Raw genomic sequence first — 56,620 nt, 5'->3', positions numbered from 1 at the left:
CAGCGTTCCAGGGTTCATTGGCTTCGCCGTGGGCCGCACGAGCTTTTGGGATGCTGTCGCTGGTTACCGGGGGCAGACCCTGACTCGTGCTGAAGCGGCCGCGCAGATTGCCGGGCGCTTGCGCGCGTGGATCGACATCTTCGAGCGAGGGCGATCGGCGCGCGTCGCCGGCACCGATGCCATTGCCGGAGAGGCCCCATGAACCGCCACACGCAGGGTGAACACGGCGCCGAGGTCAACGATGCGAGCGGCGCGGCGCAGCTCGACCAGCGATGCATCAACACGCTGCGCACGCTGTCGATTGACGCCGTGCAGAAGGCGAACTCCGGCCACCCCGGCACGCCGCTGGATGCAGCGCCCGTCGCCTACTGCCTGTGGCAGCGCTTTCTACGCTATGACCCGAACGCGCCGGACTGGCCGAACCGCGACCGTTTCGTGCTGTCGGCCGGCCACGCCTCGGCCTTGCTCTACAGCCTCTTGTTCCTGTGCAGCGTGAAGGCGAGGGCGGGGAGCGATGACCCGACGGACGCAGAGCCTGACGGGCAGGCCGTCACGATGGCCGAGCTACAGCGGTTTCGCCAGGCGGGTAGTTGCTGCACCGGCCACCCGGAATTTGGCGCGGCTGCGGGCGTCGAGACCACCACCGGACCACTCGGCCAGGGGGCAGCCACCAGCGTCGGCATGGCGATGGCTTCGGCCTGGCTCGCCGCCACCTACAACCGCCCCGGCTTTGCGCTGTTCGATCACAACGTGTACGCCTTGTGCGGCGATGGCGACATGATGGAAGGCATCAGCAGCGAGGCGGCATCACTCGCCGGCCATCTGAAGCTCGCCAATCTGTGCTGGATCTACGACGACAACCACATCAGCATCGAAGGCTCGACCTCGATCACCTTCACGGAGGATGTCGGCGCGCGCTTCGAGGCCTACGGCTGGCAGGTCGTTCGCGTTGCCGACGCGAACGACCTCGATGCTCTGACACGCAGTTTCCAGAGCTTTATCGACACCGACGACCGGCCGACACTCGTCATCGTGCAAAGCCATATTGGTTACGGGGCGCCGCACAAGCAAGACACCAAGGAGGCTCACGGCGAGCCGCTCGGGATCGAAGAAGTGCGGCTCGCCAAGGAGTTCTTCGGCTTCGATCCGACCGTGCAGTTCGCCGTTCCGGACGGCGTGCAGGCGCACTTCGGTGCGCAATTCGGCGAGCGTGGCGCGAGCGCCCATGCCCGCTGGACGGCGCAGTTCGAGGCCTATCGGGCGCAGTACCCCGACCTTGCGCTGCAAATCGCGCAGATGCAGCGCCGCGCCTTGCCCGACGGCTGGAACCGCGCCCTGCCGAGTTTCGCGGCCGACCCCAAGGGCATCGCCACGCGTGACGCCTCGGGCAAGGTGTTGAACGCCATCGCCGCACACATGCCCTGGTTGCTCGGCGGTGCGGCTGACCTGGCGCCATCGACAAAAACCCATCTGACTTTCGACTTCGCCGGCGACCTCGAGCCCCCCTCCGATCACACCGACAGGGCCCATGCCTATGCGGGCCGCAACCTTCATTTCGGCGTTCGGGAGCATGCGATGTGCGCCGTTGCCAACGGGCTGTCCTTGTCGAAACTTCGCCCCTTCGCCGCCAGCTTCCTCGTCTTCACCGACTACTGCCGAGGCGCCATCCGACTCAGCGCCATGATGGGCATTCCGGTGATCTATCTCTGGACCCACGACTCCATCAGCATGGGAGAAGACGGGCCGACGCACCAGCCGATCGAGCAGCTCGCATCGTTTCGGGCGATGCCCGGCATGGTGCTGCTGCGCCCGGCCGATGCGAATGAAGTGATGGAGGCGTGGAAGGTCATCATGCGGATCACGGACCGGCCGGTCAGCCTGGTGCTGACACGCCAGGCGCTGCCCACGCTCGACCGCAGCATCTACGCCAGCGCCACGGGCCTCGCGCGCGGCGCCTATGTGCTGGCCGACGCGGCCGATGGCCAGCCCGACGTGCTGCTGCTGGCGACGGGCAGCGAAGTGGCGCTGTGCGTCGCCGCTCGCGAAGAACTGATGCGCGCAGGCATCAAGGCCCGCGTCATCAGCATGCCGTCGTGGGAGTTGTTCGAGCGCGAGAGCCAGGCCTACCGCGACAGCGTGCTGCCGCCAGCCGTGACGGCGCGCGTCTCGGTCGAGGCCGCGTCGCCCCTGGGCTGGGAGCGCTATGTCGGGCAGCACGGCGCCATCCTCGGCATGCGCACGTTTGGCTTGTCGGCGCCGGGCAAGGTCGTTGAAGCGCATTTCGGATTGGATGCGGCGCATGTCGTCGCCGCAGCAAAGCAGCAACTGGCCCGCCAGCCATCGACTCGGCAGGGAGCACGACCGTGAGCACGCGGATCAGCCCGCTCGCGGGCAAGCCGGCGCCCGTGGCGCTGCTGGTCGATGTGGCCAAGCTCGTCACGGCGTACTACGTCAATGTGCCCGACCCGACAGTCGCAGCGCAGCGCGTTGCGTTCGGCACATCGGGGCACCGTGGTTCGGCCTTGGACGGTTCATTCAACGAAAGGCATGTGCTCGCCATCACGCAAGCCATATGCCAATACCGCAGGAAGCATGGCATCGACGGGCCGCTGTTTCTGGGCATCGACACGCATGCGCTGTCGGAGCCGGCATGCGCGAGCGCGCTCGAAGTGCTCGCAGCCAATGGCGTCGATGTGATGCTGGCCTTGAACGATGAATACACCCCGACCCCGGCAATCTCGCACGCCATCCTGACGCACAACCATGGCCGCCGCAAACGGCTGTCCGACGGCATTGTCGTGACGCCGTCGCACAACCCGCCGCGCGATGGCGGCTTCAAATACAACCCGCCCAATGGCGGCCCCGCCGACCAGGACATCACCGACTGGATCGGCGCCACCGCCAACCGCCTTCTCGAAAAAAACCTCGATGGCGTCAAGCGCGTGTCCCACCCGAAGGCCCTCGGCGCAGCGACAACGCACCGCCATGATTTCCTCGGCGCCTATGTCGGCGATCTTGGCAGCGTGATCGATATGGACGCGATTCGCAGCGCCAAGATCCGCATGGGAGTCGACCCTCTGGGGGGCGCTGGCGTGCACTACTGGGCGCGCATCGCGGAGCACTACCGGCTCGATCTTCAAGTCGTCAGCGATGTCGTCGACCCGACCTTTCGCTTCATGACGCTCGACTGGGACGGGCAGATCCGCATGGACCCCTCTTCGAAGTACGCGATGCAGCGCTTGCTCGACATCAAGGACCGCTTCGATATCGCCTTCGCCTGCGATACCGATCACGACCGCCACGGCATCGTCACTCCCGCCGCCGGCTTGCTGGCGCCGAACCACTATCTTGCGGTCGCCATCGACTACCTGTTTCGGCATCGGCCGCAATGGGGCGCACGGGCCGCTGTTGGCAAGACCGTTGTCAGTACGCGCTTGATCGACCAGGTCGCTGCCCGACTCGGCCGCTGCCTCGACGAAGTTCCGGTCGGTTTCAAGTGGTTCTCCAAAGGGTTGCTGGACGGCACGCTCGGGTTCGCCGGAGAAGAAAGCGCGGGCGCGGCTTTTTTGCGCCGCGACGGCGCGGTCTGGACCACCGACAAGGACGGCATCACCGCCGCGCTGCTTTCGGCCGAGATCACCGCGCGCACCGGGCACGATCCTGGCGCTCTGTATCTGGACTTGGCCAAAGCATTCGGCAATCCTCCAGTGGCCGACAGGGTCGAAGCGCCTGCGACTGCGCAGCAGAAAAAGCAGTTGGCGGCGTTGACGCCGCAACAGATCGCATCGACTGAGTTGGCCGGGGAGAAGATCGAGAGCGTCCTCAACAAGGCGCCTGGCAATGACGCGCCCATTGGCGGGATCAAGGTCGTCGCCAGCAGCGGCTGGTTCGCGGCGCGGCCATCGGGCACTGAAGACATTTACAAAATCTATGCCGAGAGCATCAAGGGGGCCGAGCACCTGCAGCGCATCCTCAAGGAGGCACAAACCCTTGTTGATGCCGCCATCGCGCCAGCGACTTCATCGCCGGCCGCGGCTGTGGCCTCAGAGCGCCCAGCCGGGCGCAGCAAAGCCGGATGAATGATGCCGACAGCCGCACCCACGCCGACCTCAAGCCCGCCCCCTGATGACATGCGGGCAAAAGCGCCGCCAAAACCCGATGCGGCGGCCTCGGGGAAGGCAGCACAGTGGTCCGACGAGGCCATGCTCGATCGGCTGCAACAGGCGGCCTTCGACTATTTTCCGAAGGCGACGAACGCGCGAAACGGCTTGGTCGCCGACACCACGCGGGACGGCTCGCCGGCAAGCATCGCGGTGATGGGTTTCGCGCTGTCGGCGTATCCCATCGCGGTGGAACATGGTTGGATCGAGCGCGCCGCAGCAGTGCAAGCCTGCCTCGCTTGCATGCGTTTTTTTTGGGCCAGCGACCAGACGGGAAACCCGAGCGCCACCGGCTACCGCGGTTTTTACTTTCATTTTCTCGACATGGAGACCGGCGCTCGGATGTGGCAGTCCGAGCTGTCTCTGATCGACACGGCCTTGTTGATGGCCGGGATGCTGACGGCCGCCACCTACTTCGATGCCAGCACGCCAGCCGAAATCGAACTGCGCGAACTGGCCGGGCATTTGTACCGCAGGGTTGACTGGCGCTGGGCTCAATATGACGGCGCCACGGTTGCCCAGGGCTGGAAGCCTGAATGCGGTTTTCTGCACTATGGCTGGGAGGGCTATAACGAGGCCATCTTGCTCTATGTCTTGGGCCTGGGTTCACCGACGCATCCGTTCACCGAAGCAAGCTTTCAGGCGTGGACCGTGACCTACCAATGGGAGAACCTTTACGGCTACGACTTCCTCTATGCTGGTCCGCTTTTCATTCACCAGTTCTCCCATGCGTGGATTGACTTTCGCGGTATCCGCGACCGTTTCATGCGTGAAAAGAACTGCGACTATTTCGAGAACAGCCGTCGTGCCACCTATGTGCAGCGCGAATATGCCATTCGCAATCCGCACAGTTTCACTGGCTATGCCGACAACTGCTGGGGCCTCTCCGCGGGTGAAGGTCCGTTGGCCGAACCACGGCTCATGACCGGCCGGCTGCAGAGGTTCTACGGCTATGCCGCGCGCGGCGTGCCGTACGGACCCGACGACGGCACCATTGCGGGCTCATCGACCCTGGCATCGCTGGTGTTTGCGCCAGAAATCGTGCTGCCCGCGGTCCGGAACCTCGATGCCTATGGCGCGCGCCAACAGGACGATGCGCTGCGTTCCAGCGGAATCAATGCAAGCTTCAACGAACCCGCCGCCGAAGTCTGGATCTCCGAGGGCAAGTTCGGACTCGATCAAGGCATGATCGCGCTGATGATCGAGAACTACCGTACCGGCCTGCCGTGGCAACTGGGCCGAAGCTCCGGCATCATCCAGACGGGCTTGCGCCGCGCCGGGTTCACGGGCGGCTGGCTGTAGTTGCCGCGCACCATGAGGCCGATGCCGACCCTCGCGACCCCAGGTGCAGCCTCGCGCGACAGCGCCCATGAGCGGGAGCTTTTAGCCAACGTCTGCCCATCCGGCTGGGTCAATCCGACGCCACCCGGCGTCTACCACTTGCTCATCATCGGTGCGGGGCCGGGCGGGTTGGCAGCCGCACGCGCCGCAGCGGGGCTTGGAATGAACGTGGCATTGATCGAACGCCACCGGCTTGGCGGCAGCTCACTGAACTACGGCTGCGTGCCTTCGAAGGCGATGATTCGAAGTTCGCGACTGTATGCCGAGATGCGCGACGCGCCCAACTTCGGCGCTGGGCCGCCCCCGGCGATCGAGGTCGATTTTCAGGCGGTGATGCAGCGGGTGCGGCGCATCCGTGCCCGCATCAGCCGCGTCGATTCGGCCGCGAGGCTGATCGCCGACGGGATCGATCTGTATTTCGGCGTGGCGCACTTCGTCGGCGCCGACGCGGTCGAAGTCGGCGGTGCGCGTTTGCGCTTCAGGAAGGCGCTGATTGCCACCGGATCGCGATCCATCCTGCCCGAGATTCCGGGCCTGGCCGAAGCCGGCTATCTGACCAACGAATCGGTATTCGACCTGACGGCGCTGCCACGCAGCTTGCTCGTCATCGGCGGCGGCCCCCTCGGCTGCGAATTGGCGCAGGCCTTCAGCCGCTTCGGCGTGCAAACCATCATCGCCCACGATGCCCCCTTGTTCCTGCCGAAGGAAGAACGCGACGCCGCGCAGATGGTCTCCGACGCGCTGGCCCGTGACGGTGTCGAGATCCACCTCAATAGCGAGGCCATCAGCGTTCGCGTGGAACGCGGCCGCAAGCTCGTCGAGTTGGTCAATGACGGCAATGTCGTGACTGTCGAGGTCGAGGCAATTTTGACCGGAATCGGCCACACGCCCGCGGTACGGGCGCTCGAGTTGGAAGCCGCCGGCGTCGCATACGACCCTGAAGCCGGGATCCACGTTGATGACTTCTTGCGCACCAGCAATCCACGCATTTACGCCGCCGGAGACGTCTGCCTCGACCACAAGTACAGCAATGTGGCCGAAGCATCGGCGCGCCTCGCGGTTCAAAACGCCCTGTTCTTCGGACGCAAGCGCATGAGTGCCTTGACGATTCCGTGGTGTACCTACACCGACCCCGAAATCGCCCACGTCGGCATGTATGTGCGGCAGGCACGCGAGCGCAACATCCCGGTCAAGACCTTCACGGTCCCGATGCATGATGTCGACCGCGCCATCACCGACGGCGAGGAAAACGGTTTCGTGAAAATCCACGTGCGAGAAGGCACGGATGCCGTCCTCGGCGCCACCATCGTCGCCCGGCACGCGGGTGAAATGATCAACAGCATTTCACTGGCGATGGCTGCGGGAATTGGCCTGAGCACGCTGGCCGGGGTGGTCCATGCCTATCCGACCCAGGCCGAGGCCATCAAAATGGCGGCAGATGCCTATATGCGCACGCGGCCGTCCCATCCCATTGGCCGGTTGCTGCGAGCATGGCTGAACCGCTGAGCTGATCCGGCCATCCCTTCACATCGGGGCTTGCTGCAGCGCCGACGACAACTGCCTCCGCCCTTGCTTACTGCGCCGGTGGCGGCACAACGACGATGGTGCCGCCGCTTTTGCCAGCAACGCCCGTTGCGCCGGTACCGCCGGTGCTTCCAGTGCTGCCGGTATCACCCGTCATCCCTTGCATGCCCGTTTTTCCCGGGTTGCCGGTGTTTCCTTGGTTACCTTGCGGGCCCGTGGGGCCTGTGCAAGCACCAAGCGCGAGGGTTGCCAGCAACACAACGGCGGGTATTGAGTAGTTCATGATGACTCCTTGTCGAGATACCATTGAAATGGCGATGTGGAAACTATGGCAGACAGCACCCAGTATGTCTGTACGCTGCCGCACCCAGTCATGACCGCGGTGTCCAGGCTGGATGTCGACATGGAATCGGGCCCTCAACTTCGTCTGCCGCTTTGTGCGTTAGCGAACGCCATGAAATCCCTTCCAGCGTACACTGGGCAGGTCGAAAAAATTGAAAACCAGAACGCTGGGGCCGGTTGGGTGCCAAAGCACTGAACCATGGTCGTTTCTGTCAGCGGTTCAAGTTTGGCCAGCACCAGCCGTCATCGAGGACTTCGCTGATTTTGAGCTTCAAGGGGCTGCACGCAATCCCATGGTCCGGCCGACCCACAACGCCGGCAGCAGCATCACGCAACGGGTCACCATATCGAACGCAGGGGACAGCATCCAATGAACGTGGAGTTCTCGCGCTGGGGGGGGGGGCGTCGATGCTGATTCGGCGCAAATCGCTGCGGCCGTGATCTCCATCTGGGAGCAGATCGATGCCGCGCTCAGCCCGATCATCGGGCAGCGTGGAGTCTCCGCTTTATTCCAGCGCAGTCTGCGGCTCGCCAGCGAAGACCATCCCTGGCTGATCATGGCGCACCATGACGTGGCGGCAGCCATCGATCTGGACATCCTGAAATCTGCCATCGCGCAGCAAGGCAGGGCCGATGCTTCTGCCGGCGCCACAACCCATCTCGACACGTTCTATGCGCTGCTCTCGAGCCTCATCGGAGCCGCGTTGACAGGTCGTTTGCTGGAGCCCGTGCAGACCAATTTTTTGAGCGCCCCGACGGGGCAAGACAACCGGCGAGCACCCCAAAATGACGATTAAACGTTTGGTCACCGGCGTTCCCGGTTTGGACGAAGTGTTGGGCGGGGGTTTGCCGGAGTTTTCCTTCAACCTCATCGCCGGCCCTCCCGGATGTGGCAAGACGACCCTGGCGCACCAGATGATGTTTGCGCTCGCCACCCCGGAGCGCCCGGCCCTGTATTTCACGGTGCTGGGTGAGCCCCCGCTGAAAATGCTGCGCTACCAGCAGCAGTACGAGTTCTTCGACGGCGCGCGGATCAATCGGGGGATCTATTTCTTCAACCTCTCCGAGGACGCGATGGCGGGGGATCTTGACCTCGTGCTGCGGCGCATCGTGGCCTTGGTTCAAGAGCACAGCCCGGCGCTCGTTTTCGTGGATTCATTCCGATCGGTTGTGCTTGCCAGCGAATCCGAGGGCAGCCAGCACAACAGTCTGCAGCAATTCGTCCAACAACTCGGGATGTTGATGACGAGCTGGCAAGCGACAACCTTCCTGCTCGGCGAATACTTCACCGAGACCGACGCCAACCCGGTCTTCACCGTGGCCGATGGCCTGATCTGGCTACGCCAGAGCCTGCACCGCAACTCGATGGTCCGCAAAATGGAGATCATGAAGATGCGCGGCCAGCCGACGCAGCCGGGGTTGCACACCTTTCGCATCAGCAGCGCCGGCCTCCATGTGTTCCCGTCGTCCGATACGCGTCCCCCAGCGCGCCGGCCCCACAAGGACGCCACCTCGGCGCTGAGTTTCCGACTCAAGCTCGGCGTTCCGGGCCTGGACGAGATGCTGGGTGGCGGCCTCCCGCGCGGGTATTCACTGCTGGTCGCGGGCCCTTCGGGCTCCGGCAAAAGTACGCTTTCTTCGGCGTTCTTGATGGAAGGGGCGCGGTGCGGTGAGACGGGCGTGATTGCGACCTTCGAGCAGCACCCCAGCCGTTCGAACAACCCCGCGCTCATGGAACTCATCAAACGCGATCAGGTGGGTCTGGTGAATAACCATGCGCCGGATCTTTCGATTGATGAAATCGTTCAGATGCTCATGAGCGAGGTTCGACGCCTGAAAGCAAGCCGGGTCGTGATTGATTCCCTATCGGGTTTCGAGCTGGCGCTGGCGCCGACCTTCAAGGACGATTTCCGTGCATCCCTTCTGCGCATGGTCACCACCTTGTCGTATGCCGGGGTCACCGTGCTGATGACTTCCGAGCTCGAAGACCGCTATACCGATCTGCGCTTCAGTCCCTACGGGGCCGCCTTCATGACCGATGCCATCATCGTGCAGCGATACATCGAAGTCGACAGCCGCCTGTTGCGCGTCATGGCCGTCATCAAGGTGCGGGCAAGCGCGCACTCGAGCGCATTGCGCGAATTCAACATTGATGCCGACGGCATCCACCTCGGCGAGATGCTGCCCCAGCAGGAGGGGCTGCTGGGAGGGCGACCAACACGCAAGGCCGAAGCTGCCGGCAATCCGCCAGCGGCAAATCGTCCTTGACCCTCCAAGCTGAACGGACCCAACCGGGGCTGCCACCGTGAGCCAGACACAGGACCCGCACTCGACAGCTTCTGAACAATCTGTGCAAGAGCTTGCTCAGTTGCAAGAGCAGGCCGAAGCCGTGCGCGGGGTGCTCAAGCGATTGCTGATGGAGGTGGTCGTGGCCGAAAGCAGTTTGGCCACGGCGCAGACGTCCCGCATCGTCGAGGCCAACGAGCAGTTAGGCGTCGTTCAGAAATAACTTGATTGATCTACCCTGAGCGGATGCAGTAGTTCCAATCGCCGTGGAACTTGTTCGGTTCGATGCGAATGGTGGCCAAGGCTGCATCGGTGACGACGACACCCTTCGGATACGAGTTGGTGTCCAGTTCGGCATGCACGGTGAGCCCGCTTCTGGTCTTGGTGCCGGCAATGAGATTGACGATCACTTCGTGGCTGACCAAGGGCTGCGCCCGCCAGTTCATCGTGATGAAGGAGAACATGCGGTGCTCGATCTTGTTCCACTTGCTCGTGCCAGGCGGGAAGTGGCACACGCGGATGTTCAGCCCAGCCTCTTGGGCGAAGCGGCCCAGTTCGAGTTTCCACAGCCGCACCCGGTGGCCGTTGCTGCCGCCGCCGTCGGCGGTGATCGTGAGCTCGCGCGCCTTGGGGTAGCGCGGCTTGCCCATCGCGTACCACCAGCGCCGGATAGTTTGCACCGCAAACGTGGCGGTGTCGTGATCCGTTCCAACGCTCACCCAGCCTTGGTCGGCTCCGATGTCGTAGACCCCGTAGGGGCTGGCTCGGCCGAGTTCCGGGTCCACGAAGTCGTGCACCTTCACCTGCGCCGGCTCGCCCACGGGGCTCCACTCCTTGCCGCCGTTCCTGAACTGGCCGACCAGTTCCTTCTTCTTGGTGTCCACCGAGATGACGGGCTGCCCGCGCGCAAGCGCGGCGCTGACAGTCGCGTTGATGTGCTCGAACTGTGCATTGCGGTCGGGGCTCTGGTTGCCCTCGATCACCTTGGCGTTGCCCTGCAGGCTGAAGCCCTGGGCCTTCAGCAGTTGGCCCACCACCACATGACTGACAGCGTGACCCTGCTGCTGGAGTTGCTCGGCCAACACGCGAAGGCTCTTGCAGCTCCAGCGCAATGGCGACTCGGGATCGCCGCGCGTGGTCGGCTCGACAAGTGCGAGCAGGTCCGCCACGAGCGTCGGATCCTTGTGCGTCAGCGGCTTGCGCCCGCCGCCGGGGCGCCGCGTCGCCGAAGGGGGCGCCAACTGCGCGCCAGCCATGAACTCGTTGTCCGTGCCCTCCAACTCCAGCATGCCCGCGGCGATCGTGCCGCGAGCCAGGCCGGTGGCCGCCGCAACCTGCGAAGTGCCTCCGCGCCCAATCACCTTGGCTTCGGCGGCGGCCAGCGCCCGGCGCTGCCGCTCGTCGAGGCGATCTCGCATCAGTGCCCAGCGCTGCCCAATCGGCGAATCGGCTTGCATGGACCGCAAGCCTAACCGACTCGAGGAAACTGAACAAGTTATTTCCTAACGACGCCTTGGTTCTGGCCGCACTGCGCGCGCAGACGGAAGCCGAAGATGCAGCGCACGCGCTGAGCGCAGCCGCCCGCTCCGCGGGTATCGACCCACTGACGCAATTGCCAGGTCGCGGATTGATGCTCGAACAGATCGCGCTGGCCATCGCCCACGCCAAGCGGCACGGCACGCGCCTGGCGTTGCTGTTCTTGGACCTCGACAACTTCAAGCAAGTCAACGATACGCTGGGTCACGCCACGGGTGATGAAGTGCTCAAGCTGATCGCAACGCGCCTGCGCCACACCCTGCGCGAGGAAGACCTGGTGGGGCGCTTTGGGGGTGACGAGTTTCTGATCCTGCTCGCCGACATCGCTCAGCCTTCCGACGTGGCCGCGATCGCTGACAAGGTCATTGCCGCCCTCAATGTTCCCTGTCGCGCAGGCGATCATGTGGTGCGCTTGGCGTCGAGCATCGGCATCAGTCTCTATCCCGATGACGCCGACGACGCCGATGCGCTGATCGATCGTGCCGATGCCGCCATGTACCGCGCGAAATGGCAGCGGCACGGCAGCTATGTCTTCTGCGATGAGCCTTCGCTCGCCGCAGAGACATTGCACCAGCCGCGACTTGCCGCGCTGCAGCAGCCTGTGGCTGCGGGTGAGCCGACCTTGGACAAGCAGGAGCGTTGGCATGCCGAATTGCGCGAGGCGAATGAGCATCTCGTGCTCGCTGCAGCCAATGCCCAAGAGCTTCAGGAGGCGGCCGTGCATGCGCAGCGTCGTCAGGCCGAGTTCATCGAAGCCGTGGCGCAGGAGCTGCGCAGTCCGTTGGCGCCCATTCGCATCGCAACGGCCATGCTGGGACGCGTGCGTGCGGACGAGCCCCTTCTCGCGCGAGCGCAATCCATGATCGAGCAGCAGGTCGCCAAAATCGCAAGCCTGGCGTCCCGTCTGGACGATATGACGCAAATGCATCGCGGCGAGTTGAAGCTCCGGCTCCAGGTTGTGGACATGGTCAGCGTCGTTGACGCCGCGGTCAGCGCCTGCCGACCCGCCATGGACGCGCGCCTGCAGCAGTTCAAAGTCCACATGTCATTGGGTTCGCACCGGATGACCGGGGATCCGGATCGCCTTGTGCAGATCCTCACCAACCTCATCGACAACGCCTCTAGATTTGCGCCGGATGGCGGCGAGATCGATGTGTCGGTCTCGAGGCGCAACGAGGACATCGTTCTGACGGTATCCGACAACGGCTGCGGAATTGGCGCCTCCTCGCTGCTCAACATTTTCGAGCCCTTCGTGCAGGATCCGCAGTCCATCGGCCACAACGGCATGGGCATGGGCATCGGCATCGGGCTCACCGTGGTGCGTGCGCTGGTCGAGGCGCATGGTGGGCGGGTTGTGGCGCGCAGCGCAGGTCGTGGGCTGGGCAGCCAGTTCGTCGTCACGCTTCCTCTCAAGGCAAGCTCAAGCCCTCACCCGGACGAAGATGCCGGTGCGGGCAGCCAGGAGCCAGAGCAGTGACCTCCATCCGGCATTCACACCTGCCGCATGGCGATCGGATGGCCGATGCTGGCGACCCGAGGATGAACCAACTGCTGGCTGCATTGCCCGACGCCGTGTTTCAGCGTTGGTTACCGCAATTGGAGCGGGTTGAGATGCCGCTGGGCCAGGCGCTGTATGAGTCAGGCATGACGTTGAGCCACGCCTACTTCCCAACCACCGCGATCATCTCGTTGTTGTATGCGACCGAGGATGGCGCATCGAACGAAATCGCCGTCGTGGGCAACGAAGGCATTCTCGGCGTGCCCCTGTTCATGGGCGGAGGCTCCACACCCAGCCGTGGGGTGGTGCAAAGCGCGGGGGTGGGCTTTCGACTGAAAGCGCAAACACTGCGAGAAGAGTTCACCAACTCCGCGGCCGTCATGCGCTTGCTGCTGCTTTACACGCAGGCGCTGATCACGCAAATGACGCAAACAGCCGTTTGCAACCGGCACCATGTGCTCGACCAGCAAATGTGCCGTTGGCTGCTCATGCGACTTGACCGCCTGCAGGGCGATGAACTGGTGATGACGCAGGACCTGATCGCCAACATGATTGGCGTGCGCCGCGAGGGTGTGACCGAGGCAGCCCTCAAGCTGCAAAGCGCCGGCTTGATCTCCTATTCGCGAGGACACATCACCGTGCTCGACCGTCGGGGCCTGGAACGACGCACTTGCGAGTGCTACGCCGTGGTCAAGAAGGAGTACGACCGATTGCTGCTGAAAACGATGACCCTATGAGAGGTCTGCGTCGAACGGGCTGGACGTTCGCCTCGCGCTGTGTGCCTTAGCGTACAGACTTGCATGGCGGCGGCTGGCATCATCCTGACCTGAATGCTGACAAGTCTCCTCCCTTTGATGGAGTCAGCATCCCTTAGGGCTCGAGGCGTCCCCCACGCGGCGAGCCCTTCTTTTTTGTGCGTCGGCTTGGAATGGCCCGCGTCGGATCGGCGCACGCCACGCGCCAGCACGTTTTTGGAAGCTCGCATGGTTCAGTTCCTTGGTTCGACTCGGGGGTTGAGCGTGTTGCCGAATGAACCTGAAGTGAACCAACCTCAGCAGCGCAAATAGAAAAAGGGCCTACAACTTTCGCTGTAAGCCCTTGAATAGACTGGTGCCGGGAGGGGGACTCGAACCCCCACGCTTTTAAGGGCGGCGGATTTTGAGTCCGCTGCGTCTACCGATTCCGCCATCCCGGCGAAACGCGCAATTATTCCACAGTTCGCGGTCCGGGCCGGCCGTTGTCTTGCGTGAGCGGATGGGACGATGGTGTGCCTTGCGTGACGGCTGGTGCAGTGGCCGTGGATGGTTGCGCCAGTTGGCTGTAGCGCAGGCGCAGACCGCCTTCGGGGCGGTTGTCGAGGGTGATCTGGCCTCCCAGGTTTTGCGCGATGTTGCGCATGATGGCCAGCCCCAGTCCACTGCCGGTGGTCTCGACGGCGCGGTCCAGCCGCTCGAAAGGTTGGAAGGCGCGGTCCATGTCTTGCGCTGCGATGCCTGGGCCGGTGTCGGCAATGTCGATGTGCACCCAGGATCTGCCGTCACGCGCGCTTTCGGTGCTGAGCGCGAGGTCGACACGCCCGCCCTCGGGGGTGTAGCGCAGGGCGTTGTCGAGGCCGTTGCGCAACAAGGTGTAGAGCTGGGTGGAATCGGCCAGGATGGGGGCGCCGTCCTGGCGTTCCAGGCCGAGGTCGATACGGCGTTGCTCGGCAAGCGGCATCAGGTCTTCGAGGACGTGGCGCACCACCTGGGCAGGATCGATGCGTTGCAGCGTGCTGGCCGGGCCGGTCTGCACCCGGGCCAGGCTCAGCAACTGCTCGACCACGGCACGGGTGCGCGTCAGGCCTTGCTGCAGGCTGTGCAGGCGGCTGCGGGTTGCGGTGGGCAGCGCGGTGTGATCCAGGTTCTCGGCCTGCAGGGTCAAGGCAGCGATGGGGGTGCGAAGCTCGTGCGCGGCGTCGGCGACGAAGCGGCGTTCGCGTTCGAGCATGCTCGCCACCCGCGCCAGCAGGCTGTTGATGGAGGCGAGGAATGGGCGCAGTTCGAGCGGGACTTCGTCCAGCGGCAAGGGGTCGAGGCGATGGTCGTCGCGCGCGTCCACCAGGCTGGCGAGGCGGCGCACGGGCCGCAGTGCGCGGCGCACCACCCAGCTCACCAGCAGCACCAGCAAGGGCACCAGGGTCAGCATGGGCACGAGGGTGCGCAGGCCGCTGTCGACGGCAGCCTCGTTGCGCACGCTGGTGCGCTGGGCCACGGCGATATCCCCGCTCGAATCTTGCCGCACGAACACGCGCCAGGAATGCGCGCCGGCCTCGATGGTGTGCATGCCCGGCGTGAGCCTGCTCGGCAGCGCCAGCCCGTTCGCCAGCGTGCGGGTGCCGGATGCGCGCAGGCGCTCGATGATGAAGCGGGCGTCGCGGTCGGCGTCGGCGCCGTGGGGCTCGATCACGCTGCTCGGTTTCAGGCCGTAGCGGTGCACCAGGCTGGCGATCTGGCGCAGCTGCGCGTCCTGCAACTCGTTCGCCTCCTGATAGCCGAAGATGTAGGACGCCGCACCGGTGCTCAGTCCGGCGACGGCGACGATGATGGTCATCCACAGCCACAGGCGACGGCGCAAGGACTGTGCCGCCCAGTGGCGCAGCAGGGGGATGGGGTTCAGGCGCATCGGGTTGTGAAGTGGAGGCGGCGCTGGTCGGGCGCCGCTCAATCCGGTTGCCGCTCCGCCTGCGGGCCGGGCGGCGCCGGGCCTTCGCGGTCGACCATCCAGCCCACGCCGCGCACGTTCTTGATCGAGGTCTGACCAAGTTTCTTGCGAATGCCGTGAATGAGGAACTCCACCGCATTGCTCTCCACCTCTTCATTCCAGCCGTAGATGCGCTCCTCGAGTTCGCTGCGCGAGAGAATGGCGCCCGGACGCAGCAGCAGCGCGTGCAGCAGCGCGTATTCGCGCGCCGAGAGGCGGGCGCTGGTGGTGCCAGCGTCGCTGCCGACGCTGGCCTCGCGCGTGGCCGGGTCCAAGCTCAGGCTGCCGTTGCTGAGCACCGGCTGGCCCTGGCCGCCTTTGCGCCGCGCCACGGCGCGCAGCCGCGCCAGAAGTTCGCCCGACTCGAAGGGCTTGATGAGGTAATCGTCGGCGCCGAGGTCGAGGCCGCGAATGCGGTCGTCCACGCCATCACGAGCTGTGACGATGATGACCGGCAGATTGTTGCCGCCCTGGCGCAGCGTCTGCAGCACGCTCAGACCGTCGCGCTTGGGCAGCCCCAGGTCGAGCAGCATGGCCTCATAGGGCGTGGACTTGACGGCGGTCAGTGCCGATTCGCCGTCCAGCACCCAGTCCACCGCGTGGGCGGCGTCGCGCAGCGACTGCTGCGTGGCGGCGCCCAGCATGCGATCGTCTTCAACCAGCAGGATGCGCATCGGTTGTCACCTCATCGATTGTTGTGGAGTCATTGTCTTCGCTGGCGAGGCTGCCGCCCAGCAGCTTGAACAACGCGGGCATGAGCAGCAGCACCAGCGGCAGTTGCACCGCCAAACCGGCGATGATGGCCACCGCCAGCGGCTGCTGCATGGCCGAGCCCTGGCCGATGGCCAGCGCCAGTGGCGCCAGTGTCAGCATGGCGGCCAGCGTGGTCATGGCAATGGGGCGCATGCGGTTGATGCCGGCCTGCACCAGCGCCGCGTCGAGCGAGATGTCGGGATGCGTTTGCTGCAGCTCCTGCACCTCGCTGAAGTAGAAGATGGCCACTTCGGTGACGATGCCGACGATCATGGTCATGCCCATCATCGCCGAGATGTTGAGCTCGATGCCCGACACCCACAGCCCGACGAACACCGCCGGCAATGCCGCCAGTGGCATGGCGAGAATGGCGAGCGCCACCTTGAAACGCTCGTACAGGAACAGCAGGAGGAAGAACACCAGCAGCACTGCGGCCACCAGCACCTGCAGCAAGCCCTTGAAGGCGATTTGCTGCTGCTTGTACAGGCCGCCGAGCTTGGTGTAGACCCCTTCGGGGTAATAGTTCGGGGCATCGATCACGCGTTTGACCGCCACGATCGTCGAGCCGAGGTCGCGTCCGCTGATGCGCGCCGTCACCGCCGCCATGCGCTTGAGGTTTTCGCGCGTGATCTCGGGCTGGCCGGTCAGAATGTCGATGTTGGCGACTTCGCTCAAGGCGAACACATGGCCGTCGGGCGCGCGCAGTGGGAGCGCGGCGATGTCCTCGGGCGTTTGGCGCAGGTCGGGCGCGTCCCACACCCGCACGCCCACCATTTTCGGCCCCTGCTCGATCTGCGTCGCCACGCTGCCGCCGATGAGCGCCGCCAGTTGCGCCTGCACCTGCCGCGCGTCCACGCCCTGCAGCGCCATGCGCGTGGGGTCGAGGCGGATGTTGAGGGCGTCCCCGGCAGGCTTGATGCCGCTTTTCACATCGACGATGCCGGGAATCTTGGCGATGGCCGCTGAAGTCTTGTCGGCCAACTGCGCGAGTTGTTGCGGGTTGTCGTCGAAGATCTTGATCTCGACCGGCTGGGGCACGGCCGTCAGATCGCCGATCAGATCCTCCATCAGCTGGGCCATCTCGATCTTCAGCCCCGGCACCTGCGCTTCGATGCGCTGCCGCACCGCTTCCATGACCTGATCGATGGGCCTGCGCGGCGGGGGTTTGAGGCGCACGAAGAAGTCGCCCTCATTCGCTTCGGTGATGCCCCCACCCAACTGCGCACCGGTGCGCCGCGACCAGGTTTGCACTTCCGGCGTCTGGCGCAAGATCGTCTCGACTTGCGTCAGCAGGCGGTTGGTTTCCGTCAAGGACGTTCCTGGCGGGCTGCGGTAGTCGAGAATAAAACCGCCCTCGTCCATATGCGGCATGAAGCCGCTGCCGACGTGGTGATAGGCGATCCAGCCCACCAGCAGCAATGGCACCAGCCCCACCAGCAGCAACGCCGGCCGGCGCAGCAACGCCGGCAGCAGGCGGCCATAGCCGCGCTGGAAGGCCGACAGCAGCCGGCCATGCTCGCGCTGCTGCTCCTTTTCCACGTCGCGCCGGGTGATGAAGCGGTCGGCCAGCAGCGGCACCGCCAGCCACGAGACGAAAAAGGAAATGACCAGGGCCGCCGCCATGGTCAACGCCAGCGCCTTGAAGAAGGCGCCGGTCACGCCCGACAAAAAGGCCAGCGGCACGAAGATGATGACGGTGGAGGCGCTCGACCCGGCCAGCGGGCGGAAGAACTCCATCGCCGCGTGCATCACCCCGCTGTGGCGCGCCTGACTCACGCCGGATTCGACCGCGCCGGGCGCGGCCAAGGAAATGCCGGGCCGCCCCAAGTTTCCTTGACCCCCTTGGGGGGCGGGGATGGCGTAGCCGTCTCCTGGGGGCGGCATACCCAGGCGGCGCACGATGTGCTCGCTCATGACGATGGCGTCGTCGATCACCAGCCCCACCGCAGCGGCCATGCCGCCCAGGGTCATGATGTTGAAGCTCATGCCCAGCGCGTACAGCAGCACCACGGTGGCGGCCAGCACCGCGGGCACGGTGATCATCGCAATCAGCGTGATCTTGAAGCTGCGCAGGAACAGCAGCAGCACCAGCCCCGCCAGCACCACGCCGATGAGGATGGCGTCGCGCACGCTGGCGGCGGAGGCCACCACCAGCGTGCTCTGGTCGTACCAGTTCGCCAGCTTCACGCCCGGGGGCAGTTTGTAGCTGGCCAGAGCCTGGCGAACCATGCGCGCGATCTGCACGCTGTTGCCGCCGGGCTGCTGGTAGATGTTGAGCAGCACGGCATTGTGGCCATCCGCCGTCACGCGGATCCACTGCGGAACCGTGCTGCGCGTGACCACGGCCACGTCGCGCACGCGCACCACCCCGGTGGGCGTGGCCCTGAGCACCAGGTTGCCGATTTGCGTGGCGTCATGCAGGCGCGAGTCGGCCAGCGCGAGCAAGAGCTTGTAGCGGTCCTCCAGCTTGCCGACGGCCTGCACGCCGTTGCCGGTGGCAAGGGTGCGCTCCACATCGCCCAGACTCAAGCCATCGCCCTGCAGCTTGGCCGGATTGACGATGACGTGGTATTCCTCCTGCTCGCCACCCTGGACCTGCACCCGCCCGACGCCGTTGATGCTGGACAGCAGCGGGCGCAACTGGAATTGCGCCAGGTCGTAAATACGGGTCAGAGGCACCGTGTCCGACGTCAGGCTGTAGGCGATGATGGGATCGACCGTCGGGTCCATGCGCTTGCTCGACAGGATCGTTCCCGGCGGCAGTTGGGGAAGCTTCTGCGTCACCGCCTCATTCACCTGCACGGCGGCCACATTCATGTCCGTGCCCCAGTGAAAACTCACGGAAATATCGGCTGTGCCACGGCTGGTGGTCGAGCGCACGTCGACCACCCCGGGCACCCGCCTCACCGCTTGTTCCAGTGGGTAGGTCACCTGCAGCATCATCTGGCGCGAAGGCCGATCACCGGCGTCCGCGCTCACCACCACGCGCGGGAAATCCACGTTGGGGAACAACCCCACCGGCAGCTTGAACGCCGCCATCACCCCGCCGGCAGCCAGCAGCGCAAGCAAAAACAGCACCGAGCGGCGATGCCGCTGCAACCATTGCGAGATGTTCATGCGGCTTCCAATGCGAAACGCCGTGCGGCCGGGAGCGACGAACCGCGCTGCAACCACGCCGAGACCTTCATTGCGCCACCCGCAAGGCCATGCCCGGGCGAAGTTCGTAGTTGCCCAGAACCACCAGCGGCAGGCTTGGGTTCAACGGCCCGCTGATGCCCGTGTGCTCGGCTTGATCGAGCTCGATCTGCACGTTCACGCGCTGCGCCTTGCCGTGATCGTCCTGGAACACATAGGCCTGTCCCGAGGCGTCACGCAGAACGGCCTGACGCGGCACGACCCAGCCCTGCCAATGGCGCAGGTCCATTTGCGCCTGGACCGCAAGGCCCGGCAGCAAGCCTGCGGCCTGCGGCGACAGCGCAAGGGTGACGTTCACGAGGTGGCTCTGCGGGTCCACCACGCCAGCGATGGACAACACCGTGGCGGCGTCTGTCTTGTCGGGGTCGAACACGGGTTGCAAGCGCGCCGGCTGGCCCGCGACCAGCGCGGCCGCGACCTCGGGCGTCACGCCAACGACGGCTTGCAAACCCGCCGATGGCGCCAGCGTCAGCGCGGCGCTGCCTGCGGCCAACAGCGCTCCGGGCGTGGTCTGCACCGCAGTCACCACGCCGGCGAATGGCGCCGTCGTCTGGTGCGCGCCGCTGCCCATGCCCTGCTGCTGCGCGGCGGCCAGTTGCGCCTGGGCATCGGCCAGGGTCTTGCGCGCGGCGTTCACCTGCGTCTCGGTGGCGAGTTGTTGCGCGGCCAGTTGCTGCACCCGCAGCAAGTCGGCCTGGGCGTAGCGCACGGCGTTCTGGGCCTGGGTGTAGGCCAGATCGGCACCCGGGGCGGTCTGCACCGTCAACAAGGGCTGGCCCTGCTTGACGCGCTGGCCCATGCGCACCAGAACCTGCCGCACCTGCACCTGGCGCGGGAATGCGATCGCCAGATTCTGGCTGCTGGCCGTGGTGACGCTGCCGAGTGCATGCACCGTCTGCGCGAGCTGCCCCTGGCGCAGCGGCGCCACTTGCACCTGGACCGACACCGCCGGCGCGGCCTCGGCATGGGCGCGGCCTGGCGCAGCGGCAGCGAGCGCCAGGCCGAGCAAGACCAGCGGTAACAGGCGGCGCATGGGACGGCCCGGACGTGACGCGCAGGGGAGGGAAGTCATCGGGATGGGCTCCGCAGTTCGGAAGTTGTCTTGGGCGTGTCGGGCTGCTGCGTGGCCGTGGTCGTGACGGCCGCCGCGTGGTAAACCCCGGTGCCCGTCAGCAGGTCCAGGGCCACGGTCTGTTCGGTGGTTTGTTGGTGGTTCGCCTGCAGGGCCAGGCGCTGCTGCAGCAAGGCCATGCGCTGGGCCTGGGCCTGAGGCAGGGTGATGGCGCCCGCATCCAGCGCCGAGGTGGCGGCGCGTTCGGCGCTCTCCAGCGGCGGCAGGCCGGTTTCCAGGTTGAGGCGCTGGCGCTGCAACAGCTCGAGGTTGGCGAGGGCCTGGGCCACATCGGCCCGGGTCTGGTCCAGCCGCAACTGGTAGGCGTCGAACAGTTCTTGCCGCGTGGCGCGCTGCACCGCGATGGCGCCACGGCTGCCGTTGAACATGGGCAGGCTGAAACTCACGCCGAAGCCGAGGGTGTTGACGTTGGCCGTGTCGCGCGCCCGGTTCAGGCCGACGCTGAACGAGGGGAACTGCGCCAGCACCGCCTCGCGCAACTTCTGCTCCTGGCTGGTGTAGCCGGCGCGCAAGGCCATGAGGTCGGGGCGGATGGCGGCGATATGCGCCAGGGCTTCGTGTGTGGCGGCGGCGTCGTGCGCCGGCAGGGCCGGCAGCGGCGCCAGTTGCAACGGCACCGCGGGGGCCAGGCCGAGCAGGGCGTGGAGCCTGGATTCGAGCTGGAGGCGCTGCTGCGCGTCGCGCGCCAGGCGCTGCTCCACCGCTTGAAGCTCGACCAAGGCCGCGTCGGCGTTGGTGCGCGGCAGGTTGCCGGCCGCAACCGCCTGGCGCGTGCGTTGCAGGCCTTGCTGCACCAAGTCGCGTTCATTCTGGAGCAAGGCGTCACGCTGCTGCAGGCCGCTCAGTTGCACGAACAGCAGTTGCGCCTGCCCCACGGTCTGCCATTCCTGCCACAGCAGCTGCAGGTCGATGTCGCGCACATGGGCCGTGGCCGCGGCGAGCGCGGCCGGGCGGGTGATGAGACTGCCGAGGTCGAAATTCAGGGAGTAGTTGTAGGCACTGCTGGTGGCTCCCGCGCTGTTGCCGGGGAAGTCCTGCGTGGTGGAAAACTGCGGGTCGGGCAGCAGCCCGGCCGCAAAGGCCTGCGCCTGGGCGATGCCGACCTGGTCGCGCGCCAGTTGCAGTTGCGGGTTGTTGAGCACCGCCAGGGTGGCCACTGCATCCAGCGTCAGCGGGGCTTGCAGATCAATGGTTTGCGCGGCCAGCCGCGGCAGGGCAATGCGGCTGCGATCCACCTGCAGGCCGGCAAGACTGCCCTGCAATCGCGCCTGCTCAGACAGCGGCTTGGGGGCATAGCTGGCGCAGGCGCCCAGCGCCAGGGTCAAGGCGACCAGACTGGTCGAGAGCAGCAGGCGGCGGGCGCGGCGGCGCTGCTGGCGCTCGGCAACGACGAACGGGCGCAGCGCCGAAGCTGACATGGACGCCGCGCCGCGCTCTGCGAGCTGGGGTGGGGGCGCCTCCGGACTCTTGCCGTGCAGCGGCCGCGCCCCCATGGGGGTGAGCAATGTTCCGATCGCCGCACGTTTGCTCATGGTTCGCGTCGAGGTCATGCCTGGATCCAGCGCCTGGAAATCAGCGGCTTGCCAAGCTTGTGGTAGGCCAGGTTCATCGCGGCAGTGAGGTTGCTTACGGGCCCATGCCAGGGCCGGATCAGCAGCGCGCTGGCCAACCCCACTGCGGCGGCGCCCACCATGTCCAGCGGCCAGTGCACGCCGAGGTAGATGCGTGCCCAGGCCACCGGCAGGCCGAGCAGGGCCAAGCCAAACCCGGCACGGCGCCAGTCGCGATGGAACAAGAGCGCGAAGGCCGCGCCCCAGATGACGGTGAGGTGGTCACTGGGAAAACTGCTGTCGGCCGCGTGGGCAAGGAACCGGTGGCCGATACCCAGCACGAAAGGCCGCGGCTCGGTCCAGACCAGGCCGATGAGCTGGTTGAGCCCCAAGCCCAGCAGCGCCGCCAGCGCCGCATGCACCAGCGCCGCACGCGGCGCCTGCCGGCGCCACAACCAGCCGGCCACCAGCAGCAGGGGCGCGGCGAAGATCAGGTCTTGCGCCGCGAACCGCGCCGAGGCCAACAGCCAGGGCGCGGGATGCGCTGCAGCGTTGAGCCAGAGAAACACATGAGTATTGAACGCAAGCATCTGCACCCTGACGCTGGCACGCTAGACAGCCGCCAGCGCCTCCCACAAGGCCCGCCCGATCGGCGTGAGACGCAGCCTATGCAGGGAGACTTAGAGGTTTCTTAGCGGGGCCTGGTTCCGGCGGCGGTCCCGGACTCAACCCGTATTGCGCAGCCCCGCGGCGATGCCGTTGATGCTCAGATGGATGCCGCGTTTGGTGCGCTCGTCGGTCTGGCCTTCGCGGAAGCGGCGCAGCAGTTCGATCTGCAGGTGGTTGAGCGGGTCGATGTAGGGGAAGCGGGCGCGGATGGAACGGGCCAGGGTGGGGTTGCTTTGCAGGAACTCCTGCTCGCCGGTGATCTGCCGCATGGCTTGCACCGTGCGCTGCCATTCCTGCTCGATGGCGGCGAACACCTGCTTGCGCGTGCGCGTGTCGGTGACGAGCTGGGCGTAGTGCGAGGCCACGGCCAGGTCGGATTTCGCCAGCACCATGTCCATATTGGACAGCAGGGCGCGGAAGAAGGGCCATTGCTTGTGCATGCGCGCCAGCAGCTCGGCGCCGTTTTCCGGGTGTTCGGCGATGAACTGCTCCACCGCCGAGCCGAAGCCGAACCAGCCTGGCAGCGCCACGCGGCACTGGCCCCAGGAAAAGCTCCAGGGGATGGCGCGCAGGTCGGCAATGCTCTGGCTGGCCTTGCGCGAAGCCGGCCGGCTGCCGATGTTGAGGCCGGCAATTTCGCTGATGGGGGTGGCGGTGTAGAAGTAGTCGATGAAGCGCGGATTGCCATAGACCAGATCGCGATAGGCGTTGATGGCCACCTGCGATAAATGCGCCGCTGCCTGCAGGAAGGTTTGCGGCGCGCCGGTGCGCACGCCTTGGCGAAGCGGGGCGTCGCCACCCTTGGCGCGGAACGACAGCAGCGTGGCTTCCATCGTCGCGGCCACCAGCGTCTCCAGGTTGTGGCGGCCGATTTCGGGGTTGGCGTATTTGCTGGAGATGACTTCGCCCTGCTCGGTCAGGCGGATGCTGCCACCCACGGTGCCGGCCGGCTGGGCGAGGATGGCCTCGTAGCTGGGGCCGCCGCCACGGCCCACGCTGCCGCCGCGGCCGTGGAACAGGCGCAGGCGGATGCCGTGGTCGGCGCCCAGTTGGGCGAACAGTTCGGCCAAGGCCACCGAAGTCTTGTGCAGTTCCCAGTTGGAGGTGAAGAAGCCGCCGTCCTTGTTGCTGTCGGAATAGCCCAGCATGATTTCCTGCAGCGCGCCGGACTCCTGCACCAGCTCGGCCATGCCGGGAAGAGCGAAGAAGCCGCGCATGATGTCGGGCGCGTTGCGCAGGTCGTCGATGGTCTCGAACAGCGGCACCACCAGCAGCTCGGCGCTTGCTCCCGCGGTGCCCAGCGTGCCGTGCAGCAGGCCGCATTCCTTCTGCAGCACCAGCACTTCGAGCAGGTCGCTGACGCTTTCGGTGTGCGAGATGATGGTCTGGCGGATGGCGTCCTCGCCCAGCAGGCGCCGTGCCTGGCGCGCCTGCTCGAACACGGCGAGTTCGGAGCGCGTCCAGTCGGAGTAGGCCGCGTCGGGCACGCGCAGCGGGCGCGGGTCGCGCAGGGTGTGCAGCAGCAGGTCGATGCGCGCGGCCTCATCCAGCGCGCTGTAGTCGGCGCACAGCCGGGCCGTGGCCAGCAGCTCGGCCACCACCTCCTCGTGCTTGTCCGAGCTTTGGCGCAGGTCCACGGTAGCCAGATGGAAGCCGAACACTTCCACCGCGCGAATCAGCGGGTCCAGGCGCGGGCGGGCCAGCGCCGCGGCGTGGTGGCCGGCCAACGAATCGCGCGCCGTGCGCAGGTCGGCGGCGAAGGCCTCGGCATCCGGATAGGGGTCGGCCTGGCCCACTTCGTGGCGCAGCGCCTCGGCTCCGCCCAGCTTGCGCAGCGTGGCCGCCAGGCGCGCGTACACGCCGATGAGGGCGCGGCGGTAGGGCTCGTCCTTGCGGTGCTCGGAGTTGTCGGGCGAGGCCTCGGCCAGCGCCAGCAGCTCGGGGCTGCTCGACGCCAGCATGAGCGACACCGACAGTTCGGCGCCCAGCGCATGCACCTGGTTGATGTAGTGCTCCAGCGCGGTGCGCGCCTGCAGGCGCAGCGCGTAGGCCAGGGTCTCGGCTGTGACGAAGGGGTTGCCGTCGCGGTCACCGCCGACCCAGTGGCCCATGCGGAAAAACGGCCGCAGGCGCCAGGGCTGGCCGTCCGCGCGCGGAAAGAGTTCGTCCAGATCCTGCTCCAGTTCGATGTACAGGCGTGGCACCTCGCTGAAAAAGGTGCTGTCGTAGTAGGACAGGGCGTTCTTGATCTCGTCGGACACGCGCAGCTTGGTGTAGCGCAGCAGCCGGGTCTGCCAGAGCTGGGTGATGCGCGCGCGCAGTTCGGCGTCGATGTCGCGCAGGCGGCGCGGCGGCAGCGGCTGGTCGCGCTCGGCCAGCAGACGGGCGATCACGCGCTCGGCGTCGAGCAGGCTCTTGCGCTGCACCTCGGTGGGGTGGGCGGTGAGTACGGGCGAGATGAGGGAGTGGGCGAAAAAGTCCTCGATCTGCGCGGCCTCGAATCCGGCCTTGCGCAGCTTGTCGAGCGCGGCGCGCACGCTGCCGGGCTGGGGTTTGCCGCCGGCCAGCTCATGCGCATGGCGGCGGCGCAGCACATGCCGGTCCTCGGCGATGTTGGCGAGGATGGAGAAGAAGCTGAAGGCGCGAATCACGCTGACGGCCTGATCGCGCGACAAGCCTTGCAGCAGCCGGTCGAGCGCGCGGCGTTGTTGCGCCTCGCCTTCGCGGTGGAAGGCGACCGATTGCTGCCGCACCTTCTCCACGATGTCGTACATGGCCTGCCCCTCCTGTTCGCGAATCACGTCGCCGAGCAGGCGGCCGAGATGGCGAATGTCGTCGAACAGGGCGTTGTCGGAGGGCTTGGTGGTTGAACGTTCGGGCATGGCGTTGGGCTGGTGGGCGCGTCAGCAAGGAAAGGTCGTGAGGAGTCGGCAAGCGGGCTGCGGAGGGGCAAATCAGTGAGCCGGAAGCAAGCAAGCATCGAGGAAAAGCCCAGCACGATTCATGCTATCAGTCGCCACGCCGGGCGGCGGCATCGCGGCGCAGGACCTGAACAGGCTTTGCGCAGGCGCGAATTTGCGCCGCCGGGCTGTGGTGCCGCTGCTACGATTCCCGCATGTATTCCGCCACCTTGCCAGCCCAGCTCTCACCCGTGCCCGCACGCCTCGTCATCGCCACGCGCGAAAGCCGTCTCGCCCTCTGGCAGGCCGAGCATGTACAGGCCCTGTTGCGCGGGCTGCATCCGGGCTGCGCCGTCGTCCTCAACGGCATGACCACACGCGGCGACCAGATTCTGGACAAGACCCTGTCCAAGGTCGGCGGCAAGGGCCTGTTCGTGAAAGAACTGGAAACGGCGATGGAAGCCGGCGAGGCGGATTTGGCGGTGCATTCGCTCAAGGACGTGCCCATGGTGTTGCCCGAGGGCTTTGCCCTGCCGGTCATCATGCAGCGCGAAGATCCGCGCGACGCCTGGGTTTCGAGCAAGGCGGCGCATTTCACCGCGCTGCCGCAGGGCGCGGTGGTCGGCACGTCCAGCCTGCGCCGGGAAATGCAGATCCGCGCGCTGCGCCCCGACTTGAAGGTGTTGCCGCTGCGCGGCAACCTCGACACCCGCCTGCGCAAGCTCGACGCAGGCCAGTACGAGGGCATCGTCCTGGCTGCCGCGGGCTTGAAGCGCCTCGGTCTGGAGAACCGCATCCGTGCGTTGATCGACACCACGGAGATGCTGCCGGCCGTGGGCCAGGCTGCGCTGGGCATCGAAATTCGCGCCGACCGCGCCGACGTGGCTGCAGCATTGGGGCCGCTGGATCATGTGCCCACGCATCTGTGCGCCGCTGCCGAGCGCGCCGTGGCACGCGTTCTGGGCGGCAGTTGCAGCACGCCGCTTGGGGCGCATGCGACCTGGTCGGGCTCGACCCTGCAACTGCGCGCCTTGCTCGGCCTGCCGGACGGCAGCCGCATGTTGCGCGCCGACATCGCTGCCGAGGTGAGCACCCTGCAGGCCGCCGAAGCGCTGGGCCGCGAGGCGGCGCTCGCCTTGCAGGCGCAGGGCGCGCAAGCCATGCTCGAGCAGCTGCAGGCGGTCTGAGCTGCCGGGGGCAGGCGACCCGAGGCAAGGCCCATGCCCGCCAATCCACCCACCAGCCTCATCCTGACGCGTCCACAGGCCGAGGCCGGTGACGATGCGCGCAGCCTGGCGTTGCGCCAGGCGGGCGTGGTGTTGCACCACTTTCCACTCATCCGCATCTTGCCGCCGCGGGATGCGGCAGCGGCGGCGCAGGCACTCGCTGCCCTGGCCGATTTCGACCTGGCCGTGCCGGTCAGCCCCGCGGCGGTACATGCTGCGCTGGGCATGTTGCGCACCCCCTGGCCTGAAGCCTGCGCGGTGGGTCTGGTCGGCCCCGGCAGCCGCGCAGCGTTCGAGCAGGCGCTGCGCGCACGCGGCGAGTCGTCCGACACGTTGCGCATCATTTCGGCACCGGCGGAAGCGGCCGACTCGGAAGGGCTTTGGCTGGCGCTCCAGGGACTTTGCGCCCGCTTGCCGCAGCAGCGCTGGGCCGATGCGCGCGTGCTGCTGTTGCGTGGCGGCGCAGGGCGCGACTGGTTGGCCGACACCCTCACGGCTGCCGGTGCCCGGGTGTGCCGCGTCAGCGTCTACCGCCGCGAGGCGCCCGCGCCCGACGCGGCCACGCTCACCCGGCTGCGCAGCTTGCTGGCGGATTCCGGGGGTTCTGCCGGCCGGGCGACCTGGCTGCTCACCGCATCCGAAGGCGTGCGCAATCTGCAAAACCTGCTGGCGCCAGCAGGGCTGCAAGCCAGCGTGCTGGGGCAACATCGCGCCCTGGCCACGCATGCGCGCATTGCGGCGTCGGCGCGGGAAATAGGCTTTGGCCGGGTCGACCTGTGCACACCCGATACGGCGTCCATCCTCCAGGCCTTGCGCGTTTCTTGAAGGCCTCGGGCGCGGCCTTGGCCATTCGGTTTCGGGCCGTGGGATGAGCCGGGCCGGGCCTCGGCTTCAGACGGACTTCAAGCTTGCCTAGAATCAGCCGCATGTCCGAGCCGATTCCACCTCAAGCCGCAGGCGTTGCGGCGCCCTCCGAGCCCATGGGCTCCAATGCCGGCGAGCCTGCGACGCTCGCGGGCACGCCGCCCCCTGAGGCGCCGATCGCGCCAAGCTTGCCGCCCGCCGGATGGCCCGGGCAGCCTCCCGCCGCCGCGCACGGCCTGCGCCTGGTGTGGCTGGCCATCGTCGCCCTGCTCCTGTTGGTGGCGGTGGTGGCCTGGTGGCTCGATGGCCGGCTTTATGCCACGCAGGCCGAAATTGCGCGCCGCCTGCAGAACACCGACACCACGTCCATCGAGGCGCGCACGATTGCCAAGCAGTCGGCCGAGGCCTCGCGCGAATTGATGGCCAGAGTGGCCGTGCTGGAGTCGCGCGAACAAGACCTGGCGGCTCAGCGCCAGGCTCTGCAGCAGCTCTACCAGGACTTCGCCAAGAGCCGCGACGATGCCTTCCTCGGCCAGACCGCCGAACTCATCGCGCTGGCACAGCAGCAGGCCGAACTCACCGGCAGCCTGAGCCCGCTGGTGAGCACGCTGGAGTCGTCCGTCGCGCGACTCAAGCGCGCCAACAACCCGCGCGCCGCCCTGGTGTTGCGCGCCGTGCAACAAGACCTGAGCCGGCTCAAGAGCAGTGTCGCGCCCGATATCCCCGCCGCCGCGCAGCGCCTGGATGCGCTTGCAGCCCTGGTGGACCAGCTCCAGCCCTTGTCTTCGGCTGCGCCGCTGGAAGGGACGGCATCGGAGGAGGCCTCGACGAACGCCGGGCGCAGCGCGCAAGGCCCGGGCTGGGCGCCGTGGCTGGGGCGCTGGGCGCATGTCGCGTGGGAGCAGGTGCGCCAGCTCGTCAGCATCACCAAGGTGGATCGACCCAATGCGCTGCTCATGGCGCCGACGCAGACCGATTACCTGCGTGAGAACCTCAAGCTGCAGGTGCTCAACGCCCGGCTCGACCTGCTGTCGCGCAACGCCTCGGGCTACAAGGCCGATATGCGCCGCATCGAGCAGGCGCTGCGTGCCAGCTTCAACGAGCGCCAGCCGCGCACCCAAACCGCCATGGCCCTGGCGCGGCAGGCGGGGCAGATCGACCTTGCCGCCCAGCCCGCCACCAACCTGCAATCGCTCGCGGTGCTGGCCACGCTCGGCTTGGGGAGCAACTGATGCGCTGGCTCGCCTGGGTCGTCGCACTGGCGCTGGCTGCGGCGCTGCTGGCCATGGCGGCCAGCGGCAGGCCCGGCAATGTCGCCATCTTGCTGCCGCCATACCGCATCGACCTGTCGCTCAACCTTGCCGTGCTCTTGCTGCTGCTCGGCTTCGTGCTGTTCTACATCGCCATCCGCGCCTTCAGCCTCTTGCTCGGCCTGCCGCGCGCTGCGGCCCTGTTTCGCTCGCGCCGGCGCATGCAGGTGGCGGCCGCAGCGCTGCACGAGTCCATCATGCATCTGCTGGGTGGGCGCTTTCGCCGCGCCGAGCGGGCGGCCGGCAAGGCTTCGGAAGTGGATGCCTTCAAGCCCGGTGCGCTGCTGACCGCGGCGCAGGCGGCGCAGGCGATGCAGGCCTACGAGCGGCGCGATGCCTATCTGCAAGCCTTGCCCGCCCCGGCGCGTGAGACCGGCACCTTGATGCAGGCGGACTGGCAGATCGAAGCGCGCGACGCGCAAGCCGCGCAGTTGGCCTTGCGCAGACTCTCCAGCGGCATGCAGCGCCGTACCCAGACCATGCGCCTTGCCCTGTCGGCCGCGCGTGCGCTGCACGATCACGCCGAAGTCTTGCGCCTGGCTACCACACTGCGCAAGCATCATGGGCTGCACCCTGCGGCGGCCCAGGCCATGATTCACGGCGCGGCGCTCGGCCTCATCCGCCAGGCCAACCACGACGCCGAGTCTCTGGAAGTCCTGTGGAAGTCCTTCGACCCGGCCTTGCGGCGCGATCCTCAGATTGCCGTGGCAGGCGCTCGCGGTCTGTTCGCCGCCGGCCAGGCGCAGCAGGCTCGCGCCCTGCTGGTCGAGGCCCTGCGCGCACCCGGCGCTGAACCGGCCGCGCTGATGCCCGCGCTGCGCGGCATGCTCGGCGGCATCGACGCCAATTTCGTGGCCCAGGCCGAAGCCTGGGTCGACCGCTGGCCGCAGGAAGCGCAGGCCTTGTTCCTTGCAGCGCGCGCCTGCGCCGAGCTGGAGTTGTGGGGCAAGGCGCAGCAGTATCTGCACAAGGCGCTGGAGCTGTGCCAGCCTGACGAGCGCCGCCTGCGCGGGGCCATCCACGCAGCCTTGGCACGTTTGCAGGAGCGCATCGAGCGCGAAGACCAGGCCGGGCGGCACTGGCGACTGGCGGCGATGGACCTCACCAGCGACGACTCCGCCGCGAACAGCGGCGCCTGAGGTGCTGCGGGCTCAGGTCCGGCGCTGGTTCGCCGCTCTGCTATCAGGAGCGCCTGCTGCTCATTTTCGGCCTGCTCGCGCTGGCGCTCGGCGTGGTTGATCCGCGCTCCTGGGACCATTACCGCGGCTGGCTCGATCTGCCCACCCTGCTGGGGCTGGTGGCCTTGCTCGTCAGCATCGAGGGGATACGCCGCAGCGGCTACGTTCAGCAGGCGGCGCAGGCCTTGACCCGGCGCATGCGCACCCTGCGCGGACTGGCGCTGTTGCTGGTGAGCGCCGCCGCAATGCTGTCGATGCTGCTGACCAATGACGTCAGCCTGTTCCTGGTCGTCCCCCTCACCGTGGCGTTCGGTGCCGAAGCCGAGATCCCGGTGCTCAGGCTGGTGATCTTCGAGGCGCTCGCGGTCAATGCCGGCTCCACGCTCAGCCCCATCGGCAATCCGCAGAACCTGCTGCTGTGGCAGCGCTCGGGCTTGTCGATGGTCGAGTTCCTCGCTGCCATGACTCCCGCCTTCCTGGTGATGACGGCCATGCTGCTGGCCCTGACCTGGTTTGCATTCCCCGCCCGGGCCTTGCGGCTGGATGAAAGCGGCGCGCCGCCCACTTCGGCGTCTGCGCGCGACCCCGCGTGAACCGCCCCGGGTTCCGTGGAGGCCAGTTGGTCTAAGTCAGGCCGCCACCGTGGTGGCCTGACTGGCTTGCTGCCGCCAGTAGTTTGCCTCAGCTTCTGCCGGCGGGATATAGCCCAGGGGTTCCATCAGTCTGTGGTTGTTGAACCAAGCTACCCATTCCAGGGTCGCCAGCTCCACCGATTCTTTGTAAGCGGCTAGCCACCCCACCTTGACGAGTTGACCGCAGCGTGCGCGCAGGTCGGCGACGACCTCAGCCCATTGGCTGCCAGCGATGCGGCAGCAGCTCCTCGATGCGGCTGTTCATGTGTGTGGGCAGCCGCGTCAGAACGTCCTTGAGGTAGGCCCACGGATCATGCCCATTGAGCTTGGCCGATTGCACCAGACTCATCACGACGGCGGCGCGCTGGCCCGCCAGTTCACTGCCGGCGAACAGCCACGCCTTGCGTCCCATTGCCCAGGGCCGCATCAGGTTCTCGATGTGGTTGTTGTCGACCTGCACCATGCCGTCGTTCAGGTTGGCCGTCAACGCTGTCCAGGCGTTGAGGCTGTAGTCGATGGCGCCGGCGATCGCGCTGCCCTCGGGCACATGCGTTCGCTCCAGCCGCAGCCAGACGTGCAATTCCTCCCACAGTGGTTTCGAGCGGGCTTGCCGCATGGCAAGCCGTTCTTCTTCGGTCAAGTCCCGCGCCTCGCGCTCGATGCGGTAGAGCCAGGCGATGCGCTGCAACGCCTGCGTAGCCACCGGGCTCTGGTTGACCTTGATCAGCTCGTCGAACTTGCGCCTGGCGTGGGCAAGACAGCCGGCCGCCGTCCTCCCATCGGGCTTGAGCACGCTCTCGTAGCCCTTGAACTCGTCGCGCACCAGCGTGCCCGACCAGCCTTGCAAGAAGGCCATCGGGTACTTGGCACCGCGCCCGACGCAGAAGTCATAGGCCACGCCCGGCAACGCATCGAAGCCGCTGCGCGCGTAGGCCCAGACGTAGGCTCGTCTCGTCTTGCCCGCCCCAGGGTCGAGCATGTTCACCGGCGTCTCGTCGGCGTGCAGCACCTGCGCACCGAGCACGAACTCGCGCTGCGCGTCGAACAGCGGCTGCAATGCGGCGCCACCGCGCCCGGACCATGCCGCCAGCGTCGAGCGCGGCGTGTGCACGCCTGAGCGGGCGTTGATCTGCTCCTGGCGGTAGTACGGCAGGTGGTCGACGAAGCGGCTGACCAGGGTGTGCGCCATCAGGCCGGCGGCGGGCATGCCGCTGTCGATGATCTGCGGCGCCACCGGCTCTTGCACCAGCAGCTCGCAGCAGCGGCAGGCCCACTTGCCACGGATGTGGCGGTGCACGAAGAACTGCGCCGGCACGATGTCCAGGCGCTCGCTCACGTCTTCGCCCACGCGCACCATCGGCTGGCCGCAATCCGGAGATGGGCAGGTGGTGTCCTCGGGCTCGTGCTGATGTTCGACACGCACCAAGTGTTCGGGTAGGGCCTGCCGCTTGGGGCGGCGTCGCGGTTCTTGTGGCACCACATCGGGCTGCGCGCCAGCCTGCGCCTGCAGCGCTTCGAGCTGTGCCTCGAGGCTGGCCTCGTCGGCGGCGAGTGTCTCCTCGAAGAGTTGGCGCTGCTCGGCGTTCATGGCTTCAGTCTTGGCCGCGAACTTCCACGCCTTCAGGCGCGCCAGCTCGAACGTGATGCGCTCGATCTTGGCGTCACGGAACTTGATGTCCTGCGCTTGGGCTGCAATGTGCCGGCTTTGCTCGTCGATGTGCTGGAGCATTTGCTCCGCGATTTCGGTCAGCGCGACGGGGCTCAGACCATACAGGTCCTGGGCTTTGAGTTCGTGCACATTGAGCATGCGCGTCTTGTGCAAAGCCAGCATTGGCGCGGCTATTCGGACATGTCCGAATAGCCGCCGCGCTGCTTCTCAATGTCCAATCCCATCCGTGCGATCAGCCGCCATCACATGCGTGTGATCACCCGCATTTGCTCCAGCCGCTGCCAGGGCAATCCGAGCACCAAGGCGTCAAATTGCAGCTGCGTCAAGGTCATCGGCGCGGCCGCGGTGGGAACCTCGCGCGGCCACACGAAACGGCCGTCGTTCAAGCGCCGCGCCGCACACCACACGCCGAAGCCGTCATGCACGAGCAGCTTGATGCGGGTGGCGCGTGCGTTGGCGAACAGGTAGCCGTGATGGGCCTGGGCCGAGCCGAACACTTGCACCACGCGGGCGAGCAAACGCTCGGTGCCGGCGCGCATGTCCAGCGGCTCAACGGCCAGCCACAGTTGATCGATGCGGATCATCGTAGCCAACCGCGAAGCCACGCCGCGCACTGATCGGCAGCCGCCAGGGGCCAGCTCACGGCAACGCTCGTGGCACCCCGGCGCAGTTCGATGCGGATGTCTGCCAGCGCTGTTGGGACGGCCTCACGACTTGGCAAAGCCAGCGCGATGAACTCGCCTGCGCCGTGGCCTGCGCTGCTGGGTGATGCCGGCGGCCGGGCCGCTGGCGCTACGCCACGGCGCCACTTGCGCACGAGGTTGGCGTTGAGGTCGTAGGCGCGCGCAATGGCCGCCACCGAGGCGCCGGGCTCGCCGCACGCGGCAAGCACCCTGGCCTTGAGTTCAGCGGCGTGGCGCCGCCGCGGCGCACTCTTGATTTGCATGGCGTCCACCTCAGACATACGTGGACACCATGTTGGCCGCTATCCATCCGCTGTTCAAGGTGGAACGGCTAGCCGCTTACGATTCTTTGGTCTTCCAGGGGGCACGGCGATGGATCAGCTCGGTCTTATACAGCCCGTTGATCGTCTCGGCCAGGGCGTTGTCATAGGAGTCGCCCTTGCTGCCTACAGAAGGCTCAATCCCAGCTTCAGCCAGCCGCTCGGTGTAGCGAATGCTGACATATTGCGAACCTCTGTCTGAGTGATGGATCAAGGCATCGTCCCGCTCGGGTTGGCGGGCATAGAGCGCCTGCTCCAGCGCGTCGAGCACAAAGTCCGTGCGCATGGAACTGCTCACCCGCCAGCCGACGATGCGCCGGGCGAAGACGTCGATGACGAACGCCACGTACAGCCAGCCCTGCCAGGTGGACACGTAGGTGAAGTCGGACACCCAAAGGGCATTGGGCCGCGCAGCCTTGAAGACCCTGTGGACGTGGTCCAGCGGACACAGCGCCTTGGCGTCAGGGATCGTGGTGCGCACGACCTTGCCGCGCCTGGTGCCCTGCAATCCGAGCCTGCGCATCAGCCGCTCCACCGTGCAGCGCGCCACCACCACACCCTCGCGGTGCATTTGCTTCCAGACCTTGTCAACGCCATAGACCTGCATGTTCGCTTGCCAGACCTGTTGGATGTGGGGGATCAGCCGCTGATCGCGCTGGGTGCGTGCCGGCAGCAACTCAGGATGGCGCTGCCGGGCCGCATGCAGGCGGTAACCGCTTGGGGCGATCTGCAAGACCTTGCAGATCGGCTCGACCCCGAAGCGGTCACGATATTGATCAACAAATGCCTTCAGCTCTTGAGTCGGCGGTCGAGCTCCGCCTGGGCGAAAAACGCGCTGGCCAGCTTGAGGATCTCGTTGGCCCGGCGCAATTCCTTGACCTCGCGCTCCAGATCCTTGACCCGCTGCGCTTCTGCCGAGGTCACGCCTGGGCGCGTGCCTGCATCGACCTCGTCGCGTCTGACCCACTCCAGCAGGGTGTGCGCCGAGCAGCCGATCTTGGGGGCAATCGACTCCACAGCGGCCCACAGCGAGGGGTACTCACCGCGGTGCTCCTGCACCATCCGCACGGCGCGCTCGCGGACTTCAGGGGAAAACTTGTTTGACTTGTTCATGGCTCCATTCTCTTCAAGGTTGGAGCCTCCTCAAAAACCGGGGCGGTTCACGCGCCCAAGCGCCCCATGCTTGGCGTGGTCGCGGGTTTACTGCTTGCAGCCACGGTGGTTTTGCTCCAAGAGGGGCGCGCATCGCTGGCTTGCGGATTGGTGCTGGCCGTTTTCGTGCTGACCGACCGCGACGTGCTGAAGCAGGTGGACTGGCTGCTGCTGGCAACGTTCGCGGCCATGTTCCTGGGGCTGGGGCATTTGGCGCAATGGCCTCCGGTGCAAGCACTGGTGCAGACGCTGGACTGGAAACAGGCCTGGGTGATGTTTCTGGGCGGCACGCTGCTGTCGCAGTTCATCAGCAACGTCCCCACCGCCGTGCTGCTGTCGCACTACACCACGGACTACACCGCGCTGGCCGTGGCGGTGAATGTCGGCGGCTTTGGCCTGGGCATCGGTTCGCTGGCCAACCTGATTGCACTGCGCCTGGAAGGCAGCCGTGGCGCTCTCGGAGCATTCCACCGTATCAGCGTCCCATTCCTGCTGGTTTGCGCGCCACTGGTCTGGCTGGCGCAGCGTGTGCTGGCCTGATGGGCCGACCCGCATCGGCGGGCTGCGGCATGACGTGGCTTGAGGCGCCAGGGCCGCGTGTCCAGCAGCTGTGCCCAGTCGGCATGCGCAGCCGATCGATATCGTTGGTCGATGCAGCCGACGCAGACAACAGGCGCATGCCAGAATGCTGCTTTGCATTGGACTTGGCCCCAGCACAACCACGCTGCCGCATCCCTCGGGAGTGCGCCGCCACGCCGGGCTGGCCCGGTGCAGGCCATCCGGAGACGTCATGCCCTATCCCACCCTCGAACAAACCATCGGCAACACCCCCCTGGTGCAACTGCAACGCATCCCCGGCGCGGACAACGCGCGGCGTGGCAACGTCATTCTCGGCAAGCTCGAAGGCAACAACCCCGCAGGCTCGGTGAAAGACCGCCCGGCGCTGTCGATGATTCGACGGGCGCAGGAGCGCGGCCAGATCAAGCCTGGCGACGTGCTGATCGAGGCCACCTCCGGCAACACCGGCATTGCCCTGGCCATGGCCGCCGCCATCCTCGGCTACCGCATGATCCTCGTCATGCCCGAAGACCTGAGCATCGAACGCGCCCAGACCATGAAGGCCTATGGCGCCGAACTCATCCTCACCCCCAAGGCTGGCGGCATGGAATACGCCCGCGATCTGGCCGAGCAGATGCAGCGCGACGGCAAAGGCCTGATGCTCGACCAGTTCGCCAACGCCGACAACCCGCGCATTCATTTCGAGACCACCGGCCCCGAAATCTGGCGCGACACCGAAGGCCGCGTCACCCATTTCGTCAGCGCCATGGGCACCACCGGCACCATCACCGGCGTGTCGCGCTATCTCAAGGCCCAGAACGAGGTCGTGCAGATCATCGGCGCCCAGCCCGAGGAAGGTTCGCGCATTCCCGGCATTCGCAAATGGCCGCAGGAATACCTGCCCAAAATCTACGAGCCGCAACGCGTGGACCGGCTGGAATACGTCAGTCAGAGCGCGGCCGAAAACATGGCGCGCAAACTCGCTCGCGAAGAAGGCTTGTTCTGCGGCATCAGCGCCGCCGGCGCCTGCGAAGTCGCCCTGCGCATCGCCCGCGAAGTGGACAACGCCACCATCGTGTTCATCGTCTGCGACCGCGGCGACCGCTATCTGAGCACCGGGGTGTTTCCGGCGTGAGGCCGCCACTTTCTGTGTCCGTGGCTTCGACGACATTGCTTTCAATCATGAAGAAACCGCACCATCATCTCCACCCAACCCAGGGCGTCGGCATGGCCTTGGCGGCTGCGTTGCTCTTCGGGGCCAGCACGCCATTGGCCAAGCTGTTGTTGGCCGATGCCAATCCGTGGATGCTGGCGGCGTTGCTGTATCTCGGTTCGGGTTTGGGCTTGGCCACCCTGCGTGCGCTGCGGCGTTTACGCCGTGCCGAAATGCTGTCTACCAGGCTGCAGCCTGGGGAATGGCCCTGGCTGGCGGGGGCCATTGCTGCGGGTGGGGTGGCGGCGCCGGTGCTGCTGATGTTCGGCTTGTCGCGCATGCCGGCGGCTGGGGCGTCGCTGCTGCTCAATGCCGAGAGTGTGTTCACGGCGCTGCTGGCCTGGTTCGCGTTTCGGGAGAACTTCGATCGCCGCATCGCCATCGGCATGGTGGCGATTGTGGCCGGCAGCGCGGCGCTGAGCTGGCCACGGCAGGGTGCCGTGTTCGACTGGGCCAGCCTGTGGCCGGGTTTGGCGGTGCTCGGTGCCTGTCTCGGCTGGGGTCTGGACAACAATCTGACGCGCAAGGTGGCGCTGGCCGATGCCGGGTTCATCGCCATGAGCAAGGGGCTGGTGGCCGGGGGCGTGAACCTGGCGCTGGCGTTGTTCCTCGGCGCGCAGTTGCCGTCGCTGCCGATTCTGCTCTCGGCAGGGTTGCTGGGCTTCGCCAGCTATGGCGTGAGTCTGGTGCTGTTCGTGCTTGCGCTGCGTCATCTGGGCACGGCGCGCACCGGAGCGTATTTCGCGGTGGCGCCATTTTTCGGCGCGGTGCTGGCCGTGGCTCTGCTGGGCGAAGCACTGACCCCCGCGCTGCTGCTGGCCGGGGGCCTGATGGCGCTGGGCGTGTGGCTGCATGTGAGCGAACGCCATGCCCATCTCCACATGCACGAGCCGCTGGCGCATGACCACAGCCATGTGCATGGCGGCCCGAGTGACGATGGGCATCACGACCATATCCACGAACCAGCACTGCCGCCGGGCACGCGGCATAGTCACTCGCATGGTCACACGGCGTTGAGCCACGGCCACGCCCACTATCCCGACGCGCATCACCGGCATCGGCACGGCTGATCATGGTGTCCGCAAAAAGTGGAGTGAAAAGCCTGGATCAACCCATACTCAGCCGCAGCGCCAGCGCGGCCAGCGTCACCGCCAGCACCGGCGCGGTGAGCACCATGCCGACGCGGAAGTAGTAGCCCCAAGTGATGGTGGTTCCCTTGCGCGCCAGCACATGCAGCCACAGCAGCGTGGCCAGGCTGCCGATGGGCGTGAACTTCGGCCCCAGGTCGCAGCCGATGACGTTGGCGTAAATCATCGCTTCGCGCACCGGGGCGCTCAAACCCAGCGCGTGGTGGATGCCCAGAGCGCCGATGAGCACCGTGGGCATGTTGTTCATCACCGCCGACAGCCCCGCGCTGATGAAGCCGGTGCCCAGCGCGGCGGCGAACACGCCATGCTGCCCCAAGGCTTCGAGCACCTGCGCCAGATACGTCGTCAACCCCGCGTTGCGCAGGCCATAGACCACCAGATACATGCCGAGCGAGAACAGCACGATCTGCCAGGGCGCGTGCTTGATCACGCCACGCACGTCGATGTGCGCGCCACGCCCGCCGCGCCACCAACGCCCGGCCAGCGCCAGCATGAACAGGGCCGCGATGCCCGTGACGAAGGACACCGGCACGTCGTAGGCGGCGGTGACGAAATAGGCGGTGAGCAGGACCACCATCACCGGAAACGCCCAGCGGAACAGCAGCGGATCGCGGATGGCGCTGGCAGGCGCATCGAGTTTGGCCACGTCGTACCGCAGCGGAATATCGCGCCGGAAATACGCGACCAGCACGAGCAAGGTTGCCGCGAGCGAGACGATGTCCACAGGCACCATGACGCTCGCGTAGCGGTCGAAGGGAATCTGGAAATAGCCCGCGCTGACGATGTTCACCAGATTGGAGATCACCAGCGGCAGCGAGGTGGTGTCGGCGACGAAGCCCGTGGCCATGACGAAAGCCAGCGCCGCCTGGGGAGAAAACCCCAGCGCCAGCAGCATGGCCAGCACGATGGGGGTGAGGATGAGCGCCGCGCCGTCGTTGGCGAACAAGGCGGCGATGACCGCGCCCAGCAACACGATGAGCGGAAACAGCAGCCGTCCGCGCCCGCCGCCCCAGCGCGCCACATGCAGCGCCGCCCAGTGGAAGAAGCCGGCCTCGTCGAGGATGAGCGAGATGATGATGAGGCCGACGAAGGTGAAGGTGGCGTCCCAGACGATGTGCCACACCACGGGAATGTCGCTCAGTTGGATCACCCCCATGGCCAGCGCCAGCGCCGCCCCGCCCAGCGCGCTCCAGCCAATGCCCAGGCCGCGCGGCTGCCAGATGACCAGGATCAGGGTGGCGCTGAAAATCAGCAGGGCGGCGAGCATGGATGGGATGTGCGGGCGGGTGGATCGAAGACGGAGGCGAACGCAAACAAACGGCAGGCCCGATGGCCTGCCGTTCGCAGCGAGCAGTGGACCGCTTGCAACCGCCTTTACCGGCTGGTTGCGTGCGGTGCGCCCTGATCGGCTTGCTGGGCCAAGGGCGGGACTGGCATCTTGCCGATCTGCACGATTTCATGCTTGATGACAGCAGCGTCGAGCTTGTCCAGCGGCAATGCGACGAAGCTCTGCACACGGCTGCGAATCTGCCGGAAAACCTGGGCGAAGGCATGGCGCTTGACCTCGTCGCTGCCCTGCACCGCGGCGGGGTCTTCGAAGCCCCAATGGGCCGTCATCGGGTGCCCCGGCCAGATCGGACACACCTCGCCCGCAGCCTTGTCGCAGACGGTGAAGACGAAGTCCATCTCCGGCGCGCCAGGGGCGGCGAACTCATCCCAGCTTTTGCTGCGCAGGCGCTCAGTCGGGTAGCCGATGGCTTGCAGTTGCTCGATGGCGTAGGGGCTGACCACGCCACCCGGATGGCTGCCCGCGCTGAAGGCGTGGAAGCGACCTTTGCCCAGGGTGTTGATCAGCGCCTCGCCCAGGATGGAGCGTGCCGAGTTGCCGGTGCACAGCACCAGCACGTTGTAGACCTTGTCCATGTGCAGCCTTCCGGGAAGACGGGAAACGCAAGTGACCACGAAGGTGGCGACGCTCAGCGCCAGCCGGTGGATGTCTTCTCGGCCACGGCACCGCCGCAGCAGGGGGCCGCAGCAGAGTCGGCGCCGCGTTGCGAGATGGCGAAGTTCACCCGTGGATCGACCAGCATCCATTTGGCGTAGTCGGGCTGGCGCCCCGTGGGCTCGGCGGCGAACAGGGTGGAATCAAAGCGGACGGCGTCGTCCAGCGCGGGAACGCTGACGTGAACATGCAAGCGCTTCATGATCAAAGTTCCTGTGGAGATGGGCTTGCAGCGGGCACGGCGCAAACCGTGCCGCCGATGGCGCTGCAGGGGTTGCCACCGCAACAGTTCTCGGTGAGAAAAGCCAGCAGTGCGTTCATGGTGTCGTACTGCGCGGTGTAAATGACGAAGCGCCCAGCCTGCCGCGAGCTGAGCAGTTGCGCATGGCTCAACTCCTTGAGGTGGAACGACAGCGAGGAGGGCGCGATTCCCGTGATGTCGGCAATCTGCCCCGCTGCCAGCCCGGCTGGACCGGCCTGCACCAGGGTGCGGAACACCCGCAGGCGCGAGTCTTGTGCCAGGGCGGCCAATGCGCTGAGAGCTTGGTTCGTTTCCATATTTCAATGATTATGGAAATATTGGCGGAAGTCAAGCCTGTGAAGAAAAAACCTGCCGGCCCTAGGCGCTGCCGATCAGGATGCCGACAGCGAACACCAGCAGCCCGCCGACCACCACCTGCAAAATCGCCAGAGCGAAAGATGCCTCCATATAGCGTTTGCGGATCCAGGCAATGACCACCAGCTCGACGGCCACGACTGCGAACGCCAGCGCGGTGGCGGTGGCGAAGTGCGGAATCAGGTAAGGCAGGGCGTGGCCCAGGCCGCCCAGCGTGGTCATCAAGCCGGTGACGGCGCCGCGCAGCACCGGGCTGCCGCGGCCGGTGAGGGCGCCATCGTCCGACAAGGCCTCGGCGAACGCCATGCTGATGCCGGCGCCGATGGCGGCGGCAAGACCCACGAGGAAGGTGTTCCAGGTGTTGTGCGTGGCGAAGGCCGCGGCGAACAGCGGCGCCAGCGTGGAGACCGAGCCGTCCATCAGCCCCGCCAGCCCCGGCTGGATGAACTGCAGCACGAACATGCGGCGCTGGGTCTCGCGCTCGGTGTGCACGGTGTCGGGCGTGATGAAGTGGTCGCCCAGGGTCTCGGCCTTCGACTCGTGCTTGCTTTCCTCGGCGGCCAGATCGCCGAGCAGCTGGCGGATGGCGGCGTCGCTGGTGTGGCGCGCGGCCTGGGCGTAGAAGCGCCGCGAATCGGCCTCCATCAACTCGGCCTGAGCGCGTATGGTTTCCAGGTCCAGCGGCTGCATCAGCCACAAGGGCTTGCGCTCGATGAAGCCGCGCACGTCCTGCCGCCGGATGAGCAGAATGCGTTCGCCGAAGCGCTGGCGGTAGAGCTCGATCAGCCGGTGGCGATGCCCGTCCTCCTCGGCTGCCATGCCGCGGAACAACTGCGCGGTGTCGGGGTAGTCGGCAGCCAGGGTGTCGGCGTAGGTGTTGTAGATGCGCGCGTCGTCTTCCTCCAGCGCAATGGCGAGGCTCAGGATCTGCTGCTCGTTGAGCGCGGTGAAATTCAGCCCGGCCGAGGAACGACCGGCGCGCACCGGAAAGTTGAACCAGGAAGCCAAACCCATGATCGGCACAAGGAGGGTGGGGACAGGGTCATTGTGCCGCCGAAACCGGCATGGGTGGATTGAACTTTTAAAATCAATCCATTGAACAAACCATGACGAGGGGACGACATGAGCGACAGCGCAGCGGTGGACAAGGTGGACATGGAGGTGGATGCGCGCGGCCTGAACTGCCCGTTGCCCATTCTCAAGGCGAAGAAGGCGCTGGCCGGGATGCAAAGCGGGCAGTTGCTGCGCGTGCTGGCCACCGACCCGGGCTCGGTGCGCGACTTCCAGGCCTTTGCCCGGCAGACCGGCAACGAACTGGTGGAACAGAGGCAGGAATCCGATTCCATCGCGCATGTGATGCGCCGGCGCTGAAAGGTCGGCCGCGAGCCAGCCCGGCTCAGCTCAGAGCTTCAGTCCCTTGAGGTATTCGGCGAACGCTGCCCCGGTTTCCGCGTGGGCCAGGCCGAGTTGCACCGTAGCCTCCAAGTATCCCTGTTTGCTGCCGCAGTCGAAGCGGCGGCCTTGGTAGCGGTAGGCGTACACCGCCTCCTCCGCCAGCAGCGCGGCGATGCCGTCGGTGAGCTGGATTTCGCCACCGGCGCCGGGTTTGCCGTTGCGCAGGTGATGAAACACCCGGGCACTGAGGATGTAGCGGCCAACCACCGCCTGGGTGCTTGGAGCCACCTCGGGCGCCGGTTTTTCGACAATGCCGGTGAGCGAGGTCAGGCCGGGCGTGATCTCCTGCCCACTGACGATGCCGTAGCGCCGCGTGTGCTCGCGCGGCACGTCTTCGGTGGCAATCACGCTGCGGCCATGGCGGCCGTGAATCTCCACCATCTGCGCCATCACCGGCGGCGTGCCCACCAGCAAATCGTCCGCCAGGATGACGGCGAAAGGCTCATCGCCCACCAGCCGCTCGGCGCACAACACCGCCGCGCCCAGGCCATTGGCCACTGCTTGGCGCACGAACACGCATTGCACTTCCGCCGGCTTGACGCTGCGCACGACCTCCAGCATGGCAGCCTTGCCAGCGGCTTCAAGCTCGTGTTCCAGTTCGTAGGCGGTGTCGAAATGGTCTTCAATGGCGCGCTTGTGGCGGCCGGTGACGAAAATCATTTCGGTGATGCCGGCGGCGTAAGCCTCTTCCACCGCGTACTGAATCAGCGGCTTGTCGACCACCGGCATCATTTCCTTCGGCGTGGCCTTGGTGGCGGGCAGGAAGCGGGTGCCGAGACCGGCGACGGGGAAGACGGCTTTGGTGATGACGGGTGGCATGGTCGGACAGAAGGTTGTGGATCACTGCAGCATAGCGGCGGCATGCGACAAATCGAACCCCCGGAATGCTGGCTGCTTTGCGTCGACGTGAGAGCAGCCTCGCCGGCTCAGGCGGCAACCTGCAGGCGGTCGAGTTGTTCCTGCACTTTGGCGAGCAGGGTATGGAAATCGGCCATGCGCTGGCGTTCCTGCGCCACCACGGCGGGTGGGGCGCGGTTGACGAAACTGGCATTGCCCAGCTTGCCTTGCGCCTTGGCGATTTCGCCTTGCAGGCGCAGCACTTCCTTGCCCAGGCGATCGCGCTCGGCAGCCACGTCCACTTCGACGAACAGGGCAAACTGCGTCGCGCCCAAGGCGCTTGTTGGCGCCGACTGCGTGGCCGCTTTCCATGCTGCTTCATCGGCAAACACCCTTACTTCCGCCAACTTGGCGAGCGCCTGCAGAGCAGGGCGGTGGCGCTCGATCAGCGCCACGTCGCCGCAGGCCAGCAGCGGCAGGCGCTGTGCGGGCGACACGCCGAGTTCGCCGCGCAGATTGCGGCAGGCGTCGACCAGTTGTTTGAAAGCGGCAATCTCGGCTTCCGCTGCTGCGTCAATTTTGCCCGGCTGCGCCTGCGGATACGGTGCCACGCTCAAGCTGGCGCCACGGCGCCCGGCCAGCGGGCCCACCGTCTGCCACAGTTCTTCGGTGATGAAGGGCATGATGGGGTGGGCCAGGCGCAGCACGGTTTCCAGCGTGCGCACCAGGGTGCGGCGCGCGGCGCGTTGCTGCGCGGGCGTGCCGGTAGCGATCTGGGTCTTGGCGATTTCCAGATACCAGTCGCAGAACTCGTCCCACACGAATTGGTAGATGGCCTGTGCAGCGAAGTCCAGGCGGTAGTCGGCAAAGCCTTGCGCCACCTGCTGCTCAGTGCGCTGAAGCAGCGAGGCGATCCAGCGGTCGGCCGCGCTGAAGTGCATAGAGCCTTCGGGGCCGCAGTCGCCGTCGCCGGGCCGTCCCAAGGCGGCGATGGCCTCCTCGGGGGGCAGCGAGCCATCGCGAGCGTGGGGGTCGTTGCCGTCATTGCATTGGTCCATCCCACGATCGAAGCCACTCAGGCCATCGACTTGCATCAACACGAAGCGCGTTGCGTTCCACAGCTTGTTGCAGAAGTTGCGATAACCCTCGCAGCGCTTGGTGTCGAAGTTGATGTTGCGGCCCAGCGTGGCCATCGAGGCGAAGGTGAAGCGCAGCGCGTCCGCGCCGTAGGCCGGAATGCCCTCGGGGAATTCTTTCTCGGTGGCCTTGCGCACGGCGGGCGCGGTTTCAGGGCGGCGCAGGCCGCTGCTGCGCTTGTCGAGCAGGGCGGGCAGATCGATGCCGTCGATCAGGTCCACGGGGTCGAGCACGTTGCCTTCGCTCTTGCTCATCTTCTTGCCGTGCGCGTCCAGCACCAGGCCGTGGATGTAGACATGCCTGAACGGCACCTTGCCGGTGAAGTGGGTGGTCATCATGATCATGCGCGCCACCCAGAAAAAGATGATGTCGAAGCCCGTGACCAGCACGCTCGATGGCAGGAACAAGTCCATCTCGCGCGTGGGCTCCGGCCAGCCCATGGTGGAGAAGGGCACCAGCGCGGAGGAATACCAGGTGTCGAGCACGTCCTCGTCACGCTTGAGCGCGCCGGTGTAGCCCGCAGCCTGCGCCTTGGCGCGGGCTTCTTCTTCGCTGCGGGCGACGAACAGTTCGCCGCCTTCGCCGTACCAGGCCGGAATCTGGTGGCCCCACCAGAGCTGGCGCGAGATGCACCAGTCCTGGATGTTGTTCATCCACTGGTTGTAGGTGTTGACCCAGTTCTCGGGCACGAACTTGACCGCGCCGCCGGCCACCGCGTCGATGGCCTTCTGCGCAATGCTCTTGCCGTCCGCGCCGGGTTTGGTCGTGGCGACGAACCATTGGTCGGTGAGCATGGGCTCGACGATCTGGCCGGTGCGGGCGCAGCGCGGCACCATCAGCCTGTGCTTCTTCACCTCGACCAGGAAGCCCTCGGTTTCGAGCTGGGCGACGATCTTCTTGCGGGCGTCGAAGCGGTCGAGACCTTGATATTTACGTGGAATTTCTTGATCAATAACGTCTTGCAGTGTTTGTTGACCAAGGACTTCTTCCATCATTTCTTCGAAGAGCTTGCCAGGGTTTCTGATGAAATGTGGTTTGTCCTTTTCGACTCCTTTCGGATCGATGATCGTCGCATCAAGGTTCAGGATGGAAATCATCGGCAGCCCATGCCGCTGCCCCACCGCATAGTCGTTGAAGTCGTGCGCTGGCGTCACCTTCACCACGCCGGTGCCGAAGTCCTTGTCCACATAGCTGTCGGCAATCACCGGCACCAGGCGCCCGGTGATGGGCAGCTTGACCTGTCTGCCGATCAGGTGCTGGTAGCGCGTGTCGTCCGGGTGCACCATCACTGCCGTGTCGCCGAGCATGGTTTCCGGGCGGGTGGTGGCCACCACCACGCTGTCCGAACCATCGGCCAGGGGGTAGCGCAGGTGCCAGAGAAAACCGTCTTCCTCGGCGCTCTCCACCTCCAGGTCACTCACCGCGCTCTTGAGCACCGGATCCCAGTTCACCAGGCGCTTGCCGCGGTAGATCAGGCCTTCCTCGTACAGGCGCACGAAAGTCTCCATCACCGCCCTGGACAGCTTGTCGTCCATGGTGAAGTACTCGTGCTCCCAGCTCACCGAGTCGCCCATGCGGCGCATCTGGTTGGTGATGGTGTGACCCGATTCCTGCTTCCATGCCCACACTTTTTGCGCGAAGGCCTCACGCCCCAGGTCGTGGCGGCTGATGCCCTGCGCCTGCAGTTGCCGCTCCACCACGATCTGCGTGGCAATGCCCGCGTGGTCGGTGCCCGGCACCCACAGCGTGTTGTCGCCCAGCATGCGGTGGTAGCGGGTGAGCGTGTCCATCACGGTCTGGTTGAAGGCATGGCCCATGTGCAGCGTGCCCGTCACATTGGGCGGCGGCAGCTGCACGCAGAACGAGGGTTTGGCGGCGTTCAGCGTGGGGGCGAACATGCCCAGTTCCTCCCAGCGCGCGCTCCAGCGCGCTTCGATGTCGTGCGGTTCAAACGATTTGGCAAGTTCAGTCATGGGAATCCATCAAACGGTAAGGATGCTCGGGTCGGCGTTGATCGGGCGAGGTTCAGTTGCCCGGGTTGGCGGTCAGCCAGCTTTCCAGTGCCTGTGCCATCAGCGCGTGGATGCCGCCTTCATGCGCCACCGCGCGTTCACGCAAGCGCTGCGCCAGTGCCGGTGGCAGCCGGCAGGTGACCGGCTCCAATTTGATCGCGGCAGGGCCGGCCGGGCGCTCACGCTTGGCTGCGGCTGCACCCTGCGCAAAGCGCTCGGGAATGCCCGCGGTTTTCATCTTGCCGTCGAGCTTTTTGGCCAGATTCTTGACCAAATCGGTTTTTTTCATGCTCATGGGCCACCTCTTCCAAGTCAAGAGTGACATTGTCTCGCACCGGCTCATGGGCATGCTTGGCACGACTGTGGCGCAGGGCGGGGCTCCTAGAATGACGCCATGTCCGATCTGCTGCTGCACCTCAATCCCGAACAGCTTGCTGCCGTCACGCTGCCCCCTGAAAACGCGCTGATCCTGGCCGGTGCCGGCAGCGGCAAGACGCGGGTGTTGACCACCCGCATTGCCTGGCTGATTTCCACCGGGCAGGTGTCGTCCGCAGGCGTCTTGGCGGTGACCTTCACCAACAAGGCGGCGAAGGAAATGCTGACGCGGCTTTCAGCCATGTTGCCCATGCCGGTGCGCGGCATGTGGGTGGGCACTTTTCATGGCCTGTGCAACCGTTTTTTGCGGGCTCACTGGAAAACCGCCGGGCTGCCGCAGACCTTCCAGATTCTGGACACGCAAGACCAGCTCTCCGCCGTGAAGCGCCTGCTCAAGGGGCTGAACGTGGACGAACAGCGCGCGCCGCCGAAGCAGGCGCTGTGGTTCATCAACGATATGAAGGAGCAGGGGTTGCGCGCCAAGGACTGCGAGGTGCGCGACGCCCAGAGCCGGCTGATGGCGGAGGTGTACGCCGCTTACGAGGCGCAGTGCCAGCGCGAGGGCGTGGCCGACTTCGCCGAGCTGCTGCTGCGCACTTACGAGGTGCTGCGCGACCACGCCGAGATCCGCCAGCATTACCGCGCGCGCTTCCGGCATATCCTGATCGACGAATTTCAGGACACCAACCGCCTGCAATACCAGTGGCTCAAGCTGCTGGCCGGGCCGAACGAGCCGCAGCCCAGCGCGGTCGTGGCAGTGGGTGACGACGACCAGAGCATCTACGCCTTTCGCGGCGCCAACGTCGGCAATATGGACGACTACCAGCGCGAGTTCCATGTGCACCACCTCATCAAGCTGGAGCACAACTACCGCTCGCACGCCAACATCCTCGACACCGCCAATCACCTCATCGCCCACAACAACCGCCGCTTGGGCAAGAACCTGCGCACCGAGGCGGGCGCCGGCGAGCCGGTGCGGGTCATCGAGCAGCCCAGCGATCATCAGGAAGCGGCCTGGGTCGTGGAGGAAATTCGCCTGCTGCTGCGCGAGGGCTACACGCGCGACCAGATCGCGCTGCTCTACCGCTCCAACGCGCAGTCGCGGGTGATCGAGGGCGCGCTGTTCAACGCCGCCATTCCCTACAAGGTCTACGGCGGGCTGCGGTTTTTCGAGCGCGCCGAAATCAAGCATGCGCTGGCTTATCTGCGCCTGCTCGACAACCCGCAGGACGACACCGCTTTCCTGCGCGTGGTGAACTTCCCGCCACGCGGCATTGGCGCGCGCACGCTGGAGCAGTTGCAGGACGCGGCCAGGTTGCGCGCCGTGCCGCTGGCCGATGCCATCTCGGCCCTGGGCGGGCGCGGCGCGCTCAGTCTGCAGGCCTTCGTCGACCTGCTGGCCAAGGTCCGGCTGGATTGCGCCGCCATGAGCCTGCCCGACCTTGTTCGCCACGCGCTCGATGTCTCCGGCCTGCTGGAACATTACCGCAACGAGCGCGACGGCCAGGACCGGGTCGAAAACCTGGAAGAACTGGTGAACGCCGCCACCGCTTTCGTCACGCAGGAGGGCTTCGGCCTCGACGCCGAGGCGCTGCGCGAGCGGCCGCTGTCGGAGCAGGCGCTGCAGAACCTGCAAGCCATCGACCCCGCCACGGGCGAGACCCTCTCACCGCTCACCGCCTTTCTCACCCACGCCGCGCTGGAGGCGGGCGACAACCAGGCCCAGGCCGGGCAAGACGCTGTGCAGATGATGACGGTGCACGCCGCCAAGGGCCTGGAGTTCGACGCCGTGTTCATCACCGGCCTGGAGGAGGGCTTGTTCCCGCACGAGAACGCGATGAACGAGGCCGATGGCGTGGAGGAGGAGCGACGGCTGATGTACGTGGCCATCACCCGCGCGCGCAAGCGCCTGTACCTGAGCCACGCGCAAAGCCGCATCCTGCACGGCCAGACGCGCTACAACCTGCGCAGCCGGTTTTTCGACGAGTTGCCGCAAGAGACCTTGAAGTGGCTGTCGCCCAAGGCCGGCAAGCCGGCTTCGTCCTACGCGCCCAGCCTGCGCGCGGCCTGGAGCGCTGAACCTGCGGTGCCGTTCACGCCCTCGGCCGCCAGCGCGCCCGCTGCGGGCCATGGTTTGCGCGTGGGCCAATCGGTGTTTCACACCAAGTTCGGCGAAGGCGTGATTCTCACGCTCGAAGGCCAGGGCCTCGATGCCCGCGCCCAGGTGCGGTTCAAGCGCCACGGACCGAAATGGCTGGCCTTGAACATCGCCAAGCTCACCCCGGTGAATTAAGGCGACGCTGAATCAGTTCCCGTGATGCAGCGCGCCGCATCGGGAAGGGATGCGATGCGCACGCGGGACTTGTTCAGTGTTGCCTGAAGACCGACACCGTGTTGCAGCAACGTTTTCAGGCGTTAAAAAGCCCGGCAATTCAACGAATTGTCGGGCTTTTCGGCTGCTGCAGGTGTTGCGTTAAGCTGTCTTGGTGCCCAGAAGAGGACTCGGAAACCAAGTATTTATGCGGTAATTGATCTACTCATGAGTAAAAAATGAGTAGTCAGAAAGCACATTGACCCGCCACTGGGTTCCGTGGCCGGTTGGTTTGAGTTAGGCAGGAATGGTGGCCTGACTGGCGAGTTGCCGATCGTAGTTTGCCTCAGCTTCATCAGGAGGGGTGTACCCGAGGGTTCCATCAGCCGGTGGTTATTGAATCAGGAGACCTGGCAGTCGCCGCGCTCAGGGCATCAAATCTTGATGATGCTGTCGTTGTAGCGGGCCATCATTGGGTCATGTGTCATCAGTCGCATCGGCTCGACCATTGCCTGTGCGACGAGGATGCGGTCGAACGGATCTTGATGATGCGCAGGCAACCCCTCTACGGCGATCGCGTGCTCCGGCTCGATGGGCAGGAAGCGATAGCCAGACTCTTGGAAGTAGCGCGAAGCGTCCTGGCCGGATACAGGCATGTCGCCTCGACCCAATGCATGCTTGATGGCAATCTCCCAAACACTCGCAGCACTGACCCATACCACCGACTTTGGCGACGCGATCAGTTCACGCGCCGTTTTTGGCAGCTTTGGGCTATCGGTGATGGCCCAGAGGGCGACGTGCGTATCCAGCAGGAGATTCAAGGCTGCTGCCCTTCCAGAAACAGAAGCGCCACCTCGTCGTTGTATGCGTCGATGCTCTCCGGTACCTCGAATCGCCCCTTGGCCACGCCTATGCGCTTTCCAGTAGGCAAAGTATCGATAGGCACCAGTTTGGCTGCTGGTCGGCCATTGCGGGCGATGACGATCTCGTGCACCTGTCCCTGCTCGATCGCTTCCACCAGTCGGGACAGGGACGACTTGGCTTGCAGCATGTTGACGGACTGCATTGCGGTACCCTCAAAATTTTTCTTAGCCTAGTCTAGCTAATCTCAACAATCAAGGCGATGATGGTCGAAAAGAAGCCTGCGGCACATCGTCAGGTTCACGGAGCCGAGTTTGCCAACGGTACAACTATTCACCCATAGTCTATCTATCGCGGAAATGTTATTGCGTGTTCCCAGACACGATGCCATTTCGACGTCAGCATCCACCTTCGTCGCGAGGAAGTTTTGTCGACCGTGCGAGGTCAATGAGTTCGATGGAAATTAAGCCACATTGGTTGAGGCGCAGCACACCGGCTCGGAGAAGTTTGCTCACTGTGTTCCTGTGGACACCAAGCATTTCTGCTGCTTGTACTTGCGTCAGGTGTGTCGGGCGTGGATGCATTTCAGAGTAGAGCTGAATTGCGCGCAGGGCAATATTGACTTCGGACATGGTGCGAGGTGACTCAACTTAACTCAAAATTGCGGGCGAGGAACGCCACTTGGTTGCGAGAAACCTGATTGGTCCCGTGATCACCATTTCATCATGTGCTCGTCCAAGAAGATCCGTGAAAATTAGCAAATTTCAGTAGCATTTGACATTGCCATCACTGCTTGATCGCCTGAAGCAATCGGTGGGGTCGACGAACATCCCGGGCAGATTCTCGCGCGCCTCATCCAGCAGAAGCGGCACTGTGCTGCGGATATGACCAATGCTCTGCGGCACAATCAACCCGAACTCGGCCAGCAGCCCCCGGATGCGATTGGCGCGCACGGTGCAGGGCCAGGATCGCCTGTTGCTCCGGGCGTCTTCACCGGCACAAAGCGCATGCTCGGGCGCGCCACGGCTTCGCAAATGGCCTGCGCATCGGCCGCGTCGTTCTTGTTGGTCTTCACATACGGCTTGACGAACTGCGGCGCCATCAGCCACACCTCATGCCCCAGCGCCCGCAACTGACGCGCCCAGTGGTGGGCGCTGCCATGGGTGGTCTTTTCTGTCGGCAGGGGCAATGTGTTGGCTATACCGGCGACTGTCTGTCGGCCTTGTCAGCTTAACCCCGGCCAGCCCACACAACAAGTCCCGCAACGATGCGGTCGATCGGTGCGGGTTGACGTTGAATTCATCAAAATTATGGATGTCATCAAACATAATAATGCGTTAGCTTTATTGCGGATGAGGCGCACAATTCCCCAGACCTAACCGCCAGGGAATGGCACAGCCTGCCTCGACGACTTGCAGCATGCGGTCGATTTTTGCAGCCCCCGGTCGATAGGAAGGCATGAATTTTCCACGCAACTCGAGGATGCAAAGATGCATAAGCAAGATTGGGGGCGCCTGGCGCGCCACACCCTGCTGGCTGCAGGGATGGCGGTTGGCGGCATGGCGCTGGCGCATGCCGCCAACCCGTCCATGCTGAGGGACTTCAAATTCGACCACCCCACCTTCGTGCACAAGCTGCCGTTTGCGCAGTACAACCTGGTCCTGCAGATCAGCGAGGCCAACCCCGCGTTGTGGAACCTCACGCTGAACAATGCGCAGAACGTGCTCGATTATTTTGGGCAAGACAAAGCGCGCATTGTGATCGTGGCGTATGGGCCGGGTCTGAAAGTACTTTTGAAGAACAGTCCCTTGGCCGCCCGCATTGCATCCGAAGACGCCGAAGGCATTGAGTTCGACGCCTGCCACGTCACCATGGAGGCGATGGCCAAGCAGCTTGGGCACATGCCTGAACTGGTGCCGCAAGCCGTGGTCGTGCCGGGGGGCGTGGTACGCATCATGCAATTAGAGAAAGATGGCTTTGCTTATCTCAAACCTTAAATGAACCAATTTTTTGATGATGGATTGCATCATTTTGTAAGTCAATGAAAGTCTCCTGAATCCGTGACTTCCGATAATCCATCGACTTGAAAGCTGATTGTGACGGCCCGATTTTCCCGATTTCCCGCAGGTTCACGGTTCGAGCGCCGTGTCGAAGGGGGCTGTGGGGCTGTGCGCGAACGATCGGCCCCCTTGATCGGTCATTTCGGGTGGGTTGCGCGCAGCCGTTCCCCCGCTGAGCCCTTGTGGCCAGCGTCTTGGGGTGCTGGGAAAGCTTGGACTGCGTCTTCAGCCGCTGGCGGCGAACTGCGCATGCAGATCGCAAAAGGCACGGGCTGCCTTGTCGTTGGCGCCCAGTCCCAACCACAGCCGCCCGCCATGGTTGATCACGCGTGCTGCGCGGATGACAAGTTCCTGGATCACAGTCTTCAGACGCCGTCGCCTGGCCGCATGGCGCACCGGTGCATGCGGCCCCAGCAGCCCTTGCTGCCCCATGAGGCGCAGCACGTTCATCGTCAGGGCCGCAAGCTGGCAGACAAGATCGTTCGTGTCGAACTTCCCCGAGGGCAGTCGCTCCAGATCCATGTCGGTTTTGAATTCCGCATGGAACTGCTCGTGCGTAGCGTGCCCGGCGTACAGGTCGATGATCGCCTCGGCGCTGATGGCCTTGGGCAAGCTTGTCGTCCAGCCCTCCAAGATGATCTCGGGGACCAAAAACTGCTGGCCACGGGCATCGACGGTGCGCTCCGTGATGCGCACAATGCGGCGCAGGCGATGGGCGATGCCTTCGACCTGCACGGCCACCTCCCAAACCGCCACGCGCTTGCCTGCGCGCGGATGCTGCCACAACAAACCCCCTTCCAGTTCCTGCCGTCGCAAGACCTCCAGAGGATCGGTCTTGCGGGGATTCCACTTGATCAGAACATCGACCCGGGGCAGTCCTGGCCTGTTGCAGCGCTGCATGTCGGCCATCAAGGCGGCCGAGCAAAACCCCGCATCCATGCGCACGAGAATCGGCGCCTTGGGGCCTGCGGTCGACAGGCGCTGCGCCATGGGCACGGCCGTCTCGAGGTTGTAGGTCGTCTCCGAAGCCGAGTGCTGCGCGCCCGGACGTAGGGCGAACTCCAGGCAAAACCCATGCGTGCCCAGGTAGGCCGCCAGCGGGCAGTAGCCATCGACCCCCGCGTAGGTGCGGCTCACCCCATCCTTGGCTGTGCCCGAGTTGTCCATCGCGAAGGTGTCGATGTCCAGCGGCACATGACCGCAAGGCAAAAGACCATAGTCCGGTTGGCTCTTGCGCAGCAGCGCTTCAATCGCCTGGGAGGTGAAGTCAAACCACAGGGCGGCCTGCGCATCCAGGCGCTGGCGCAGGGTGGGCGAGGACGGCACACCCACCAGACCCAGCGCCTCCTGGAAGAAACGATCGCCTCGAAAGCCTTCGATGGCATCGAAGTCGCTCTTGCTCTGCGCGAGCAAGCCAACATAGCTGCGCATCAGTGTGCTGGGCGGCAGTCCGCCGCGGCAAGGCCACTGGGCATCCAGGCGTTTGAACAGAGGATCGAGGCGCTTGAGGTGATGACCGACAAGGGCCAGACCGGCCACCGGCGTCAGGTCATAGTCGAGTTGCTTGACGCGAAATCCAAACCCCATGCCATACCCCGGAACGTTCACCCGCTGGGTGAGAAGACAAAGGGGTCATTTTATCGAATAAACCATTATGCATCAACAACTTATGAAAATTCCGCATGCCCGAGCTCACGGATTCAGGAGTCTCTTCAATAGGATTGTTGATCTGAAAGGTAAAGCCATGAGTCATAATGAGAGCCTTCGCAAAGTATTCGACCGCCGTGCCTTTTTAAGCACCGGCGCCTTGGGGCTTGGTTCTGTTGCCTTCGCCCGCAGTGCATTGGCCAAAAGCATCGAGCTGCCGTTGCCTGGAGGGCCTGATCGCCGAGACATCACGACGGCGTGGCCCGGCAAGGGCCCCATGATTTTGCAGCGCACCCGACCGCCGTTGCTGGAGACGCCATGGTCGGTGTTCGACAAGGGCGTGTTCACCCCGGTCGACCAGTTCTACACCCGCTGGCACTGGGCTGACATTCCCACCCATATCGATCCCAAAACTTTCACCGTGACGATGAGCGGGCATGTGAACCAGGAACTCAAGTTCACCGTGTTCGACCTCATGCGCAAGTTCAAGCATGTGGAACTGGCGGCGGTGAACCAGTGCTCCGGCAATTCGCGTGGCTACTTCCAGCCGCGCGTGGCCGGCGGCGAGTGGAGCAATGGCGCCATGGGCAATGCCCGCTGGGTGGGCGTGCGGCTCAAGGACGTCCTCGATGCCGCTGGCGTCAAGCCGGGTGCGGTGCAGGTGCAGTTCGAGGGCGCCGAGCGGCCTGTCATCCCGACAGCACCGAATCTCAAGAAGTCGCTGGCGGTTGATCACGCCCGCGACGGTGAGGTGATGATCGCCTGGGAGATCAACGGTCAATCCCTGCCGCTGATCAACGGCTTTCCTTTTCGTCTCATCGTCCCCGGCTGGTACGCCACGTACTGGACCAAGTCACTTCAGCACATCAGAGTCCTGGACCACGAGGACACCAATTTCTGGATGCATCCGGCCTACACCATTCCCGACAACTGGCCGCAGGCGAACATGACGCCGGGCGAGAAGGACGTGAAGTTCGTGCCCATCAACAAAATGGTGCCGCGCTCCTTCGTCACCAATCTCACGACGGGCGCGAAGGTGCCGGCGGGCCGGCCCGAACTGGTGCGCGGCATCGCCTTCGGTGGCGACACCGGGGTGAAGATGGTGGAGCTGTCGATCGACGGCGGCAAGACCTGGATGCCGACCCAACTCAGCAAGGACTACGGCAAATACAGCTTCCGCCAATGGACCACGCATGTGAAGCTGGACAAAGGCGACCAGAACCTGATGGTTCGTTGCACCAATAGCGACGGCCTGCAGCAGCCCATGACGCCGAACTGGAACCCGGGCGGCTTCATGCGCAATGTGGTCGAGTCCACCACCGTGATGGCCGTTTGAACCCGGAGATCTCCATGAAAACGCATCAAAGCATCTTTGCCTTCGGCGTAGTGACCACCGCCGCCTTCGGCCTCGCTGCCTTACTGGCCAGCAGCCCAGCGCAGGCGATCACCCTGCAGACCAAAAGCATCAACCTACCCACCAGCACCCGTGTGTTTCCAGGCGACTCGGCCGGCGCCAAGGCCGCCAACAGTTACTGCCTGATGTGCCACTCGGTCGGCATGGTGATGAACCAGCCCGATCTGGGCAAGGCCGCCTGGCTGGTGGAGGTCAACAAGATGAAGAACGCCTTCAAGGCGCCCATTCCCGAGGACCAGGTTGCCGTCATCGCAGGCTATCTGGACAGCATCAAGGGCAAGAAATAAACGCATTGCTCGTCGATTCATTGGACCGTCTCCTCATTCGCCGGCATTGCCGGCTTTTTTTTGGAAGAAATCCTGGGTTGGCATCAGAAGCGGCCACCTTGAGTCCATCGCGACTCGCGCAGGGAGCCGGAAACGTCAACTTGACCCTTGCAGGTATGTCTCATGCTCAACCATCCATGGGTGCTTTATTGCACGACCAAGGCCCTGCCTGCGGTCGTCTTGGACGCCGCGAATAAGGAGTAACAATGATGCGATTACAGAATGCCAGTGAATTTTTACAAAGCGCTGATCGGGAGGCCGTGACTGATCCAGCCGATGCTCCCGCACATTCAATTTACTTCGCGCAGGCTTTTCACCATGGCGAACCCGAGCAACACAGTTTTGTCATTGCCGTGAGCACGCTTGCCACTGTGGAGGCCTTGGCGAAAGCCGAGCACCCGGCATCCGGAGTATGGCATCGCGATTTATCGAGCACTGATTGACCAACCGATTCACACGCATCTGCATCTGGTGCACTACGACAGCTCTCATCATGGTGAAAAATGGTCTGACCGGCACGCACCAAAGCTCAAACATGGGTTACTCGACGCATGATGAGTGCTTGGATTTTGCCAGCGCTGAGAAAACGTGAAGGTGGGTACGACCCAATGGATTGGGCCTTCAGAGGTCAAGCGAAATATCAGAGGAGTCAACTCCCCATAATAACCCTGCCATCAAACAATAGGGGGCAACAGGTTGCTGACAGCCATTACCACAGAGCGCAATCAGACTCTGTCTTTTCTTGTTTCAAAACCCAAGGATATTCTCATGCAACGCCGTCAATTTGTTGCCACATCGCTGGCCACCGCTGCCGCTGCTGTCACCCTGCCACGTGTTACCCAAGCGGCAGAGCTTGGCACATCACTGGAAAACGTGGTGTTTACCGCGGCCGATCCGGGGCACTGGAAAGCTGTGGAAATCCCGCATGTTCCCATCCTGGAAGTGAAGGGCGACATGCTGCATGTCCAAACCCCGCACCCCATGACCAAGCCACATTTCATCGTCAGCCACACCGTGGTGCTCGGTGATGGGACTTTCCTCAGCCGCAAAACCTTCGACTGGCATGACCAGTCCGTGTCCGTTCACAAATTGCCTGCGGGCTACAAAGGCAAACTCCGGGTCACCAGCACCTGCAATCTGCACGACTTGTGGTTGAAAGACATGACGATTTAAGGCGAGGCTGAATCAGTCCTCGCGAGTGCGCGGGCCTTGGTTTGGATGCCATGCAAAGCGCAGGGCACCCAAAACGAGAATGCGCGCGCAGCGGGGCGCGGCAGTACGGGCCAAGCCAGAAGCCTCTTCATGTTGACGGGCAATGCGGGAGTGTTCCCCAACAGCAACGGCTCGATTATCACTGCTTATTGATCCGTCCCTACCAGAAAAAAGAAGTGCAACACCACAAACACAAACCGCCGTTCCCGAGCTAGGATTGGTCGTCCTTGACCGAGCAGATCCATGCACGACGACGCCCCATCCGAGATCGACTCGACCTTCGTGGTCTTCGATGCACGGAATACGGCCACCCCGGTCGACGCCACCCTGGGTTTCTGGGATGAACTGACCAACCGATTCGGCGACTTCTCCGGCAAGCTACTGGTGTCCAGCTTTCACTTCGAGCAGGACTGGCCGACTTGGGAATGCCACCCCCATGGCGACGAATGGATCGGCCTGCTCAGCGGCGACTTTGATCTGCGCATGGATCTGCCTGAAGGACAGCGCACCGTGCGCCTGCATAAACCCGGCTCCTTCGTCATCGTGCCCAGGGGAATCTGGCATACCGCCAAGGTCAGGGCGCCGAGTGCCGCGCTGTTCGTCACGCCCGGCCAGGGCACGCTGACGCAGCCAGCCGCGCAGCACGAAGCAGCGCGATCGGCCTCAGCCGGGGCCATAAGCACAGCATCGCCGCCAGCGCTTCATTCATACGCTGCGCCTGGATCAGTTGAATCTCGTGTGCCACGATATTGATGCCAGCCTGGCGTTCTATTGCGC

Annotated in this window: 50 protein-coding genes, 1 tRNA gene, 4 pseudogenes and 1 other annotated feature (2 of these 56 cut by a window edge); of the genes and pseudogenes, 27 read left to right on the top strand and 28 right to left on the bottom strand. The window is 65.1% G+C overall.

The window, feature by feature from the left end; all coding sequences use genetic code 11:
- The 5 genes in view from THIX_RS15560 to THIX_RS15540 are tightly spaced (at most 51 nt apart) and all read left to right on the top strand, a layout consistent with a single transcriptional unit that may run on beyond the window.
- Positions 1 to 202: the 3' portion of a 2-deoxy-5-keto-D-gluconate 6-phosphate aldolase domain-containing protein gene (locus tag THIX_RS15560; RefSeq protein WP_112486909.1), read on the top strand. Its footprint begins 752 nt before the window's first position; the window shows 202 of its 954 coding nt (coding positions 753-954); its start codon lies beyond the left edge, outside the window; the stop codon is at positions 200 to 202.
- A complete protein-coding gene (tkt, locus tag THIX_RS15555; protein ID WP_112486908.1) occupies positions 199 to 2,367 on the top strand; it encodes a transketolase in 2,169 nt (722 codons plus the stop codon). The genes THIX_RS15560 and tkt overlap by 4 nt, the downstream gene beginning before the upstream one ends.
- A complete protein-coding gene (gene pgm / locus THIX_RS15550) occupies positions 2,364 to 4,079 on the top strand; it encodes a phosphoglucomutase (alpha-D-glucose-1,6-bisphosphate-dependent) (RefSeq protein ID WP_112486907.1) in 1,716 nt (571 codons plus the stop codon). Before tkt ends, pgm begins: the two co-directional genes overlap by 4 nt.
- Positions 4,080 to 4,130: 51 nt before the next feature.
- Positions 4,131 to 5,462 (top strand): glucoamylase family protein, encoded by a 1,332-nt coding sequence (locus THIX_RS15545; RefSeq protein WP_112486906.1) that lies wholly within the window; start codon positions 4,131 to 4,133, stop codon positions 5,460 to 5,462.
- Between the two features lie 21 nt (positions 5,463 to 5,483).
- A complete protein-coding gene (locus tag THIX_RS15540) occupies positions 5,484 to 7,007 on the top strand; it encodes a mercuric reductase (protein ID WP_112486905.1) in 1,524 nt (507 codons plus the stop codon).
- Positions 7,008 to 7,074: 67 nt separating this feature from the next.
- Here the strand turns inward: THIX_RS15540 and THIX_RS24700 are convergent, their stop codons facing one another.
- The gene (locus tag THIX_RS24700) at positions 7,075 to 7,308 is read right to left on the bottom strand and encodes a hypothetical protein (protein WP_112486904.1); all 234 of its coding nucleotides are present in this window, start codon (positions 7,306 to 7,308) and stop codon (positions 7,075 to 7,077) included.
- Positions 7,309 to 7,804: 496 nt separating this feature from the next.
- Between THIX_RS24700 and THIX_RS15525 the strand changes: the two genes are divergently transcribed.
- From THIX_RS15525 to THIX_RS23115, 3 genes are read left to right on the top strand one after another with little or no spacing between them, the layout of a single operon-like run.
- Complete coding sequence (locus tag THIX_RS15525) at positions 7,805 to 8,164, top strand: hypothetical protein (RefSeq protein ID WP_199195313.1); 360 nt, start codon at positions 7,805 to 7,807, stop codon at positions 8,162 to 8,164.
- A 4-nt stretch (positions 8,165 to 8,168) separates the two neighbouring features.
- Entirely contained in the window at positions 8,169 to 9,635 is a 1,467-nt protein-coding gene (locus tag THIX_RS15520; RefSeq protein WP_233224592.1) for an ATPase domain-containing protein, read from the top strand.
- Positions 9,636 to 9,672: 37 nt separating this feature from the next.
- Entirely contained in the window at positions 9,673 to 9,876 is a 204-nt protein-coding gene (locus THIX_RS23115) for a hypothetical protein (protein WP_146748578.1), read from the top strand.
- A gap of 10 nt (positions 9,877 to 9,886) precedes the next feature.
- Here the strand turns inward: THIX_RS23115 and THIX_RS15515 are convergent, their stop codons facing one another.
- Positions 9,887 to 11,110: an ISAzo13-like element ISCARN37 family transposase gene (locus THIX_RS15515; RefSeq protein WP_112484360.1), complete on the bottom strand. Its 1,224-nt coding sequence runs from the start codon at positions 11,108 to 11,110 to the stop codon at positions 9,887 to 9,889.
- A 56-nt stretch (positions 11,111 to 11,166) separates the two neighbouring features.
- Here THIX_RS15515 and THIX_RS15510 point away from each other — a divergent pair, with 56 nt between their 5' ends.
- Positions 11,167 to 12,666: a diguanylate cyclase domain-containing protein gene (locus THIX_RS15510; protein WP_112486901.1), complete on the top strand. Its 1,500-nt coding sequence runs from the start codon at positions 11,167 to 11,169 to the stop codon at positions 12,664 to 12,666.
- Between the two features lie 38 nt (positions 12,667 to 12,704).
- Positions 12,705 to 13,424, top strand: coding sequence for a Crp/Fnr family transcriptional regulator (locus tag THIX_RS15505; protein WP_199195387.1), 720 nt, complete (start codon positions 12,705 to 12,707; stop codon positions 13,422 to 13,424).
- Positions 13,425 to 13,795: 371 nt separating this feature from the next.
- Here the strand turns inward: THIX_RS15505 and THIX_RS15500 are convergent.
- From THIX_RS15500 to ppc, 8 genes are all read right to left on the bottom strand, one after another.
- Positions 13,796 to 13,882, bottom strand: a tRNA-Leu gene (locus THIX_RS15500).
- A gap of 11 nt (positions 13,883 to 13,893) precedes the next feature.
- Entirely contained in the window at positions 13,894 to 15,348 is a 1,455-nt protein-coding gene (locus THIX_RS15495; RefSeq protein ID WP_233224590.1) for a HAMP domain-containing sensor histidine kinase, read from the bottom strand.
- Positions 15,349 to 15,386: 38 nt separating this feature from the next.
- Positions 15,387 to 16,100 carry a response regulator transcription factor gene (locus THIX_RS15490; RefSeq protein WP_112486900.1) on the bottom strand — a complete coding sequence of 238 codons (714 nt, stop codon included), beginning with the start codon at positions 16,098 to 16,100 and terminating at the stop codon, positions 15,387 to 15,389.
- Positions 16,081 to 19,296 carry an efflux RND transporter permease subunit gene (locus THIX_RS15485; RefSeq protein ID WP_112486899.1) on the bottom strand — a complete coding sequence of 1,072 codons (3,216 nt, stop codon included), beginning with the start codon at positions 19,294 to 19,296 and terminating at the stop codon, positions 16,081 to 16,083. The genes THIX_RS15490 and THIX_RS15485 overlap by 20 nt, the downstream gene beginning before the upstream one ends.
- Positions 19,297 to 19,363: 67 nt before the next feature.
- Entirely contained in the window at positions 19,364 to 20,407 is a 1,044-nt protein-coding gene (locus tag THIX_RS15480; protein WP_158540918.1) for an efflux RND transporter periplasmic adaptor subunit, read from the bottom strand.
- A gap of 35 nt (positions 20,408 to 20,442) precedes the next feature.
- Positions 20,443 to 22,056, bottom strand: a complete 1,614-nt coding sequence (locus tag THIX_RS15475; protein WP_233224589.1) for a TolC family protein — start codon at positions 22,054 to 22,056, stop codon at positions 20,443 to 20,445.
- Entirely contained in the window at positions 22,053 to 22,646 is a 594-nt protein-coding gene (locus THIX_RS15470; protein ID WP_112486897.1) for a phosphatase PAP2 family protein, read from the bottom strand. Before THIX_RS15470 ends, THIX_RS15475 begins: the two co-directional genes overlap by 4 nt.
- A gap of 135 nt (positions 22,647 to 22,781) precedes the next feature.
- Positions 22,782 to 25,607: a phosphoenolpyruvate carboxylase gene (ppc, locus tag THIX_RS15465; protein WP_112486896.1), complete on the bottom strand. Its 2,826-nt coding sequence runs from the start codon at positions 25,605 to 25,607 to the stop codon at positions 22,782 to 22,784.
- A gap of 233 nt (positions 25,608 to 25,840) precedes the next feature.
- On the opposite strand from ppc, the gene hemC reads away from it, so the two are divergent.
- From hemC to THIX_RS15440, 5 genes are all read left to right on the top strand, one after another.
- Positions 25,841 to 26,812, top strand: coding sequence for a hydroxymethylbilane synthase (hemC, locus tag THIX_RS15460; protein ID WP_112486895.1), 972 nt, complete (start codon positions 25,841 to 25,843; stop codon positions 26,810 to 26,812).
- A 33-nt stretch (positions 26,813 to 26,845) separates the two neighbouring features.
- On the top strand, positions 26,846 to 27,676 hold the full coding sequence (locus THIX_RS15455) for a uroporphyrinogen-III synthase (protein ID WP_112486894.1): 831 nt from the start codon (positions 26,846 to 26,848) through the stop codon (positions 27,674 to 27,676).
- A 101-nt stretch (positions 27,677 to 27,777) separates the two neighbouring features.
- Positions 27,778 to 28,947 (top strand): uroporphyrinogen-III C-methyltransferase, encoded by a 1,170-nt coding sequence (locus THIX_RS15450; protein WP_233224588.1) that lies wholly within the window; start codon positions 27,778 to 27,780, stop codon positions 28,945 to 28,947.
- Positions 28,947 to 30,164, top strand: coding sequence for a heme biosynthesis HemY N-terminal domain-containing protein (locus THIX_RS15445; protein WP_112486893.1), 1,218 nt, complete (start codon positions 28,947 to 28,949; stop codon positions 30,162 to 30,164). The genes THIX_RS15450 and THIX_RS15445 overlap by 1 nt, the downstream gene beginning before the upstream one ends.
- Complete coding sequence (locus THIX_RS15440) at positions 30,104 to 30,796, top strand: SLC13 family permease (RefSeq protein WP_371413010.1); 693 nt, start codon at positions 30,104 to 30,106, stop codon at positions 30,794 to 30,796. Before THIX_RS15445 ends, THIX_RS15440 begins: the two co-directional genes overlap by 61 nt.
- 36 nt (positions 30,797 to 30,832) lie before the next feature.
- Here the strand turns inward: THIX_RS15440 and THIX_RS15435 are convergent.
- The 5 genes and pseudogenes from THIX_RS15435 to THIX_RS15415 form a co-directional block, all read right to left on the bottom strand.
- Positions 30,833 to 30,982, bottom strand: a pseudogene (locus THIX_RS15435) (IS3 family transposase); the annotation flags it as partial.
- Positions 30,983 to 31,046: 64 nt separating this feature from the next.
- Entirely contained in the window at positions 31,047 to 32,642 is a 1,596-nt protein-coding gene (locus tag THIX_RS15430) for an IS66 family transposase (RefSeq protein WP_112488269.1), read from the bottom strand.
- Between the two features lie 104 nt (positions 32,643 to 32,746).
- A complete protein-coding gene (tnpB, locus tag THIX_RS15425; protein ID WP_112485933.1) occupies positions 32,747 to 33,088 on the bottom strand; it encodes an IS66 family insertion sequence element accessory protein TnpB in 342 nt (113 codons plus the stop codon).
- A complete protein-coding gene (locus THIX_RS15420) occupies positions 33,085 to 33,450 on the bottom strand; it encodes a transposase (protein ID WP_233224471.1) in 366 nt (121 codons plus the stop codon). The genes tnpB and THIX_RS15420 overlap by 4 nt, the downstream gene beginning before the upstream one ends.
- Positions 33,451 to 33,529: 79 nt before the next feature.
- Positions 33,530 to 34,620, bottom strand: a pseudogene (locus THIX_RS15415) (IS3 family transposase); the annotation flags it as partial.
- Positions 34,226 to 34,342, bottom strand: a sequence feature (AL1L pseudoknot). (Overlaps the previous pseudogene by 117 nt.)
- 66 nt (positions 34,621 to 34,686) lie before the next feature.
- Here THIX_RS15415 and THIX_RS15410 point away from each other — a divergent pair.
- The 3 genes from THIX_RS15410 to THIX_RS15400 all read left to right on the top strand — a co-directional run bounded on the left by THIX_RS15410 (position 34,687) and on the right by THIX_RS15400 (position 37,500).
- Positions 34,687 to 35,199, top strand: a complete 513-nt coding sequence (locus tag THIX_RS15410; RefSeq protein ID WP_112486891.1) for an SLC13 family permease — start codon at positions 34,687 to 34,689, stop codon at positions 35,197 to 35,199.
- Positions 35,200 to 35,449: 250 nt separating this feature from the next.
- On the top strand, positions 35,450 to 36,352 hold the full coding sequence (gene cysM / locus THIX_RS15405; RefSeq protein ID WP_112486890.1) for a cysteine synthase CysM: 903 nt from the start codon (positions 35,450 to 35,452) through the stop codon (positions 36,350 to 36,352).
- Positions 36,353 to 36,399: 47 nt separating this feature from the next.
- On the top strand, positions 36,400 to 37,500 hold the full coding sequence (locus THIX_RS15400) for a DMT family transporter (RefSeq protein ID WP_112486889.1): 1,101 nt from the start codon (positions 36,400 to 36,402) through the stop codon (positions 37,498 to 37,500).
- 37 nt (positions 37,501 to 37,537) lie between these two features.
- Here the strand turns inward: THIX_RS15400 and THIX_RS15395 are convergent, their stop codons facing one another.
- The 5 genes and pseudogenes from THIX_RS15395 to mbfA all read right to left on the bottom strand — a co-directional run bounded on the left by THIX_RS15395 (position 37,538) and on the right by mbfA (position 41,210).
- Entirely contained in the window at positions 37,538 to 38,845 is a 1,308-nt protein-coding gene (locus THIX_RS15395; RefSeq protein ID WP_112486888.1) for an arsenic transporter, read from the bottom strand.
- Positions 38,846 to 38,952: 107 nt separating this feature from the next.
- A complete protein-coding gene (locus THIX_RS15390; RefSeq protein WP_112486887.1) occupies positions 38,953 to 39,501 on the bottom strand; it encodes an arsenate reductase ArsC in 549 nt (182 codons plus the stop codon).
- A 119-nt stretch (positions 39,502 to 39,620) separates the two neighbouring features.
- Positions 39,621 to 39,782: pseudogene (locus tag THIX_RS15385) on the bottom strand (glyoxalase/bleomycin resistance/dioxygenase family protein); the annotation flags it as partial.
- Between the two features lie 2 nt (positions 39,783 to 39,784).
- The gene (locus tag THIX_RS15380) at positions 39,785 to 40,138 is read right to left on the bottom strand and encodes a helix-turn-helix transcriptional regulator (protein ID WP_112486886.1); all 354 of its coding nucleotides are present in this window, start codon (positions 40,136 to 40,138) and stop codon (positions 39,785 to 39,787) included.
- 61 nt (positions 40,139 to 40,199) lie between these two features.
- Complete coding sequence (mbfA, locus tag THIX_RS15375; protein WP_112486885.1) at positions 40,200 to 41,210, bottom strand: iron exporter MbfA; 1,011 nt, start codon at positions 41,208 to 41,210, stop codon at positions 40,200 to 40,202.
- A 108-nt stretch (positions 41,211 to 41,318) separates the two neighbouring features.
- On the opposite strand from mbfA, the gene THIX_RS15370 reads away from it, so the two are divergent.
- Positions 41,319 to 41,567, top strand: coding sequence for a sulfurtransferase TusA family protein (locus THIX_RS15370; RefSeq protein WP_199195312.1), 249 nt, complete (start codon positions 41,319 to 41,321; stop codon positions 41,565 to 41,567).
- Positions 41,568 to 41,597: 30 nt separating this feature from the next.
- On the opposite strand, the gene galU is transcribed toward THIX_RS15370, so the two are convergent.
- The 3 genes from galU to THIX_RS15355 all read right to left on the bottom strand — a co-directional run bounded on the left by galU (position 41,598) and on the right by THIX_RS15355 (position 45,932).
- Positions 41,598 to 42,470 (bottom strand): UTP--glucose-1-phosphate uridylyltransferase GalU, encoded by an 873-nt coding sequence (gene galU, locus THIX_RS15365; RefSeq protein WP_112486884.1) that lies wholly within the window; start codon positions 42,468 to 42,470, stop codon positions 41,598 to 41,600.
- Between the two features lie 107 nt (positions 42,471 to 42,577).
- Complete coding sequence (locus THIX_RS15360) at positions 42,578 to 45,598, bottom strand: valine--tRNA ligase (protein ID WP_112486883.1); 3,021 nt, start codon at positions 45,596 to 45,598, stop codon at positions 42,578 to 42,580.
- 52 nt (positions 45,599 to 45,650) lie between these two features.
- Positions 45,651 to 45,932 (bottom strand): hypothetical protein, encoded by a 282-nt coding sequence (locus THIX_RS15355; RefSeq protein WP_112486882.1) that lies wholly within the window; start codon positions 45,930 to 45,932, stop codon positions 45,651 to 45,653.
- Positions 45,933 to 46,031: 99 nt separating this feature from the next.
- On the opposite strand from THIX_RS15355, the gene THIX_RS15350 reads away from it, so the two are divergent.
- Positions 46,032 to 48,305 carry a UvrD-helicase domain-containing protein gene (locus THIX_RS15350; RefSeq protein ID WP_112486881.1) on the top strand — a complete coding sequence of 758 codons (2,274 nt, stop codon included), beginning with the start codon at positions 46,032 to 46,034 and terminating at the stop codon, positions 48,303 to 48,305.
- A gap of 452 nt (positions 48,306 to 48,757) precedes the next feature.
- On the opposite strand, the gene THIX_RS15345 is transcribed toward THIX_RS15350, so the two are convergent.
- The 4 genes and pseudogenes from THIX_RS15345 to THIX_RS15330 form a co-directional block, all read right to left on the bottom strand.
- A complete protein-coding gene (locus THIX_RS15345) occupies positions 48,758 to 49,144 on the bottom strand; it encodes a type II toxin-antitoxin system VapC family toxin (RefSeq protein WP_112486880.1) in 387 nt (128 codons plus the stop codon).
- Positions 49,141 to 49,389 (bottom strand): type II toxin-antitoxin system Phd/YefM family antitoxin, encoded by a 249-nt coding sequence (locus THIX_RS15340; RefSeq protein ID WP_112486879.1) that lies wholly within the window; start codon positions 49,387 to 49,389, stop codon positions 49,141 to 49,143. Before THIX_RS15340 ends, THIX_RS15345 begins: the two co-directional genes overlap by 4 nt.
- A 193-nt stretch (positions 49,390 to 49,582) precedes the next feature.
- Positions 49,583 to 49,816, bottom strand: coding sequence for a helix-turn-helix domain-containing protein (locus THIX_RS15335; RefSeq protein WP_112486878.1), 234 nt, complete (start codon positions 49,814 to 49,816; stop codon positions 49,583 to 49,585).
- A gap of 192 nt (positions 49,817 to 50,008) precedes the next feature.
- Positions 50,009 to 50,343 (bottom strand): annotated as a pseudogene (locus THIX_RS15330) (IS110 family transposase); the annotation flags it as partial.
- Positions 50,344 to 50,674: 331 nt separating this feature from the next.
- Between THIX_RS15330 and THIX_RS15325 the strand changes: the two are divergent.
- Positions 50,675 to 51,181 (top strand): DsrE family protein, encoded by a 507-nt coding sequence (locus THIX_RS15325; protein WP_112486877.1) that lies wholly within the window; start codon positions 50,675 to 50,677, stop codon positions 51,179 to 51,181.
- A gap of 288 nt (positions 51,182 to 51,469) precedes the next feature.
- Here the strand turns inward: THIX_RS15325 and THIX_RS15320 are convergent, their stop codons facing one another.
- Positions 51,470 to 52,831, bottom strand: a complete 1,362-nt coding sequence (locus THIX_RS15320) for an IS1380-like element ISCARN34 family transposase (RefSeq protein WP_086558171.1) — start codon at positions 52,829 to 52,831, stop codon at positions 51,470 to 51,472.
- A gap of 157 nt (positions 52,832 to 52,988) precedes the next feature.
- On the opposite strand from THIX_RS15320, the gene THIX_RS15315 reads away from it, so the two are divergent.
- From THIX_RS15315 to THIX_RS15290, 6 genes are all read left to right on the top strand, one after another.
- Entirely contained in the window at positions 52,989 to 54,227 is a 1,239-nt protein-coding gene (locus THIX_RS15315; protein ID WP_112486876.1) for a molybdopterin-dependent oxidoreductase, read from the top strand.
- A gap of 14 nt (positions 54,228 to 54,241) precedes the next feature.
- A complete protein-coding gene (locus THIX_RS15310; protein WP_233224585.1) occupies positions 54,242 to 54,592 on the top strand; it encodes a cytochrome c in 351 nt (116 codons plus the stop codon).
- Positions 54,593 to 54,837: 245 nt separating this feature from the next.
- Positions 54,838 to 55,074, top strand: a complete 237-nt coding sequence (locus THIX_RS24320; RefSeq protein ID WP_233224584.1) for a hypothetical protein — start codon at positions 54,838 to 54,840, stop codon at positions 55,072 to 55,074.
- A 253-nt stretch (positions 55,075 to 55,327) separates the two neighbouring features.
- Complete coding sequence (locus tag THIX_RS15300; RefSeq protein ID WP_146748576.1) at positions 55,328 to 55,804, top strand: desulfoferrodoxin family protein; 477 nt, start codon at positions 55,328 to 55,330, stop codon at positions 55,802 to 55,804.
- 282 nt (positions 55,805 to 56,086) lie between these two features.
- Positions 56,087 to 56,596: a cupin domain-containing protein gene (locus THIX_RS15295; protein WP_112486874.1), complete on the top strand. Its 510-nt coding sequence runs from the start codon at positions 56,087 to 56,089 to the stop codon at positions 56,594 to 56,596.
- Positions 56,580 to 56,620, top strand: partial view of a VOC family protein gene (locus THIX_RS15290; RefSeq protein WP_199195311.1) — the 5' portion only. Its footprint extends 385 nt past the window's final position; the window shows 41 of its 426 coding nt (coding positions 1-41); it begins with the start codon at positions 56,580 to 56,582; its stop codon lies off the right edge, out of view. Before THIX_RS15295 ends, THIX_RS15290 begins: the two co-directional genes overlap by 17 nt.

Source organism: Thiomonas sp. X19 (assembly GCF_900089495.1).
Lineage (GTDB): Bacteria > Pseudomonadota > Gammaproteobacteria > Burkholderiales > Burkholderiaceae_C > Thiomonas_A.
This window is presented reverse-complemented; position numbering and strand designations above follow the sequence as displayed.

Excerpts from the sequence above, each read along its gene's own strand:
- THIX_RS15445 (WP_112486893.1), top strand. The coding sequence starts at position 28,947 with ATGCGCTGGCTCGCCTGGGTCGTCGCACTGGCGCTGGCTGCGGCGCTG.
- THIX_RS24700 (WP_112486904.1), bottom strand. The coding sequence starts at position 7,308 with ATGAACTACTCAATACCCGCCGTTGTGTTGCTGGCAACCCTCGCGCTT.
- THIX_RS15320 (WP_086558171.1), bottom strand. The coding sequence starts at position 52,831 with ATGGGGTTTGGATTTCGCGTCAAGCAACTCGACTATGACCTGACGCCG.
- THIX_RS15370 (WP_199195312.1), top strand. The coding sequence starts at position 41,319 with ATGAGCGACAGCGCAGCGGTGGACAAGGTGGACATGGAGGTGGATGCG.
- THIX_RS15515 (WP_112484360.1), bottom strand. The coding sequence starts at position 11,110 with ATGCAAGCCGATTCGCCGATTGGGCAGCGCTGGGCACTGATGCGAGAT.
- THIX_RS15495 (WP_233224590.1), bottom strand. The coding sequence starts at position 15,348 with ATGCGCCTGAACCCCATCCCCCTGCTGCGCCACTGGGCGGCACAGTCC.
- THIX_RS15355 (WP_112486882.1), bottom strand. The coding sequence starts at position 45,932 with ATGAGCATGAAAAAAACCGATTTGGTCAAGAATCTGGCCAAAAAGCTC.
- THIX_RS15420 (WP_233224471.1), bottom strand. The coding sequence starts at position 33,450 with ATGCAAATCAAGAGTGCGCCGCGGCGGCGCCACGCCGCTGAACTCAAG.
- tnpB (WP_112485933.1), bottom strand. The coding sequence starts at position 33,088 with ATGATCCGCATCGATCAACTGTGGCTGGCCGTTGAGCCGCTGGACATG.
- THIX_RS15470 (WP_112486897.1), bottom strand. The coding sequence starts at position 22,646 with ATGCTTGCGTTCAATACTCATGTGTTTCTCTGGCTCAACGCTGCAGCG.
- hemC (WP_112486895.1), top strand. The coding sequence starts at position 25,841 with ATGTATTCCGCCACCTTGCCAGCCCAGCTCTCACCCGTGCCCGCACGC.
- THIX_RS15450 (WP_233224588.1), top strand. The coding sequence starts at position 27,778 with ATGTCCGAGCCGATTCCACCTCAAGCCGCAGGCGTTGCGGCGCCCTCC.
- THIX_RS15475 (WP_233224589.1), bottom strand. The coding sequence starts at position 22,056 with ATGACCTCGACGCGAACCATGAGCAAACGTGCGGCGATCGGAACATTG.
- THIX_RS24320 (WP_233224584.1), top strand. The coding sequence starts at position 54,838 with ATGATGCGATTACAGAATGCCAGTGAATTTTTACAAAGCGCTGATCGG.
- THIX_RS15400 (WP_112486889.1), top strand. The coding sequence starts at position 36,400 with ATGAAGAAACCGCACCATCATCTCCACCCAACCCAGGGCGTCGGCATG.
- THIX_RS15380 (WP_112486886.1), bottom strand. The coding sequence starts at position 40,138 with ATGGAAACGAACCAAGCTCTCAGCGCATTGGCCGCCCTGGCACAAGAC.
- THIX_RS15485 (WP_112486899.1), bottom strand. The coding sequence starts at position 19,296 with ATGAACATCTCGCAATGGTTGCAGCGGCATCGCCGCTCGGTGCTGTTT.
- THIX_RS15395 (WP_112486888.1), bottom strand. The coding sequence starts at position 38,845 with ATGCTCGCCGCCCTGCTGATTTTCAGCGCCACCCTGATCCTGGTCATC.
- THIX_RS15455 (WP_112486894.1), top strand. The coding sequence starts at position 26,846 with ATGCCCGCCAATCCACCCACCAGCCTCATCCTGACGCGTCCACAGGCC.
- THIX_RS15480 (WP_158540918.1), bottom strand. The coding sequence starts at position 20,407 with ATGCGCCGCCTGTTACCGCTGGTCTTGCTCGGCCTGGCGCTCGCTGCC.
- THIX_RS15340 (WP_112486879.1), bottom strand. The coding sequence starts at position 49,389 with ATGCAGTCCGTCAACATGCTGCAAGCCAAGTCGTCCCTGTCCCGACTG.
- ppc (WP_112486896.1), bottom strand. The coding sequence starts at position 25,607 with ATGCCCGAACGTTCAACCACCAAGCCCTCCGACAACGCCCTGTTCGAC.
- THIX_RS15430 (WP_112488269.1), bottom strand. The coding sequence starts at position 32,642 with ATGCTCAATGTGCACGAACTCAAAGCCCAGGACCTGTATGGTCTGAGC.
- THIX_RS15540 (WP_112486905.1), top strand. The coding sequence starts at position 5,484 with ATGCCGACCCTCGCGACCCCAGGTGCAGCCTCGCGCGACAGCGCCCAT.
- galU (WP_112486884.1), bottom strand. The coding sequence starts at position 42,470 with ATGCCACCCGTCATCACCAAAGCCGTCTTCCCCGTCGCCGGTCTCGGC.
- mbfA (WP_112486885.1), bottom strand. The coding sequence starts at position 41,210 with ATGGGTTTGGCTTCCTGGTTCAACTTTCCGGTGCGCGCCGGTCGTTCC.
- THIX_RS15505 (WP_199195387.1), top strand. The coding sequence starts at position 12,705 with ATGGCCGATGCTGGCGACCCGAGGATGAACCAACTGCTGGCTGCATTG.
- THIX_RS15295 (WP_112486874.1), top strand. The coding sequence starts at position 56,087 with ATGCACGACGACGCCCCATCCGAGATCGACTCGACCTTCGTGGTCTTC.
- THIX_RS15490 (WP_112486900.1), bottom strand. The coding sequence starts at position 16,100 with ATGCGCATCCTGCTGGTTGAAGACGATCGCATGCTGGGCGCCGCCACG.
- THIX_RS15350 (WP_112486881.1), top strand. The coding sequence starts at position 46,032 with ATGTCCGATCTGCTGCTGCACCTCAATCCCGAACAGCTTGCTGCCGTC.
- THIX_RS15315 (WP_112486876.1), top strand. The coding sequence starts at position 52,989 with ATGAGTCATAATGAGAGCCTTCGCAAAGTATTCGACCGCCGTGCCTTT.
- THIX_RS15325 (WP_112486877.1), top strand. The coding sequence starts at position 50,675 with ATGCATAAGCAAGATTGGGGGCGCCTGGCGCGCCACACCCTGCTGGCT.
- THIX_RS15310 (WP_233224585.1), top strand. The coding sequence starts at position 54,242 with ATGAAAACGCATCAAAGCATCTTTGCCTTCGGCGTAGTGACCACCGCC.
- THIX_RS15410 (WP_112486891.1), top strand. The coding sequence starts at position 34,687 with ATGCTTGGCGTGGTCGCGGGTTTACTGCTTGCAGCCACGGTGGTTTTG.
- THIX_RS15360 (WP_112486883.1), bottom strand. The coding sequence starts at position 45,598 with ATGACTGAACTTGCCAAATCGTTTGAACCGCACGACATCGAAGCGCGC.
- THIX_RS15390 (WP_112486887.1), bottom strand. The coding sequence starts at position 39,501 with ATGGACAAGGTCTACAACGTGCTGGTGCTGTGCACCGGCAACTCGGCA.
- tkt (WP_112486908.1), top strand. The coding sequence starts at position 199 with ATGAACCGCCACACGCAGGGTGAACACGGCGCCGAGGTCAACGATGCG.
- THIX_RS15545 (WP_112486906.1), top strand. The coding sequence starts at position 4,131 with ATGCGGGCAAAAGCGCCGCCAAAACCCGATGCGGCGGCCTCGGGGAAG.
- THIX_RS15335 (WP_112486878.1), bottom strand. The coding sequence starts at position 49,816 with ATGTCCGAAGTCAATATTGCCCTGCGCGCAATTCAGCTCTACTCTGAA.
- cysM (WP_112486890.1), top strand. The coding sequence starts at position 35,450 with ATGCCCTATCCCACCCTCGAACAAACCATCGGCAACACCCCCCTGGTG.